Annotated in this window: 68 protein-coding genes; 43 read left to right on the forward strand and 25 right to left on the reverse strand. The window is 69.5% G+C overall.

Features of this window, described 5'->3' with window-relative positions:
* Positions 1-181: 181 nt before the first annotated feature.
* Together J2X41_RS24300 and J2X41_RS24305 are read right to left on the reverse strand one after the other, a co-directional pair.
* A complete protein-coding gene (locus J2X41_RS24300) occupies positions 182-601 on the reverse strand; it encodes an OsmC family protein (protein WP_310087009.1) in 420 nt (139 codons plus the stop codon).
* 198 nt (positions 602-799) lie between these two features.
* Entirely contained in the window at positions 800-1000 is a 201-nt protein-coding gene (locus J2X41_RS24305) for a hypothetical protein (RefSeq protein ID WP_310087011.1), read from the reverse strand.
* 342 nt (positions 1001-1342) lie between these two features.
* Here J2X41_RS24305 and J2X41_RS24310 point away from each other — a divergent pair, with 342 nt between their 5' ends.
* The 8 genes from J2X41_RS24310 (at position 1343) to J2X41_RS24345 (ending at position 8172) form a co-directional block, all read left to right on the forward strand.
* The gene (locus J2X41_RS24310; protein ID WP_310087013.1) at positions 1343-2305 is read left to right on the forward strand and encodes an acetyl-CoA carboxylase carboxyltransferase subunit alpha; all 963 of its coding nucleotides are present in this window, start codon (positions 1343-1345) and stop codon (positions 2303-2305) included.
* Positions 2306-2385: 80 nt separating this feature from the next.
* Positions 2386-2643, forward strand: a complete 258-nt coding sequence (locus tag J2X41_RS24315) for a type II toxin-antitoxin system prevent-host-death family antitoxin (RefSeq protein WP_310087015.1) — start codon at positions 2386-2388, stop codon at positions 2641-2643.
* A complete protein-coding gene (locus J2X41_RS24320) occupies positions 2640-3020 on the forward strand; it encodes a type II toxin-antitoxin system VapC family toxin (protein WP_310087017.1) in 381 nt (126 codons plus the stop codon). The genes J2X41_RS24315 and J2X41_RS24320 overlap by 4 nt, the downstream gene beginning before the upstream one ends.
* A gap of 91 nt (positions 3021-3111) precedes the next feature.
* Entirely contained in the window at positions 3112-3546 is a 435-nt protein-coding gene (locus J2X41_RS24325) for a carboxymuconolactone decarboxylase family protein (protein WP_310087019.1), read from the forward strand.
* A 313-nt stretch (positions 3547-3859) separates the two neighbouring features.
* Positions 3860-6085 carry an EAL domain-containing protein gene (locus tag J2X41_RS24330; protein ID WP_310087021.1) on the forward strand — a complete coding sequence of 742 codons (2226 nt, stop codon included), beginning with the start codon at positions 3860-3862 and terminating at the stop codon, positions 6083-6085.
* Positions 6086-6243: 158 nt separating this feature from the next.
* On the forward strand, positions 6244-6702 hold the full coding sequence (locus J2X41_RS24335; RefSeq protein ID WP_310087023.1) for a recombinase family protein: 459 nt from the start codon (positions 6244-6246) through the stop codon (positions 6700-6702).
* Between the two features lie 10 nt (positions 6703-6712).
* A complete protein-coding gene (locus J2X41_RS24340) occupies positions 6713-7549 on the forward strand; it encodes a helix-turn-helix domain-containing protein (RefSeq protein ID WP_310087025.1) in 837 nt (278 codons plus the stop codon).
* Between the two features lie 71 nt (positions 7550-7620).
* Complete coding sequence (locus J2X41_RS24345; RefSeq protein WP_310087027.1) at positions 7621-8172, forward strand: DUF1579 family protein; 552 nt, start codon at positions 7621-7623, stop codon at positions 8170-8172.
* A gap of 176 nt (positions 8173-8348) precedes the next feature.
* Here the strand turns inward: J2X41_RS24345 and J2X41_RS24350 are convergent, their stop codons facing one another.
* The 3 genes from J2X41_RS24350 to J2X41_RS24360 form a co-directional block, all read right to left on the reverse strand.
* Positions 8349-9368: a beta-eliminating lyase-related protein gene (locus J2X41_RS24350; protein ID WP_310087029.1), complete on the reverse strand. Its 1020-nt coding sequence runs from the start codon at positions 9366-9368 to the stop codon at positions 8349-8351.
* A 192-nt stretch (positions 9369-9560) separates the two neighbouring features.
* Positions 9561-10661 carry a Zn-dependent alcohol dehydrogenase gene (locus J2X41_RS24355; RefSeq protein WP_310087031.1) on the reverse strand — a complete coding sequence of 367 codons (1101 nt, stop codon included), beginning with the start codon at positions 10659-10661 and terminating at the stop codon, positions 9561-9563.
* A 219-nt stretch (positions 10662-10880) separates the two neighbouring features.
* Positions 10881-11351, reverse strand: coding sequence for a chemotaxis protein CheW (locus J2X41_RS24360; protein ID WP_310087033.1), 471 nt, complete (start codon positions 11349-11351; stop codon positions 10881-10883).
* A gap of 227 nt (positions 11352-11578) precedes the next feature.
* On the opposite strand from J2X41_RS24360, the gene J2X41_RS24365 reads away from it, so the two are divergent.
* Positions 11579-11986 (forward strand): hypothetical protein, encoded by a 408-nt coding sequence (locus tag J2X41_RS24365; RefSeq protein ID WP_310087035.1) that lies wholly within the window; start codon positions 11579-11581, stop codon positions 11984-11986.
* Between the two features lie 77 nt (positions 11987-12063).
* On the opposite strand, the gene J2X41_RS24370 is transcribed toward J2X41_RS24365, so the two are convergent.
* Positions 12064-12864 (reverse strand): inositol monophosphatase family protein, encoded by an 801-nt coding sequence (locus tag J2X41_RS24370; protein ID WP_310087037.1) that lies wholly within the window; start codon positions 12862-12864, stop codon positions 12064-12066.
* A gap of 630 nt (positions 12865-13494) precedes the next feature.
* On the opposite strand from J2X41_RS24370, the gene J2X41_RS24375 reads away from it, so the two are divergent.
* The 3 genes from J2X41_RS24375 (at position 13495) to J2X41_RS24385 (ending at position 15206) form a co-directional block, all read left to right on the forward strand.
* On the forward strand, positions 13495-13887 hold the full coding sequence (locus tag J2X41_RS24375; protein WP_310087039.1) for a hypothetical protein: 393 nt from the start codon (positions 13495-13497) through the stop codon (positions 13885-13887).
* Positions 13884-14738 carry a sigma-70 family RNA polymerase sigma factor gene (locus J2X41_RS24380; protein ID WP_310087041.1) on the forward strand — a complete coding sequence of 285 codons (855 nt, stop codon included), beginning with the start codon at positions 13884-13886 and terminating at the stop codon, positions 14736-14738. The genes J2X41_RS24375 and J2X41_RS24380 overlap by 4 nt, the downstream gene beginning before the upstream one ends.
* 129 nt (positions 14739-14867) lie before the next feature.
* Positions 14868-15206: an endonuclease domain-containing protein gene (locus tag J2X41_RS24385; protein ID WP_310087042.1), complete on the forward strand. Its 339-nt coding sequence runs from the start codon at positions 14868-14870 to the stop codon at positions 15204-15206.
* Between the two features lie 59 nt (positions 15207-15265).
* Here J2X41_RS24385 and J2X41_RS24390 read toward each other — a convergent pair whose 3' ends face one another.
* Complete coding sequence (locus J2X41_RS24390; RefSeq protein WP_310087043.1) at positions 15266-15685, reverse strand: hypothetical protein; 420 nt, start codon at positions 15683-15685, stop codon at positions 15266-15268.
* A gap of 76 nt (positions 15686-15761) precedes the next feature.
* On the reverse strand, positions 15762-16421 hold the full coding sequence (thiE, locus tag J2X41_RS24395; RefSeq protein ID WP_310087044.1) for a thiamine phosphate synthase: 660 nt from the start codon (positions 16419-16421) through the stop codon (positions 15762-15764).
* 276 nt (positions 16422-16697) lie between these two features.
* On the opposite strand from thiE, the gene J2X41_RS24400 reads away from it, so the two are divergent.
* The 4 genes from J2X41_RS24400 (at position 16698) to J2X41_RS24415 (ending at position 19105) form a co-directional block, all read left to right on the forward strand.
* Positions 16698-16883: a bacterioferritin-associated ferredoxin gene (locus J2X41_RS24400; protein WP_310087045.1), complete on the forward strand. Its 186-nt coding sequence runs from the start codon at positions 16698-16700 to the stop codon at positions 16881-16883.
* 145 nt (positions 16884-17028) lie between these two features.
* Positions 17029-17508: a bacterioferritin gene (gene bfr / locus J2X41_RS24405; RefSeq protein WP_310087047.1), complete on the forward strand. Its 480-nt coding sequence runs from the start codon at positions 17029-17031 to the stop codon at positions 17506-17508.
* A gap of 279 nt (positions 17509-17787) precedes the next feature.
* Positions 17788-18378: a TspO/MBR family protein gene (locus J2X41_RS24410; RefSeq protein ID WP_310087049.1), complete on the forward strand. Its 591-nt coding sequence runs from the start codon at positions 17788-17790 to the stop codon at positions 18376-18378.
* An 88-nt stretch (positions 18379-18466) separates the two neighbouring features.
* The gene (locus tag J2X41_RS24415; protein WP_310087051.1) at positions 18467-19105 is read left to right on the forward strand and encodes a DUF2799 domain-containing protein; all 639 of its coding nucleotides are present in this window, start codon (positions 18467-18469) and stop codon (positions 19103-19105) included.
* A 26-nt stretch (positions 19106-19131) separates the two neighbouring features.
* On the opposite strand, the gene J2X41_RS24420 is transcribed toward J2X41_RS24415, so the two are convergent.
* The 4 genes from J2X41_RS24420 to J2X41_RS24435 form a co-directional block, all read right to left on the reverse strand.
* Positions 19132-19602 carry a DoxX family protein gene (locus J2X41_RS24420; RefSeq protein WP_310087053.1) on the reverse strand — a complete coding sequence of 157 codons (471 nt, stop codon included), beginning with the start codon at positions 19600-19602 and terminating at the stop codon, positions 19132-19134.
* Positions 19599-20363, reverse strand: a complete 765-nt coding sequence (locus J2X41_RS24425; RefSeq protein WP_310087055.1) for a DNA-binding domain-containing protein — start codon at positions 20361-20363, stop codon at positions 19599-19601. The genes J2X41_RS24420 and J2X41_RS24425 overlap by 4 nt, the downstream gene beginning before the upstream one ends.
* Complete coding sequence (locus J2X41_RS24430; RefSeq protein WP_310087056.1) at positions 20356-21231, reverse strand: DUF692 domain-containing protein; 876 nt, start codon at positions 21229-21231, stop codon at positions 20356-20358. Before J2X41_RS24430 ends, J2X41_RS24425 begins: the two co-directional genes overlap by 8 nt.
* Positions 21232-21381: 150 nt before the next feature.
* Positions 21382-21669: a DUF2282 domain-containing protein gene (locus J2X41_RS24435; protein ID WP_310087057.1), complete on the reverse strand. Its 288-nt coding sequence runs from the start codon at positions 21667-21669 to the stop codon at positions 21382-21384.
* Between the two features lie 217 nt (positions 21670-21886).
* Here J2X41_RS24435 and J2X41_RS24440 point away from each other — a divergent pair, with 217 nt between their 5' ends.
* Entirely contained in the window at positions 21887-22429 is a 543-nt protein-coding gene (locus J2X41_RS24440) for a sigma-70 family RNA polymerase sigma factor (RefSeq protein WP_310087058.1), read from the forward strand.
* Positions 22416-23057 carry an NrsF family protein gene (locus J2X41_RS24445; RefSeq protein ID WP_310087059.1) on the forward strand — a complete coding sequence of 214 codons (642 nt, stop codon included), beginning with the start codon at positions 22416-22418 and terminating at the stop codon, positions 23055-23057. Before J2X41_RS24440 ends, J2X41_RS24445 begins: the two co-directional genes overlap by 14 nt.
* Positions 23058-23200: 143 nt before the next feature.
* Here J2X41_RS24445 and efp read toward each other — a convergent pair whose 3' ends face one another.
* On the reverse strand, positions 23201-23770 hold the full coding sequence (gene efp / locus J2X41_RS24450) for an elongation factor P (RefSeq protein WP_028038017.1): 570 nt from the start codon (positions 23768-23770) through the stop codon (positions 23201-23203).
* A gap of 107 nt (positions 23771-23877) precedes the next feature.
* On the opposite strand from efp, the gene epmA reads away from it, so the two are divergent.
* Positions 23878-24927 carry an EF-P lysine aminoacylase EpmA gene (gene epmA / locus J2X41_RS24455; RefSeq protein WP_310087060.1) on the forward strand — a complete coding sequence of 350 codons (1050 nt, stop codon included), beginning with the start codon at positions 23878-23880 and terminating at the stop codon, positions 24925-24927.
* A 138-nt stretch (positions 24928-25065) separates the two neighbouring features.
* Here epmA and J2X41_RS24460 read toward each other — a convergent pair whose 3' ends face one another.
* Positions 25066-25902, reverse strand: a complete 837-nt coding sequence (locus J2X41_RS24460) for a methyltransferase domain-containing protein (RefSeq protein WP_310087061.1) — start codon at positions 25900-25902, stop codon at positions 25066-25068.
* 65 nt (positions 25903-25967) lie between these two features.
* Here J2X41_RS24460 and J2X41_RS24465 point away from each other — a divergent pair, with 65 nt between their 5' ends.
* Complete coding sequence (locus tag J2X41_RS24465) at positions 25968-26393, forward strand: helix-turn-helix domain-containing protein (protein ID WP_310087062.1); 426 nt, start codon at positions 25968-25970, stop codon at positions 26391-26393.
* 193 nt (positions 26394-26586) lie between these two features.
* Positions 26587-27630, forward strand: coding sequence for a lysine-2,3-aminomutase-like protein (locus J2X41_RS24470; protein ID WP_310087063.1), 1044 nt, complete (start codon positions 26587-26589; stop codon positions 27628-27630).
* A gap of 18 nt (positions 27631-27648) precedes the next feature.
* On the opposite strand, the gene J2X41_RS24475 is transcribed toward J2X41_RS24470, so the two are convergent.
* The 4 genes from J2X41_RS24475 to gap form a co-directional block, all read right to left on the reverse strand.
* Positions 27649-28368 carry a hypothetical protein gene (locus tag J2X41_RS24475; RefSeq protein ID WP_310087065.1) on the reverse strand — a complete coding sequence of 240 codons (720 nt, stop codon included), beginning with the start codon at positions 28366-28368 and terminating at the stop codon, positions 27649-27651.
* Positions 28369-28510: 142 nt separating this feature from the next.
* Positions 28511-29602: a class II fructose-bisphosphate aldolase gene (gene fba / locus J2X41_RS24480; RefSeq protein WP_310087067.1), complete on the reverse strand. Its 1092-nt coding sequence runs from the start codon at positions 29600-29602 to the stop codon at positions 28511-28513.
* 169 nt (positions 29603-29771) lie between these two features.
* On the reverse strand, positions 29772-30962 hold the full coding sequence (locus J2X41_RS24485; RefSeq protein ID WP_310087069.1) for a phosphoglycerate kinase: 1191 nt from the start codon (positions 30960-30962) through the stop codon (positions 29772-29774).
* A gap of 176 nt (positions 30963-31138) precedes the next feature.
* A complete protein-coding gene (gene gap, locus J2X41_RS24490) occupies positions 31139-32146 on the reverse strand; it encodes a type I glyceraldehyde-3-phosphate dehydrogenase (RefSeq protein ID WP_310087071.1) in 1008 nt (335 codons plus the stop codon).
* A 229-nt stretch (positions 32147-32375) separates the two neighbouring features.
* On the opposite strand from gap, the gene J2X41_RS24495 reads away from it, so the two are divergent.
* Positions 32376-32837 (forward strand): hypothetical protein, encoded by a 462-nt coding sequence (locus J2X41_RS24495; protein WP_310087073.1) that lies wholly within the window; start codon positions 32376-32378, stop codon positions 32835-32837.
* Between the two features lie 3 nt (positions 32838-32840).
* Entirely contained in the window at positions 32841-33167 is a 327-nt protein-coding gene (locus J2X41_RS24500) for a cell division protein ZapA (RefSeq protein ID WP_012284839.1), read from the forward strand.
* A 49-nt stretch (positions 33168-33216) separates the two neighbouring features.
* Here J2X41_RS24500 and J2X41_RS24505 read toward each other — a convergent pair whose 3' ends face one another.
* Positions 33217-34359 carry a PLP-dependent aminotransferase family protein gene (locus J2X41_RS24505; RefSeq protein WP_310087075.1) on the reverse strand — a complete coding sequence of 381 codons (1143 nt, stop codon included), beginning with the start codon at positions 34357-34359 and terminating at the stop codon, positions 33217-33219.
* Positions 34360-34431: 72 nt separating this feature from the next.
* On the opposite strand from J2X41_RS24505, the gene J2X41_RS24510 reads away from it, so the two are divergent.
* Positions 34432-34872 (forward strand): MarR family transcriptional regulator, encoded by a 441-nt coding sequence (locus J2X41_RS24510; protein ID WP_310087076.1) that lies wholly within the window; start codon positions 34432-34434, stop codon positions 34870-34872.
* Between the two features lie 12 nt (positions 34873-34884).
* Here J2X41_RS24510 and J2X41_RS24515 read toward each other — a convergent pair whose 3' ends face one another.
* The 3 genes from J2X41_RS24515 to J2X41_RS24525 form a co-directional block, all read right to left on the reverse strand.
* On the reverse strand, positions 34885-35187 hold the full coding sequence (locus J2X41_RS24515; RefSeq protein WP_310087078.1) for a type II toxin-antitoxin system RelE/ParE family toxin: 303 nt from the start codon (positions 35185-35187) through the stop codon (positions 34885-34887).
* Position 35188: 1 nt separating this feature from the next.
* Entirely contained in the window at positions 35189-35467 is a 279-nt protein-coding gene (locus J2X41_RS24520) for a type II toxin-antitoxin system ParD family antitoxin (RefSeq protein ID WP_310087080.1), read from the reverse strand.
* 306 nt (positions 35468-35773) lie between these two features.
* Positions 35774-35926 carry a hypothetical protein gene (locus J2X41_RS24525; protein WP_310087082.1) on the reverse strand — a complete coding sequence of 51 codons (153 nt, stop codon included), beginning with the start codon at positions 35924-35926 and terminating at the stop codon, positions 35774-35776.
* A gap of 128 nt (positions 35927-36054) precedes the next feature.
* Here J2X41_RS24525 and J2X41_RS24530 point away from each other — a divergent pair, with 128 nt between their 5' ends.
* The 3 genes from J2X41_RS24530 to J2X41_RS24540 are packed head-to-tail and all read left to right on the forward strand — an operon-like array spanning position 36055 to position 38062.
* Positions 36055-36615, forward strand: a complete 561-nt coding sequence (locus J2X41_RS24530) for a hypothetical protein (RefSeq protein WP_310087084.1) — start codon at positions 36055-36057, stop codon at positions 36613-36615.
* Between the two features lie 7 nt (positions 36616-36622).
* A complete protein-coding gene (locus J2X41_RS24535; RefSeq protein ID WP_310087086.1) occupies positions 36623-37237 on the forward strand; it encodes a 5-formyltetrahydrofolate cyclo-ligase in 615 nt (204 codons plus the stop codon).
* A gap of 3 nt (positions 37238-37240) precedes the next feature.
* Positions 37241-38062, forward strand: coding sequence for a TIGR00282 family metallophosphoesterase (locus J2X41_RS24540; RefSeq protein WP_310087089.1), 822 nt, complete (start codon positions 37241-37243; stop codon positions 38060-38062).
* 164 nt (positions 38063-38226) lie between these two features.
* On the opposite strand, the gene J2X41_RS24545 is transcribed toward J2X41_RS24540, so the two are convergent.
* Positions 38227-38778: a hypothetical protein gene (locus J2X41_RS24545; protein WP_310087092.1), complete on the reverse strand. Its 552-nt coding sequence runs from the start codon at positions 38776-38778 to the stop codon at positions 38227-38229.
* A gap of 97 nt (positions 38779-38875) precedes the next feature.
* On the opposite strand from J2X41_RS24545, the gene J2X41_RS24550 reads away from it, so the two are divergent.
* The 7 genes from J2X41_RS24550 to ruvB all read left to right on the forward strand — a co-directional run bounded on the left by J2X41_RS24550 (position 38876) and on the right by ruvB (position 44582).
* Positions 38876-39289 (forward strand): organic hydroperoxide resistance protein, encoded by a 414-nt coding sequence (locus J2X41_RS24550; RefSeq protein WP_310087095.1) that lies wholly within the window; start codon positions 38876-38878, stop codon positions 39287-39289.
* A gap of 146 nt (positions 39290-39435) precedes the next feature.
* Positions 39436-40191, forward strand: a complete 756-nt coding sequence (locus J2X41_RS24555) for a YebC/PmpR family DNA-binding transcriptional regulator (protein WP_310087097.1) — start codon at positions 39436-39438, stop codon at positions 40189-40191.
* Positions 40192-40334: 143 nt separating this feature from the next.
* The gene (locus tag J2X41_RS24560) at positions 40335-41024 is read left to right on the forward strand and encodes an MgtC/SapB family protein (RefSeq protein ID WP_310087100.1); all 690 of its coding nucleotides are present in this window, start codon (positions 40335-40337) and stop codon (positions 41022-41024) included.
* Positions 41025-41117: 93 nt separating this feature from the next.
* Complete coding sequence (locus tag J2X41_RS24565) at positions 41118-42053, forward strand: nucleoside hydrolase (RefSeq protein ID WP_310087101.1); 936 nt, start codon at positions 41118-41120, stop codon at positions 42051-42053.
* 234 nt (positions 42054-42287) lie between these two features.
* Complete coding sequence (gene ruvC / locus J2X41_RS24570; protein ID WP_310087121.1) at positions 42288-42809, forward strand: crossover junction endodeoxyribonuclease RuvC; 522 nt, start codon at positions 42288-42290, stop codon at positions 42807-42809.
* A complete protein-coding gene (ruvA, locus tag J2X41_RS24575; RefSeq protein WP_310087103.1) occupies positions 42806-43417 on the forward strand; it encodes a Holliday junction branch migration protein RuvA in 612 nt (203 codons plus the stop codon). The genes ruvC and ruvA overlap by 4 nt, the downstream gene beginning before the upstream one ends.
* A gap of 118 nt (positions 43418-43535) precedes the next feature.
* On the forward strand, positions 43536-44582 hold the full coding sequence (gene ruvB / locus J2X41_RS24580) for a Holliday junction branch migration DNA helicase RuvB (protein ID WP_057186352.1): 1047 nt from the start codon (positions 43536-43538) through the stop codon (positions 44580-44582).
* 1 nt (position 44583) lies between these two features.
* Here ruvB and J2X41_RS24585 read toward each other — a convergent pair whose 3' ends face one another.
* The gene (locus J2X41_RS24585) at positions 44584-44856 is read right to left on the reverse strand and encodes a type II toxin-antitoxin system RelE/ParE family toxin (protein WP_310087106.1); all 273 of its coding nucleotides are present in this window, start codon (positions 44854-44856) and stop codon (positions 44584-44586) included.
* A gap of 4 nt (positions 44857-44860) precedes the next feature.
* A complete protein-coding gene (locus J2X41_RS24590; RefSeq protein WP_310087109.1) occupies positions 44861-45037 on the reverse strand; it encodes a CopG family transcriptional regulator in 177 nt (58 codons plus the stop codon).
* A gap of 61 nt (positions 45038-45098) precedes the next feature.
* Here J2X41_RS24590 and J2X41_RS24595 point away from each other — a divergent pair, with 61 nt between their 5' ends.
* The 9 genes from J2X41_RS24595 (at position 45099) to ybgF (ending at position 52856) form a co-directional block, all read left to right on the forward strand.
* Entirely contained in the window at positions 45099-45539 is a 441-nt protein-coding gene (locus J2X41_RS24595; RefSeq protein WP_310087112.1) for a YbgC/FadM family acyl-CoA thioesterase, read from the forward strand.
* A 526-nt stretch (positions 45540-46065) separates the two neighbouring features.
* On the forward strand, positions 46066-46362 hold the full coding sequence (locus tag J2X41_RS24600; protein WP_310087114.1) for an alpha/beta fold hydrolase: 297 nt from the start codon (positions 46066-46068) through the stop codon (positions 46360-46362).
* Between the two features lie 10 nt (positions 46363-46372).
* Positions 46373-46912: an alpha/beta hydrolase gene (locus J2X41_RS24605; RefSeq protein WP_310087115.1), complete on the forward strand. Its 540-nt coding sequence runs from the start codon at positions 46373-46375 to the stop codon at positions 46910-46912.
* A 359-nt stretch (positions 46913-47271) separates the two neighbouring features.
* Positions 47272-47970 (forward strand): protein TolQ, encoded by a 699-nt coding sequence (tolQ, locus tag J2X41_RS24610; RefSeq protein WP_310087116.1) that lies wholly within the window; start codon positions 47272-47274, stop codon positions 47968-47970.
* A gap of 4 nt (positions 47971-47974) precedes the next feature.
* Positions 47975-48493, forward strand: a complete 519-nt coding sequence (locus J2X41_RS24615) for a biopolymer transporter ExbD (RefSeq protein WP_310087117.1) — start codon at positions 47975-47977, stop codon at positions 48491-48493.
* Between the two features lie 12 nt (positions 48494-48505).
* On the forward strand, positions 48506-49327 hold the full coding sequence (locus J2X41_RS24620; RefSeq protein ID WP_310087118.1) for an energy transducer TonB: 822 nt from the start codon (positions 48506-48508) through the stop codon (positions 49325-49327).
* 14 nt (positions 49328-49341) lie between these two features.
* Positions 49342-50667, forward strand: coding sequence for a Tol-Pal system beta propeller repeat protein TolB (gene tolB / locus J2X41_RS24625; protein ID WP_404979983.1), 1326 nt, complete (start codon positions 49342-49344; stop codon positions 50665-50667).
* Between the two features lie 533 nt (positions 50668-51200).
* Positions 51201-51773 (forward strand): peptidoglycan-associated lipoprotein Pal, encoded by a 573-nt coding sequence (pal, locus tag J2X41_RS24630; RefSeq protein ID WP_310087125.1) that lies wholly within the window; start codon positions 51201-51203, stop codon positions 51771-51773.
* 234 nt (positions 51774-52007) lie between these two features.
* Positions 52008-52856: a tol-pal system protein YbgF gene (gene ybgF, locus J2X41_RS24635; RefSeq protein WP_310087119.1), complete on the forward strand. Its 849-nt coding sequence runs from the start codon at positions 52008-52010 to the stop codon at positions 52854-52856.
* Positions 52857-53011: the final 155 nt, after the last annotated feature.

Consider the following 53011-nt stretch of genomic DNA (forward strand, 5'->3'; position numbering starts at 1 on the left):
CGGCAAGCCTTCTTCTTCGAGCTCTTTGCTCATATGCGATAGCCCTGCCCTGTGGGGGAGGTGTCGGCGCAGCCGACGGAGGGGGGAGTGATCGGGCGTCGGACATAGGCAGGATCGACGATCCGAAAACTCCCCCACCGATCGCTTCGCGATCGCCTCCCCCACAGGGGGAGGGGCTGGGTTACGCCGCCACCGACGTCACCACCCGCGACCCCGCCACCAGCATCTTGTGCACGGGACAGGCCTCGGCGATCTCCATCAACCGGGCGCGCTGGGCGTCGTCCAGGTCGCCGGAGAGGGTGATCGTCCGCTCGAACAGGTCGGCCGGCTGCGAGGACGGGTCGCGACGCCAGGTCACCTCCACGCGCACCGCGCCCAGCGCCCAGGCCTTGCGCCGGGCGTAGAGCCGCAGGGTCTGGGTGGTGCAGGCCGCCAGGCCGGCGGCGACCAGGTCGTGGGGATTGGGACCGATGTCCAGTCCGCCGTCCACGGGGCCCAGGTCGGCCGCGAAACGGCTGGGGCCGGCGGTGACCAGGATCTGCACCCCGCCGTGGCCGCTGTCGTCGGCGATGGCGGAGGGGCGGGCGAGGGCGACGATCATGGGCGGACTCCGATGGTTTCCCACTTGCTACCGTGAAGCGGAGCCGCCTTGCACGGATTTATCACTCATCCGCCTGTCATCCCGGACAAGGCCCGAAGGGCCGCCGATCCGGGACCGCCGGAAGCGCGGCGTTCACGCGTCGGTCCCGGATCTTCACGCTGCGCGCTCGTCCGGGATGACAATTGTGGCGATGAAAACCTAGGCCGCCGCCCGCTGGGCCGAGGTCACCTCGAATAGGCGCGTGGCCCCGCGCCACACCTCGACGGTGTCGCAACCGCGATGGACGCCGACCAGCTCTTCGGCGCGACGGCGCGCGGCCTGGTCGTCGGGGCAGGGGGTGACGTCGAAGCGCGGCACCGAGCCATCCGGCTCGACACAGAAGAAGGTGAACACCTGCATGGGAACGTCCGTTCGCATCAGGCGGGACCGGGTCCATATTCGATGGGCGGGGCCGCGGGCGCCGGCTTTGGTTCTAAGCCGACCAGGAGGATATAGGCGAGAACCCCGCGATTAACCAGTAACCATCGGTTTTCAGACGAGACTCTCCTGGGGACGAATCCCTGGGACGCAAAAGGGGTTCCCACACGGCCAAGGTGTCGCTGCGACGACGAGTCGCAGGACCGGCCCGCGCGTGGGACGCTTCTGGGCCGATTTCGAGGCCGAAGCGCCAAAAGCGGTTTCGTTTTGCGTTATCGCGCTCTAGGTTCGCCACCTTTCCGCAACGGCGACGTTAAGAGACCCATGGCCGCGCACTATCTCGACTTCGAGCGACCCATCGCCGATCTGGAAAGCAAGATCGAAGAGCTGTCGCGGCTTTCCGAGACGGCGGGCCCCGGCGCGTTCGAAAGCGAGATCCAGGCGCTTCGCGACAGAGCGCAACAGCTGCGCAAGGAAGCCTATGCGGGCCTGGACGCCTGGCAGAAGACCATGGTCGCCCGCCACCCCGAGCGGCCCCACCTGAAGGACTACATCGCCGGCCTGATCGACGAGTTCGTCGAGCTGCGCGGCGACCGCAAGTTCGCCGACGACCAGGCGATCGTCGGCGGCCTGGGCCGGTTCCGCGGCGTGCCCGTGGTGGTCATGGGCCACGAGAAGGGTCACGACACCACCACCCGCCTGAAGCACAATTTCGGCATGGCCCGCCCCGAGGGCTATCGCAAGGCCGTGCGGCTGATGGACATGGCCGAGCGCTTCAACCTGCCGGTCATCACCTTCGTCGACACCGCCGGCGCCTATCCGGGCCTGGGGGCCGAGGAGCGCGGCCAGGCCGAGGCCATCGCCCGCTCGACCGAGCGCGGCCTGGTGCTGGGCACGCCGATGGTCGCCACCATCGTCGGCGAGGGCGGCAGCGGCGGGGCCATCGCCCTGGCCGGGGCCAACAAGGTGCTGATCCTCGAGCACTCGATCTATTCGGTGATCTCGCCGGAGGGCGCGGCCTCGATCCTGTGGCGCGACGGCGCCCGGGCCAAGGACGCGGCCGCCAACATGAAGATCACCGCCCAGGACCTGATCCAGCTGAAGATCGTCGACCGCATCGTCGAGGAGCCGGCCGGCGGGGCCCATTCCGACCCGGCCGCCGCCATCGAGGCCGTCGGCGACGCGGTCGAGGACGAGCTGAAGGCCCTAATGAAGCTGTCGCCGGCCGAGCTGAAGAAGCAGCGCGCCGCGCGGTTCTACGCCATCGGCCGCGAAGGCCTGCAATAGGCCTTCCATCCGGCGAAGATTGACGGCCATCGGCTGCAGGACCATCTTATGGTCCATCCAATGGTCCGGAACGTGCCGTAGTGGAAATCTCCGTCACCGACGCCAAGGCCCAGTTGACCGATCTGGTGCGTCGCGCCGAGGCCGGTGAGGAGGTCGTGTTGACCCGGCACGGCCACCCCGCGGTGCGCCTGGCGCCCGTCCGCCAACGCGGCGATGTCGCCTCGCGTCGCGAACTCATAGAACGCGTCCGCAAGGCCGGCCGGGCCAAGGCGACCCCGGGACCGTCAGCCGCGCGCAGCCAGGATTTCCTGTACGGCGACGACGGCCTGCCGGAATGATCGCGGTCGATACCTCGGCCCTGATGGCGATCGCCCTGGACGAGCCGCCGGCGGACCGGTGCGAAGCCGTCCTCCGGAGCGAGCCAGACCTCGTGATCTCGGCCGTCACCTTGTCGGAGGCTCTTGTCGTAGCAGGCCGCCGCGGCGTCTCCGACGAGATGTCGATCTTGCTCGACGGTTTGGGGCCGCAAATCGTGCCGGTGTCCGAAGCGTTCGCCCGTCGCGTCGCCGAAGCCTACGCCCGGTGGGGCAAGGGACGGCATCCCGCGGGTCTGAACTGGGGCGATTGCTTTTCGTACGTGACGGCGCGGGATCGAGATTGCCCGCTGCTCTATGTCGGCGACGACTTCGCGCGTACCGACCTGGCCGGCGTCTAGCGAAAAAATTCGCGGCCATGTCACAACGGTCCAGGTCGTCTCGTCTTGTTCCCGAAAGCCCGAACACCGGGCCCAGATCGAGGACAAGACCATGAGCGCCGAAACCGCCCCCTTCCGCCACGACATCAATGTGCCGGCCGTCTACCAGGCCTTCATCGCCGCCGAGACCGCGGCGGTGGGCGCGGGGATCGACAAGCATCTGACGCACCTGGTCAAGCTGCGCGCCTCGCAGCTGAACCAGTGCGCCTTCTGCGTGAAGATGCACTCCAAGGAGGCCCGCGACGACGGCGAGACCAACGAGCGGCTGGACCGCCTGACGGTCTGGAGCCACGTGTCGGACTTCACCGCCAAGGAGAAGGCCGCCCTGGCCTGGACCGAGGCCCTGACCCAGTTGCCGACCCACACCGACCTCGGCCCCCTGCGCGCCGCGTTGCGCGAGCACTTCACCGACGTCGAGGCCAGCGCCCTGACCACGGTGATCGCGATGATCAACCTGTGGAACCGCCTGGGCGTGTCGGTGCACTAGGAAAGTCCGAAGAGATCCTCCCCCTGTGGGGGAGGCGTCGCCAAAGGCGACGGTGGGGGGAGTGATCGGCCATTGACCGTACCCGGATCGAACGAGCCCAAGACTCCCCCCACCGGTCCTTCGGACCGCCTCCCCCATAGGGGGAGGGTCTTCACGCGTCGTCTTCGCTTGCCCGCCCCAAGACACGGTAAACACCCCTGCAAACACTGTGACGCCGCCGCGAAGTTTTCGTGAAATAGCCACGCTTGCGACCGCGGATTAGCCAGTCGTTAGGTCAGAAATGGTCCCTCCAGCCGCGAGTGGAGGCGTACCCATGTTCACCTTGCGAGACACCGTTTCTTCCCTGGTTCCGGCCCGCGCCGACACCCTGGGCAAGACGCTGTACGAGCGGTTCCGCGAGGAGCCCGACACCCTGATCGTGCCGGTGCTGGACGCGGACGACCGCCCCATCGGCCTGGTCGAGCGCAACGCCTTCTTCCTGCGCATGGCCGCCGAATACGGCCGGGCCCTCTACGCCTTGCGGCCGATCTCGGTGCTGATGGACCGCGACCCGCTGGTGGTCGAGGCCGAGGTCGAGCTGGCGGCCTTCACCAGCGACAGCCTGTCCTACCGCGCCAGCGACCTGCTGCGCGGCTTCATCGTCACCGACGGCGGCCGCTATCTCGGGGTCGGCACGGTGCTGGGCCTGCTGCAGGCGGCCAACGAGACCAACCGCCGGGGCGTCGCCGACCTGGCCGCCGCCAAGGCCAGCGCCGACCAGGCCCATACCTTCATGACCGCGGTGGTCGAGGCCATCCCGTCGATGGTGTTCGTCAAGCGGGCCGACGACCACGCCTATGTGCTGCTGAACCGGGCCGGCGAGAAGATCCTGGGCCATGCCCGCGCCGACATGATCGGCCGCACCGACGCCGACTTCTATCCTGCAGAGCAAGCCGCCATATACAGGGAGCGCGACGCCGAGGTGATCTCGTCGGGCGAGGTGCGGGTGATCGAGGAGGACCACGTGCCGCGCAAGGACGGCTCGGTCGCCCTGCTGCGCACCAAGAAGATCGCCATTCCCGGCCCCGACGGAACGGCCGAATACCTGCTGGGCGTCTCCGAGGACATCGCCGAGCGCAAGCGGGCCGAGGCCCAGATCGCCCGCCTGGCCCACTATGATCCGCTGACGGATCTTCCCAACCGCCTGCTGTTCCAGAAGGACCTGGCCGCGGCGCTGGGCCGCGCGGCCCGGCGCGAGGACCTGGTGGCGGTGCATTGCATCGACCTGGACCGCTTCAAGACCGTCAACGACACCCTGGGCCATCCGATCGGCGACGCCCTGCTGAAGACCGCCGCCGAGCGGCTGCGGGCCTGCGTGCGCGACGGCGACACCGTCGCCCGGCTGGGCGGCGACGAGTTCGCGGTGGTGCAGTGCGGCCTGACCGACCTTTCCGGCGCCACGCGCCTGGCCGGCCGCATCGTCGAGGCCCTGGCCGAGACCTTCGCGCTGCAGGGCCACCAGGTGATGATCGGCGGCAGCGTCGGGGTGGCCGTGTCGCCCAACGACGGCGCCGACAGCGACGAGCTGCTGAAGAAGGCCGACATGGCCCTCTACCGCGCCAAGGCCGACGGGCGCGGGGCCTTCCACTTCTTCGAGCGGGCCATGGACGAGCAGCTGCAGGCCCGCCGGGCCCTGGAGCTGGACCTGCGCCTGGCCTTGGCCGAGGGCCAGTTCGAACTTTACTACCAGCCGCTGTACAGCCTGGGCGTCGACAGGGTGATGGGCTGCGAGGCCCTGCTACGCTGGCGCCATCCGGCGCGCGGCATGGTCTCGCCGGCCGACTTCATCCCGCTGGCCGAGGAGATCGGCCTGATCAACCCGCTGGGCGAGTGGGTGCTGCGCGAGGCCTGCCGCGAGGCCGCCGGCTGGCCCGACCACGTGCGCCTGGCGGTCAACCTGTCGCCGGCCCAGTTCCGCGACCGGCATCTGGTGTCCACCGTGGTCTCGGCCCTGGCGGCTTCGGGCCTGGCCGCCCAGCGGCTGGAGCTGGAGATCACCGAGTCGGTGCTGCTGCAGGACACGGCCGGCAACATGTCGATCCTGCACGACCTGAAGGCCCTGGGCGTGCGGATCTCGATGGACGACTTCGGCACGGGTTATTCCAGCCTCAGCTATCTGCGCAGCTTCCCGTTCGACAAGATCAAGATCGACCAGACCTTCGTGCGCGACATCCTCGACGACGCCGACGCCCTGGCGATCATCAAGGCCGTGCTCGACCTGGGCGCCAGCCTGGGCATCACCACCACGGCCGAGGGCGTGGAGACCGTGGAGCAGCTGGACGAGCTGCGCCGCCAGGGCTGCGGCGAGATCCAGGGCTACTTCATCAGCCGCCCCAAGCCCGCGGCCGAGATCGCGGCGATGCTGGGCGTCGTCGTCAGGAGCGGCGACAAGGCGCCGGTGATCACCTTCTCCCATGGGGAGAAGGAGGGGCCCGCGACGAAGTCGTGGGAGGATGAGGGGGTTCTGAGTCGGCCGGCGCGCCGGCAGGGCGCGGAGTGAAATCGGCGACGGCGTAACCCCCTCCCTCACACTGCTGCGCGGCGGGCCCCTCCCTCTCCGTCTGGGAGAGGGTGAAGAGAGGCGGGGTTATCCCCGGCGTTCATGCGCTTAGGGTCTAGCCTCGCGCCGCGATCTTCGCCACACAGCGGCCCATGCGCATGGTCGGCTATCTCAGGGTTCCGCCCGTCAGGGGCGTGGTGATCGACGGGCCGCAGTCGCAGCGGCTGTTCGAGGCCGGCTGCGACCAGCTGTTCCACGACCGCTGCTACGGCCTGGCGGTGCACAAGCCGGGGCTGGACCAGGCCCTGGCGGCGATGAAGCCCGGCGACGTGCTGGCGGTGATCAACCTGCACGCCTTCGCCGCCCACCTGGTCGACCTGCTGGAGGCCCTGGCGCGGCTGGAGGCGGCCGGCGTCCATCTGCTGACCCTGGCCGAGGGCATCGACACCCGCCGGCCCGGCGGCTTCTTCACCGCCTGCGCCCAGCTGGCGAGCTTCCACGACCAGCGCCGCATGGTGCGCACGGCCGAGGAGAAGATCGTGCGCGACGGCGGGCGGCGGCCGGCCGAGACTGGACAAGCTTCCGAGCCGGTCCCAGATCTGGGTCCCGACGCCTGAGGACATCGCCATGACCGCCGCGCCCGCACCGAAACGTCATCCGGACGGGCGCCCGGCCATCGGCGTGCTGCTGCGCGAGCAGCGCGCGTCGCGGCGGATGAGCCAGTTGGACCTGGCCCACGAGTCCGGCGTCTCGGCCCGCCACCTCGGCTTCATCGAGATCGGCCGCACCCAGCCCAGCCGCGAGGTGATCGCGCGCCTGGCCGACGCCCTGGACCTGCCGCTGCGCGAGCACAACGCCCTGCTGCTGGCCGCCGGCTACGCCCCGCAATATGGCGAGCGGGCCCTGGCCAGCCCTTCGATGGGGTCGCTGGGCCAGGCGATCGACCTGATCCTGCGCCACCAGGAGCCCTATCCCGCCTTCGTGATCAGCCGCCGCTTCGAGGTGCTGGCCGCCAACGACGCGGCCATGCGGGTCAACGCCTTCCTGATGGAGGGGCGGTCCAGCCCGCACACCAACCTGCTGCGCCAGGTGTTCGACCCCGACGACTTTCGTCCGGTGATCGCCAACTGGCCCGAGGTGGCGGCCAAGTTCGTGCGCCAGCTGCAGGACGAGATGATGGCCTCGCCCCACGACCCGGCGCTCCGCCGGCTGCTGGACGACATCCTGCGCTATCCCGACGTGCCGGCCGCCTGGCGGCTGCGCGCGCCGGGCGCCGAGCCGGACCCCGTGCTGACCATGGTGTTCGACAGCCGCGCCGGCCCCCTGCGCTTCTTCGAGACCATCACCACCTTCGCCGCCCCGCGCGACGTGACGCTGGACGAGCTGCGCATCGACTGCGCGTTCCCGGCCGACGACCACACCGCCCAGGTCTGCGCTCGGCTGGCCGCCGGCGAGCTGCGCTGACCCGCCAGGTAGTTGCGGCCGCCGGCGTCCCCGCGCACCTCTGCCTTGGTGTTCAATCGGAGGCGCGGATCATGAGGATCGGGTTCAAGGCGGCGCTGGCCGTGGCGGCGGTGATGGTCGGGATCGCGACGGGCGCCGGGGCTCAGGCCGCGCCGCTCGGCGCCGAGCATGCGGCCCTGGCTCGGTTCGCCGGCCACTGGACGGTCAAGCAGAGCTACTGGACCAGCCCCGACAAGCCGCCGGTGATCGACCAGGGCGAGGCCGACCTGGCCATGGTGCTGGACGGCCGCCATCTGCGGCAGGATCTGCGGATCGCCGGTCAGGACAAGCCGTTCGAAGGCCTGGGCTATATCGGCTACGACACGGCCGCCAAGACCTTCTTCAGCACCTGGATGGACGTCAATTTCACCGGCCTGATCGTCGCCCGGGGCGCCTATGACGCCGCGGCGGGGCGCTACACCTTCGTCGGCGAAACGCCCGACTTCGACCATCTGGGCCAGTCGATCCCGCTGCGCGAGGTGCTGACGCGCCAGGACGACGACCACTTCACCTACGCCTATTACGAGACGCGCGACGGGCGGGAGTCCCAGGCAGTGCGGCTGGACTACACGCGGGTGCGGTAGGGCGTTCTAACGTGCGGATGGCGCAGGGCGGATCGAGCTTCCAGGCCGTGCGTGGCCCTCGTCCTTCGACAAGCTCAGGATGAGGACCATTTTGTGGGCGTCGCAGTCGAAAACCTCATCCTGAGCTTGTCGAAGGACGAGGTTTTTCGGCCCCCGGGTCGGACTCTCGATCGGCCTCAAGCCACCGCCTTCAGCGCCTCGCCCAGTTCCTCGACCATCTCCGGCGTCGTCGCCCAGGAGCACATGAAGCGGGCCGTGCCGTCCAGGAAGCGGTAGACGAACCAGCCTCGCTCGCGCAGGCGCTCCAGGGCCGCGTCGTCCATGTCGACGAACAGGCCGTTGGCCTCGACCGGATGGCGCAGGGGGAAGGGCATCAGGGCGGCCAGCTTGCGGGCCATGGCGTTGGCGTGGGCCGCGCGGGCCGCCCAGGGGCCGCCGTCGGCTTCCTCGCCCAGCAGGCCCAGCCACGGCGCGGACAGGAACCGGCCCTTGGAGACCAGCTGGCCGGCGTGCTTGAGGCGGGCGTCCAGGCGGCGGGCCAGGGCCTTGTCCAGGACCACCACGGCCTCGGTCGGGGTCGAGCCGGCCTTGGTCCCGCCGATCACCAGGATGTCGACGCCGATCTTCGCCACGCGCTTGAGGTCGAAGCCCGCCGCCACGGCGTTGGCCAGGCGCGCGCCGTCCAGGTGGACGCCGTAGCCCTTGGCCTTCACCGGCGCGATCAGGGCGGCCAGGTCGTCGGCCGAATAGACCGTGCCGTACTCGGTGGCGTTGGTCAGGGACAGGGCGGCCGCCGGCTGGCGGTAGGAGACGTCCGACTCGTTCAGGGCCAGCTCCAGCCCGGGCAGGGCGATCTTGCCCGAGGCGCCGGGCAGGCCGACCAGCCCCACGCCCTGGCCGAAGAAGCCCGGCGCGCCGGTCTCGTCGGTGCAGATGTGGGCGTGCTCGTGGGCCAGCACCGCCTCGTGCGGCCGGGCCAGGCAGGTCAGGGCGAAGGCGTTGGCGGCCGTGCCCGAGGCGGTGAACCGCACCTCGGCGTCGGCGTCCAGCAGGGCGCGGATGCGGTCGGCGGCGGCGGCGCTGACATGGTCGGTCCCATAGCCCGACGCCGTGCCGTCATTGGCGGCGACGATCGCGGCGATGACTTCCGGCATGGCCCCGGCGACGTTATCGGAGGCGAAGTCGTAGCGGGCCATGGGGAGTCTCGGTGGAGGCGTGGGGTGTTTCGGATGCCATGGCGCCTAAGCGTTGTCATCCCGGAAGCCTCGCAGAGGCTGTCCGGGACCCAGGGGACTGGGCTGATGCGGTGCGGCTGCCCTGGGTCCCGAACAAGCGCTGCGCGCTTTCCGGGATGACAACCGTTGGGGACCAGGAGCGCTGCGCGCGCCTCAATCGAACACGATCACCGACCGCGCCAGCTCGCCCCGCTTCAGCTCGTCGAAGGCCGAGTTGACGTCCTCCAGCTTGATCCGCCGCGAGATCAGCTCGTCCAGCTTCAGCTTGCCGCCCATATAGGCGTCGACCAGGCGGGGCATGTCGACCGGGAAGCGGTTGCTGCCCATGAAGCTGCCCTGGATCTTCTTTTCGCCCAGGAAGTCGGGGCCGTGCAGCTCGATCATCGTGCCGACCGGGATCATGCCGATGATGTTGGCGGTGCCGCCCCGACGCAGCATCTTGAACGCCTGCTCGGCGGTGACCTTCAGGCCGATGGCCTCGAAGCTGTGGTGGACGCCGCCGCCGGTCAGGTCCTGCACGGCCTTGACCGGGTCGTCGGCCCCGGCGTCGATCACGTCGGTGGCCCCGAACTGTCTGGCCAGCTCCAGCTTGTTGTGGATGCGGTCGATGGCGATGATCCGGCCGGCCCCGGCCATGGCCGCGCCGTTGATGGTGGCCAGGCCCACGCCGCCGCAGCCGATCACCGCCACGGTCTCGCCGGGCCGCACGCCCGAGGTGTGGATCACCGCCCCGACCCCGGTCATCACCGAGCAGCCGATCAGGGCGGCGCGGTCGAACGGCATGTCGCGGCGGATGGCCACGCAGGCGTGCTCGTGCACCAACATCTGCTCGGCGAACGACGACAGGTTCAGGAACTGGGCCATCTTCGTGTCGCCGGCTCCGGACAGGTCCTCCCGGAACAGCCGCGGTTCCTCGCCCTTGGCGCGCTTGGTTTCGGGGCTGATGCAGAGGCTCATATGGCCGGTCAGGCAGACCTCGCAGTGGCCGCAATAGGCGCTGAGGCAGGTGATCACGTGGTCGCCGACCTTGACCGTGCGGACTTCCGACCCGACCGCCTCGACGATCCCGGCGCTCTCGTGGCCCAGCACGGCGGGCAGGGGATGGGGATAGGAGCCTTCGACGAAGTGCAGGTCCGAATGACAGACCCCGGCGGCCTTGGTGCGGATCAGCACCTCGCGCGGGCCCGGCTTGCCGATCGAGACCTCCTCGATCTGGAGCGGCTGGCCCACTTCGCGCAGAACGGCGGCCTTCATCGGCGATCTCCCCGGTTCGTTTCGAGAGACCCTAGCGGGCGGGCGGGGGGCGAAGGAAGGGGTGTTCGAACAAATGTTCGAGGGCTCTCCTCCACCGCGAAGCGGGGGAGGTGGCGCGGCGCGAATACGCGCCGTGACGGAGGGGGCATCGCGGCGGCGGGGACGCCCCCTCCGTCGGCTTCGCCGCCACCTCCCCCGTTGCACGGGGGAGGAGAAATCTTATGCCGCGATCGCCACCTTGCGCTCGGGCAGGATGGCGTCCACCGACAGCAGCACGATCATGGCCGCCTCGGTGGTGATCACCGCCGCGACCAGGGGCGAGGCGGCGTCCTCGCCGAGCGGCGGGGGCGGGCTGATGGCCTCGGCCGGGACGATGAAGCTGTCGCAGACCGCGTCGACCAGCAGGCCGGCGACGTCGTCATGGTGCTCGACCACGATGATCACCTGGCGGGCGCTGTCGGCGGCCACGCCCTTGCCCAGCCGTTCGGAAAGGTCGATGACCGGCATCACCTGGCCGCGCAGGTTGATCACGCCGCGCACATAGGGCGGGGCGTCCGGCAGCGGGGTGGCGGGAGTGACGCCGCGGATCTCGCGGACCGCGCCGACCGGCACGCCATAGGTCTGGGTCCCGACTTCGAACGACAGGATCTGCAAGGCCTCGCCGGCCGCGTAAGCCACGTTCCTGGACATCGCCTGGTCGCCTTCAAGCTTGGCGTCGCCCGTTCTGGGCGCCGTCTCGCCCGCAGCCTCGCGCGGAAAGGTGAATAAATCGGCCTGGCTTCAAGGATTTGAGTCCCGGCGGGCCGGCCGCCGAAGCTGAAAGCCCCGTTCAGCCTGCGTTCAGCCGCCGGGTCCGACACTGGCCGCAAGATGGAGACGGGCCGTAGCCAGCGCCTGCTCCAGGAAGGAACAGCGTCATGACCCGCAATCTGAAGACCACGATCGGCCACATCGCCGCGGGCGTCGCGGCCCTGGCCATGGTCGCCGGCGCGACCGCCGCCTCGGCCCAAGGCTATCGTCACGGCGGCTACTATTACGGCGGCCGCCACCACCATCGCGGCAACGACGCCAGCGTCGCCATCGCCGGCGGCATCGTCGGCCTGGCCCTGGGCGCGGCGATCGCCGGCAACAACAACGACCACTATCGCCGCGGCTACGACTACGGCTACGCCCCCCCGCCGCCCCCGCCGCGCTACTACGGCGGCTACGGACGCCCGTACGGCTACGGCTATGGCCGGGGTTACGGCTACGGCCGCGACTGCTGGACCACCCGCGACTACGACCGCTGGAGCGGTTCGGTCTACGAACGGACCGTCTGCCGCTAGGCGGGGGTCCATCCCGACACGAAGACGCCCCGGGTTCGCACCCGGGGCGTTTTTCATTTTGGACCCGTGGGCTGGCTTTACCCCGCCGCCGCCCGCAGCCGCTCCAGCACCAGCGGGTGCAGTTCCTGGTTGGTGGCCAGGATCGAGACGCCGGCCAGCGGGTCGCCATGCTCCTCGATGGTCGAGACCTTGCCGCCGCTCTCGGTGACCATCAGCACGCCCGCCGCCACGTCCCACGGCTTGATGTTGCGCTCCCAGTAGCCGTCGAAGCGGCCGGCCGCGACCCAGGCCAGGTCCAGGGCGGCCGCGCCGAAGCGGCGCACGCCGGCGACCTTCTGGCTGACCTGGTGCAGCTCCTTGAGGAACTGGGCGTGGCCAGGCTTGCCCAGGAACGGCACGCCGGTGGCCAGGATGGTCTCGTCCAGGTGACGGCGGGCGGCGACGCGCAGGCGCTTCTCGGCGCCCAGATAGGCGCCCTTGCCCTTCTCGACCCAGAACAGGTCGTTGGTGATGGGGTTGTAGGTGACCCCGGCCACCACCTCGCCCTCGCGCTGCAGGGCGATGTTGACCGCGAAGTGCGGGATGCCGTGCAGGAAGTTGGTGGTGCCGTCCAGCGGGTCGACGATCCAGGTGTGGGTCTTGTCGGTGCCCTCGACCAGGCCGCGCTCCTCGCCCAGGAAGCCGTAGCCGGGGCGGGCTTTCTCCAGGATCTCGAAGATCACCTGCTCGGCCTTCTGGTCGGCGACGGTGACGAAGTCGGCGGGACCCTTCTTGGACACCTGCAGCTCGGTGACTTCGCCGAAGTCACGGGCCAGGCCGCGGGCTGCTTTGCGCGCAGCGTCGATCATCACGTTCAGGAGGGCGGAAGCGGTGGCCAAGGCGGGTGTTCCTCATAGTTCCCCCTGCGCGGCGTCGCCCAAGGGGGAGCGACGGCGGGGGATATGCATGCGGGCGGATAGAAAGATCGGGAAAGTGGGCGCGATACCTAGACGTCGGGCCCTTCTAAATCAAGGGAAGGTCGTGCTGGCTGCTCCGGAGCCTCATTCAGAGGCCATGGGATTTGGGCCGCGTTCACCCGAAGCCAATCCCAGAAGGCGCTGTCTCCCGCGTGTTCAAGGAAGCGAAGGCTCTTGGAGCTGGTGAGGTCAATCAACGCACCTGACGGTGCTCGAACCACTGAGTGCGCAGTAAAAAAGCAACCCTCTCGCACATAGCCACGGACCACTTCGTATGACGGATTTTCTGCAATCCAACGGTCAGCGTTCTGATGGCAGCAGCTGCGTTCTGGGACTTTTCCGTTCGCATATTGGACGGCCTCGGGGATCAGCTCGACGGACTGATCGAAGCGCGTCCAGAGATCGCTGAAGTAGGCCCACATGCGGCGCCGAAATTCTGGTTCAGCTTTCTCTGATGCTTCGGTCATCCCGGCAGGAGACTACTTTATGAGAGGCATGTCACATCCGCCGCGCCTGCCTCGTCCTGTCTCCAAAACCCCGGAGACCACGACGATGAGTTGGGCGAAATGGATGCTGCCGGCCTTGCTGGCCCTGAACGGGGCGGTGATGATGCTGGCCCCGGCCTGGTGGTATCCGCGCGTGCCGGGGGTGATCGAGACCGGACCGCTGAACGACCACTTCGTGCGCGACATCGGGGCCGCCTACCTGGCCTGCGCCCTGGCCATGGCCTGGGCGGTGAGGGACCCGGCGCGCGGGCTGGGCGTCGCGATCGCCGCGGCGGCCTTCCTGACCCTTCACGCCGCCATCCACCTGATCACCCCGTTCTGCGGGACGAGCCTGCCCTGGCCGCTGCTGGCCCGCGACTTCCCCGGCGTGTTCCTGCCGGCCATCGTCAGCCTGCTGGTGGTGCGCTCGTGCGTTCGGCGCCAGAAGAGGACGGCATGAGCGAACAGGATTCCATCTTCGAGGCGCGGCGCGGGGCGATGACGGGCCTCGCCTACCGCATGCTGGGCTCGCGGGCCGACGCCGAGGACGTGGTCCAGGACGCCTGGATCCGCTGGCGCGGGGTGGAGGCCGACGCGGTGACCAACCCGGCCGGCTTCCTGAACAAGGTCGTCACCCGCCTGTGCCTGGACCGCCTGAAGTCGGCGCGGGCGAGGCGCGAGGTCTATGTCGGCGAGTGGCTGCCCGAGCCGGTGGTCGACGACGACCATGAGCGACTGGGCGAGGACCTGTCGGTGGCCTTCCTGCTGGCCCTGGAGCGCCTGACCCCGCTGGAGCGCGCCGCCTTCCTGCTGCACGACGTGTTCGACCTGCCGTTCGCCGAGGTGGCCAAGACCCTGGGCCGCGGCGAGGCGGCCTGCCGCCAGCTGGCCGCCCGGGCCCGCGAGCACGTCAAGGCCGGCAAGCCGCGCTACCGGCCCAGCCCTGAGGAGGAGCAGCGCCTGACGGGCGCCTTCCTGGCGGCGACGATGAGCGGCGACGAGAGCCTGTTGCGCGGCATCCTGGCCCAGGACGTGGTCATGCACGCCGACGGCGGCGGCGTGGTCAGCGCCAACCTCAACCCGGTGTCCGGCCTGGAGAAGGCCGTGCGCCTGCTGATGGGCATCAAGAAGAAGTGGCCGGCCCCCGAGGGCACGACCGCCCGTCTGGCGCGGATCAACGGCGCCCCCGGCATCGTGCTCAGCCACGACGGCGTGGTGTTCCAGACCATGGGCCTGGAGATCGCCGACGGCCGCATCGCCGCCGTCTACACGATGCGCAACCCGCAGAAGCTGGCGCGGCTGAATTCTTAGAACCCTCTCCCGGAGGGGAGAGGGAGGGGCCCGCCGCGTAGCGGTGGGAGGGTGAGGGGTGACGCCGCCAAAAGCGAAACCCCGGTTACTCCACTTGCGTCGTTCTTGTTTTGATCCGCTCATCATGCGATGAGCCCGATCCCCAACGCCCGCCGTCTACGCCGCCAACAGACTCTAGCCGAAGAGAAGCTCTGGGCGATCGTTCGCGGTCGCCGCCTCGATGGGTTCAAGTTCCGACGCCAGGTTCCGATCGACCGCTACTTCGCCGACTTCGTCTGCCGTGACGCCCATCTGATCGTCGAACTCGATGGTCCGACGCATGAAGATCGCGCCGAGCATGACGCCGCGCGCACGGAGGTGCTCGAGCGTTGCGGCTACCGCGTGCTGCGATTTAATAACGAGGTCGTGCTGGCCGATCCCGGCGGCGTGGCTGAGGCCATCGGCGCGGCGCTCCGGCTGAGGGCGTGACCCCTCACCCTCCCACGCTTCGCGCGGGCCCCTCCCTCTCCCCTCCGGGAGAGGGCGATTTAGGGCAAAGCCACCTTCGGCAGGGTGTCCTTGGTCTCGCAGGCCACGCGGCCGGCGCCGCCGGCGGCGCCCTTGATGTCCTCGATCTTCTCGCCCGCGCGCCAGCCCTTGGGCAGGCCCTGGTCGCCGGTGAAGTCCATGCCCAGGTCGATCCACTTGTCGGTGGCGCAGTCCAGGGCGAAGACCATGATCGGCCCCTTGCTGGCCGGCCACGCCTTGTAGGGACCGTTGGGTCGCCCCTCGGCGATGCGCAGCACGATCAGGCCGGACGCCTGGTCCACTCGCATGAAATCGGCGTCGTAGAAGGTCTTCGCCTCGCCGGGCGAGGGCTTCCAGTTCTCGGCCAGGGCCGCGCCGGCGACCGCCGTCGCCAGGCCCAGGACGGTTGCGCCAAGCCAACACAGTCCAAGCCGCCGCATGGGCGTCCTCCCCGTTTCTTATCTTTGGGGGAAGGTTACGCCCGTCAAGCTTGGGCGGCAAGTTCCACGAACGTCGTTATCCGTTGCGCGCGGCCTGGCGGGCTGCAAGCCCCTCAGCGATGGCGGCGTTGAGCGCCGCGACGCCGGCCGCGGGCCCGCCGGCGTGCTTCCAGACCCCGGCTGAGACGGCCAGGAAGTCGGCCCCGGCCGCGGCCAGGCCGGCGGCGTTGTCGGCGGTGATCCCGCCGATCGCCACCGAGGGGACCTCCATGGTCTCCTGCCAGATCGACAGGATTTCCGGGTCGGCGGTGGTCGGGGCCTCCTTGGTGGTGGTCGGGAAGAAGGCCCCGAAGGCCACGTAGTCGGCCCCGGCCTCGGCGGCCTCCATGGCCAGGTGGCGGCTGTCGTGGCAGGTGACGCCGATCATCGCCCCGGGCCCCATGATCTGGCGGGCCTCCCTGTAGGGCGTGTCGCTCTGGCCGACATGGACGCCGTCGCAGCCCAGGCGCGCGGCCAGGTCCGGCCGGTCGTTGAGGATCACCGCTGCCTCGCGCGCGCGCGCGATGGGGCTCAGGGCCTGGACGGCGGCGGCGATGACGTCGTCCGGCGCGTCCTTCAGGCGGATCTGCAGCGCGGCCACGTCGCCGCCGTCCAGGGCGGCGGCCAGCTCGCGGCCGAAGCCGGCCAGGTCGTCCAGGGCCGGCGGGGTGATCAGATAGAGGCGGCAGTCGGTCATGGGTGCGGATTACGCCGATTTGCCGGAACGGGCGAGAGGCTGAGAGGCAAAGGTCCTCCCCCCGTGGGGGAGGCGACCGAAGGCCGGTGGGGGGAGTTTTGGGACCGAGGACCCAGGGTGCGGCCAACCCCCGACCAATCCCCCCTCCGTCGGCTTCGCCGACACCTCCCCCACAGGGGGAGGATTTAGGGTCTCTTTGTCGCACTGCGAGTCAGTTGCAAAAGCTCCGCGCCTGGGCTACATGAGAATGACAATCATTCGGCGGGACCGGCTTCCTTGTACGTCTGCAACTGTAACGGCATTCGCGAGCGGGAAGTCCGCGCCGCCATCGACGCCGGGGCCACCCGCCCGGCCGAGGTGTTCCGTCACAAGGGCTGCCAGGCCCAGTGCGCCAAGTGCGTCTGCGAGATGCGCCAGATGATCCAGGACAACCGCCAGGCCCTGGCCTACGCCGCCGAATAATCGGCCGCAAACCGCGAAAATCCGTTATCGCGAAGCAGTCTCACGCTTTTCCGTGAGGCTGAGAAACACTTGCAGACATAGCGGTTGAAGCCGTCGCCCCGATAGACCACGGTCGCGCCGAATCCAGTCTTTTGAGGAGGCCGCCATGCAAGGCGATCCCGGCATCATCCGGCTCTTGAACGCGGTGCTCACCAACGAGCTGACGGCGGTGAACCAGTACTTCCTGCACGCGCGGATGTACGACAACTGGGGCTTCAAGCGCCTGGGCCAGATCACCTACGACGAGTCGATCGGCGAGATGAAGCACGCCGACAAGCTGATCAACCGCATCCTGTTCCTGGAAGGCCTGCCCAACCTGCAGGACCTGCACAAGCTGAAGATCGGCGAGACGGTGCCCGAATGCCTGGCCAGCGACCTGTCGGTCGAGCTGGGCGGCCGCGAGACCCTGATCCCCGGGATCATCCAGTGCGAACAGGCCCGCGACTATGTCAGCCGCGAGCTGCTGCGCGAGATCCTCAGCGACACCGAGGAGCACATCGACTTCCTCGAGATGCAGCTGGGCCTGGTCAAGGCGCTGGGCGAGCAGAACTACCTGCAGAGCGCCGTGGGCGAACTGCCGGCCTAGGTCGAAAGGCAAGAGCGCAGACCCTCCCCCTGTGGGGGAGGCGATCGCGCAGCGATCGGTGGGGGGAGTTTTTTAGGGGGCGATCCTTGAAGCCGCCGCCTCCCGATCAATCCCCCTCCGTCGGCTTCGCCGACACCTCCCCCACAGGGGGAGGACCGAAAGATCTCGTCGGGACGGGCGGTGCGCAAAACGATCATGGCGACCTCACAAACCGTTGTCTCGCTTGGGAACCAAGGTCCAGCTAGGCGGTTACAAGCATGTTTAGCGAGGAGTTCCGCCATGCACATCCCGAACGGCAAATCCCACGGGAGGCGGACTCACGCCGGCCGCGAGTCGTTCGAGATCGACGCCAAGGCCGACACCGCCGCCTCGGCCGGCGCCCAGCTGGCCCTGGGCCTGGCGGTGGCGGGCGGGGCGATCCTGCTGTCGACGGTGTTGGGCCGCCGGCACGAGCGGATGATCGACGACGAGGAATACGCGGTCGGCTACGCCGAGATGCACGAGCCGGTCGCCCACCAGCCCAAGATGCTGACCAGTCTGATCCTGCCGCCGCTGTTCATCGCCATGACCCTTTCGGGGCTGCGCATCTGGAACGCGCCGTCCAGCCCCACCCGCACCCGGGCTCTCACCCTCTGGAGCCTGGTCCAGGGCTTCAACGCCCTGTGGCTGGCCCTCGGCGCCAAGCGCGTCGGGGGGCAGCTTGGGGCCGCGACCGCGTCCCTGGCCGCCTCGGGCGCCTACGCCCTGCAGGCCCGCAAGCTGGTGGCCCCGGCCTCCGGCTTCAACAGCCCCTATCTCGGCTGGCTGGGCTTCGCCAACGCCCTGACCGAGGAGCTGTGGAAGCGTCCGCGTCGCGCGACGATTCATTAGGATAACGCCGGTCCGCCGTCGTTCAGCGGGCGTTCAGGCGGCCAAGCCCTAGCTTCCCTCCGAGCCAAGTCTTTGGGGGAATTTTCACATGAACCGTCGTCTCTGGACCTTGGGGATCGCCGTGGCGACCGCCGCCCTGGCCGGCTGCGCGACCATGAGCCAGGAGGCCTGCCTGCAGGGCGACTGGGCGGGCGTCGGCTTCAAGGACGGCCAGGCCGGCCGGGCCCAGAGCCGGCTGGACGAGCACGCCAAGGCCTGCGCCAAGACCGGGGTGGTCCCCGACGCCGCGCCCTATTTCGCCGCCCGCGAGCAGGGGCTGAGGCTCTATTGCACCCAGGACCGCGGCTTCGACGAGGCGCGCCGCGGCGCCGGCTATGCCGGGGTCTGCCCGCCGGACGCCGAGCGCGACTTCCTGGTCGGCTATGCCGACGGGCAGCTGGTCCATGACGCCGTCTCGCGGCTCAGCCAGGCGGAGTCGGAGCGCGACAGCGCCGACCACCGCGCCGAGAAGCGCGACCGCCAGGCGAGCGGCGTCGAGGACGAGCTGAAGAATCCCAAGCTGAACGACGAGCAGAAGCACGAGCTGCGCGACCGCCTGAACCGCCTGCGCGCCGAGCGCCGCCAGGCGGTGGAGGACGGCCGCCGCGCCGACTGGGCCGCCCGCGACGCCGAGCAGGAGGTCGACGCCCTGCGGCATCGGTTCGGGCCACGGTACGGGGGATGGTAGATTCGCCCTCTCCCTTTGGGAGAGGGTTATTTCAGGCCCACCACCCGATCCAAACTCCACTTCCCCCCGCCCTTGGCGACCAGGAACAGCAGGATCGCCGCCCAGGACAGGTGGGTGCTCCAGGCGTCGGGATAGACGAACACCTCGATCACCAGGGTCATGCCCAGGAAGGCCAGGGCCGAGAGCCGGGTGAACAGGCCCAGCACCAGCAGGATCGAGAACAGGTGCTCGCTGTAGGTGGCCAGGTGGGCGGCCAGGTCCGAGGGGATCAGCGGCAGGGCGTAGTCGTCGGCGAACAGCGAATAGGTCGCGTCGGTGATGTGCAGGACGCCGTCGACCTTGGTGCGGCCCGACAGGAAGAACACCGAGGCGATGCCCAGGCGGGCGACCAGGGCCAGCGCCCCGTCGGGCAGGGCGCGATGGGCCACGGCCGCCAGGGCGTCGAACGGCCGGCTCCAGGGACGCGCGGCGGCGGGGGCGAGACTCTGGTCGGTCATGCGGGATCTCCAAGGTCGAGGCCGCTGAACACGCCGTCGGCGATTAGGGCGGCGAAGAGGGCGGCAAGGTCGGCGACGGGATCGGCCTGCCCGGCGGCGGTGATCGCTTCGCCGAGGGTCGCGCCGTCGCGAGCGGCGGTCAGGAAGGCGAGGCCGGCCGCGTCGAGCGGGCGCGTCTGCACCGTGTCGGCCGGTCGGACGATCAGCACGCCTTGCGGGTCGTCGGCCAGTTCCAGCTCGCCAGGCTCGGGCTGGCGCGCGGCCAGCCACAGGCCCGGCAGGCCGCTGTCGAACCATGCGAAGGCCAGGCTGGGATGCAGGCGCGGCCGGGCGGCGGCCAGGACGTCCGGGGCCAGGGCGAAGGCGTCGGCGGCCAGGGGCTCGGCCTCGGGCGCGAACAGGGCGGTGGTCCACATCCGGTCCAGCCGGGCCATGGCCGGCAGGTAGGGCAGGTCGCCCGCCGGCGGGAAGCGTTCCAGCCAGTCCGCGAAGGTCTCGCCATAGGCCAGCAGGGCGGCGCTGGCGGGCGGATGCTCGCGGGCGAACAGGGCGGCGGCGGCGCGGAACCAGTCGTCGCCGACCAGACTGGCCACGGTCGGGAAATTGGCCGCCAGGGCGTCGACGCAACCCTTGGCGATGGTGTTGCGATAGACGGCCAGGCCGGCAGGCTCGCCGCTCGGCAGCCAGCCGGCGATCGGTGCGGCGCTGCGTTCGGCCAGGGCGGCGACGAAGGCGTCCTGAAACTGGCCCAGCTCAGACATGGGTCGGCTCCGCTGGGAGCGGCCGGGGATCGGCGCATGGGCCTGTCCCCAACGGCGTCCCCGTCAACATGCCATGCGCCCGGTCCCGCTCGGCCATCAGCGCCGCGAACGCCGGGATGTCGTCGTCGCGCTCGATCAGGGTCGGGCGAGGGCCGATGCGGTCGACCAGGCGGCGGTACAGCGTCCAGACGGCTTCGGCCACCGGCGCGCCGTGGGTGTCGATCAGCAGGGCCGAGCCGCCTTCATCGGGGCCATGGCCGGCCAGGTGGATTTCGCCGATCGCCTCGGCGGGCAGGGCGTCCAGATAGGCCTCGGCCGCGTAGCCCAGGTTGCTGGCGCTGACGAACACGTTGTTGACGTCGACCAACAGGCCGCAGCCGGTGCGGCGGGCCAGTTGCGCCAGGAACTCGGTCTCGTCGAGGTCGTGCCCCGTCAGCGGCAGGTACAGCGACGGGTTCTCGACCAGGATCGTCCGGCCCAGGGCGTCCTGGGTGCGGCCGATATTGCCGGCGATACGGTCCAGGGCCGCGCGGGTGCGGGGGAAGGGCAGCAGGTCGGGCTGGTGGACGCCGCGCCAGGCGCTCCAGGCCAGGTGCTCGGAGACCACGAACGGCTCGAACCGGTCGGCCAGGGCCTTGAGCGCGGCCAGGTGGGCCGGGTCCGGATCGGCGTCGGCGGCCAGGGACAGGCCCACCCCGTGCAGCGACAGCGGATGCTGGCGACGGATCGCCGCCAGCGCCCGCAGGCGCGGCCCGCCGGCGGCCATGTAGTTCTCGGGATGGACCTCGAACCACAGCCCCTCGTCCTCGGCCGCGAGGGCGTCGGCGTAGTGCTGCGGTTTCAGGCCGAGGCCGGCGGTGGGGGACATGGTCGCTTCCTGGGAGCATAGCGGTTGTCATCCCGGAAGCCTCGCAGAGGCTGTCCGGGACCTAGGGGACTGGGCCGAAGCCGTGCAGCCGCCCTGGGTCCCGGACAGCGCTACGCGCTTCCGGGATGACAACGAAGGAGGACGGAGCGCTTAAGCCTTCGGGGTCAGCGAGCCCATGCCGTTCGGGGTCTTGATGCTGGTGCAGGTCCCCTTGGCGACCTTCTTCCAGGCGTCGCCCTGGTAGTCGGCCTTGGAGGTGCCCGCGCACGAGGTGCCGGCGCCGGCCTTGCAGTCGTTGTGGCCGGCCTTGGCCACGCCGTAGCACTTTTCCATCTCGGCCTTGGCCGGCTTCATGTCGTCGCGGGCCATGGCGGCGCCGGCGCTCAGGGCGAAGACGGCGGCGAGGGCGAGGGCGGGGGTCTTGGTCACGAGGCTCATGGGGAACGTTTCCTTCGTCGGTTCTGGCCGCGCCCGGCGCCGTTCGTCGGCCCGTCCTGCGCGGTCAAGGGGAGTTACGGACGGGGGCGGCCAAAGGTTACACCGGTATCCGAACAAAAAATGCGACGCCCGGAAACCGCCTCGCGCCGAAAGCCCTTTCCCGCCGCGCACGGGCGCGTGTAACCATCGGCCCGTCTCGCGCGAACAAGGGGGAGGCGTGACGGAAACCGAAGCCGCCCTGAAGGCGCTGATGCTGCTGGGCCTGGACGGCGACGCCCCGGCCTATCGGCTGCTGCTGTCCCAGCTGGGCGGCCGGCTCCGCGTCTATTTCGAGCGCCGCATGCGCGACGCTCCCGGCGATGTGGAGGACCTGGTGCAGGAGACCCTGATGGCGGTGCATACGCGGCGCGCGACCTATGATCGCGCCCAGCCGTTCACCCCGTGGGCCTTCGCCCTGGCGCGCTACAAGCTGATCGACCACTGGCGGCGGCGCAAGGTGCGGACCACCGTGCCGATCGACGACTATGTCGAGGTCCTGGCCGCCTACGCGCCCGAGCCGGGCTCGGCCATGGACCTGGACCGGGCGCTGGACACCCTGCCCGAGCGCCAGCGCAAGCTGGTGCGCGACGTCAAGATCGAGGGTCTCAGCCTGGCCCAGGCCGGCGAGCGGGCCGGCGTCTCGGAGGGCGCGGCCAAGGTCGCCCTGCACCGGGCGCTCAAGAGCCTTGGAGAAAGGATGCGCGGCCGTGCGGACGGATGATCTGATCGATCAGCTGGCGGCCGATCCGCGCGCCATTCCGGCCGGGGCGGTGCAGCGCCGGTTCGCCGGCGTGGCCGTGGCCGCGGCCCTGGCCGCCCTGGTCATGGTGCTGGCCTGGCTGGGCGCGCGCCAGGACCTGGCCCAGGCGATGACCGGTCGGATGTTCTGGATGAAGGCGGCCTATACCGCCCTGCTGGGCGTGGCGGGCTTCTGGGCGCTGGAGCGTCTGGCCCGGCCCGACGGCGCGCCGCGCAAGGCCCTGCTGTTCGGGGCCCTGGTGCTGGCGGTGTTCGTCGGCATGGGCCTGGGCCAATGGCTGGCCGCCGATCCGGAGCACCGGCGGCTGATGATGATGGGCGGATCCTGGAAGGTCTGCTGTCGCTACATTCTCACCCTGGCCCTCCCGGGGCTGGCGGCGACCCTGGCGGTGCTGCGCGGCATGGCCCCGACCCGCCCGGCCCTGACCGGCTTCGCGGCCGGCGCCTTCGCCGGCGGGGTGGCGGCCACGGTCTACGGCCTGCACTGCGGCGAGAGCACCATGGTGTTCGTCGGGACCTGGTACACCCTGGGCGTGCTGGGGACGGGCCTGCTGGGCGCGGTGGTGGGGAAGTGGGCGCTGCGGTGGTGAGCGACTTGCCCCCACCTGACCGCTGCGCGGTCTGTCCGCCCCCATAGGGGGCGGAGCCGGAAGCGCGAAGCTCTTCCCCCTCTGGGGGAGGAGCGCCGGAGGCGCGGAGGGGGCAAGTGTTCGCCGCCCTCCGGTCCGAAAGCCTAGTCCTTGGCGCGTTCCTGGTAGGAACCGTCCTCGGTCAGGATGATCACCTTGGTGCCGGCCGCGATATAGGGCGGGACCATGGTGCGCACGCCGTTGCTGAGCACGGCGGGCTTGTACGACGAGCTGGCGGTCTGGCCCTTCACCGACGGTTCGGTGTCGACAATCTCCAGCACCACGGTGCGCGGCAGTTCCAGGGCGATCGGCACCTCGTTGTGCGTCGACAGCTGGACGGTCATGCCTTCCTGCAGATAGGCGCCCAGGTCGCCGACCACGTCCTCGGTGGCCACGAGTTGGTCGTAGCTTTCCGGGTTCATGAAGTGGTAGCCCTCGCCGTCCTGGTACAGGAAGGTGTGGTTGCGCTGGTCGACGAAGGCGCGCTCGACCTGCTCGGTCGTGCGGTAGCGTTCCGACACCTTCACCCCGTCCGAGATGCGGCGCATGTTCAGCTGGGTGACCGGCGTGCCCTTGCCGGGGTGGATGTTTTCGGCGTTGAGGACCACGTAGAGCTTGCCGTCCATATCGACGACGGAACCCTTCCTCAGCGAGCTGGCGGCGACTTTAGTCACGTAGTGCGTCCTTAGATCCCGCGGCGGCCTTGGCCGCGAATTGCGTTAGATATCGCCCTCCTATAGCGATCCACGCCAAGTTCGCCAGCCCGACCAGAGCGTTTCCCGTGCAGACAGCCTCTTCCTCGCCTTGGTGGCGGCCCGAAAACCACGCCGACCGCCGGCCGTTCCTGCTGGTCCGCAACCGGATCAAGGCCGCGTTCCGGGCCTGGTTCGAGGCCCGCGACTTCCTGGAGGTCGAGACCGCGGCCCTGCAGGTCTCGCCCGGCAACGAGGCCCACCTGCACGCCTTCGAGACCGCCGCCCTGACGCTTTCGGGGGGCAGCGCGCAGCTCTACCTGCACACCTCGCCGGAGTTCTCGTGCAAGAAGCTGCTGGCGGCGGGCGAGCGGCGGATCTTCGATTTCGGCAAGGTCTGGCGCAACCGCGAGCGCGGGGCGCTGCATCATCCCGAGTTCACCATGCTGGAATGGTACCGGGTGGGCGAGCCCTACCAGGCCCTGATGGACGATTGCGCGGCCCTGCTGGCCCTGGCGGCGGAGACGGCGGGAACCCTGGAGTTCCGCTTTCGCGGCCAGGCCTGCGACCCGTTCGCCGCGCCCGAGCGGGTGACGGTGGCGCAGGCGTTCGAGCGCCACGCCGGCGTCGACCTGCTGGCCTCGATCGGATCGGGCGGCGAGACCGATCGCGACGCCCTGGCGGCCTCGGCGCGCGCCGCCGGGATCCGCGTCGCCGACGACGACACCTGGGCCGACGTGTTCAGCCGGGTGATCGTCGAGAAGGTCGAGCCGAACCTGGGCGTCGGCCGGGCGACCATCCTCTGCGAATATCCGGCCGCCGAGGCCGCCCTGGCCCGGCCCAAGCCCGGCGACCCGCGGGTGGCCGAGCGGTTCGAGCTCTATGCCTGCGGCGTCGAGCTGGCCAACGCCTTCGGCGAGCTGACCGACGCCGGCGAGCAGCGCCGCCGCTTCGAGGCCGAGATGGACGAGAAGGCCCGGGTCTATGGCGAGCGCTACCCGCTGGACGAGGACTTCCTGGCCGCCCTGGCGATCATGCCCGAGGCGTCCGGCTCGGCCCTGGGCTTCGACCGCCTGGTGATGCTGGCGGCGGGCGCCTCGCGGGTGGACCAGGTGCTGTGGACGCCGGTGGCGGGGTAGGGTTCATCGCTCTCATGTTGTCATCCCGGACGAGCGCGCAGCGCGAAGATCCGGGACCGACGCGTGAACGCAGCGCTTCCGGCGGTCCCGGATCGGCGGCCCTGCGGGCCTTGTCCGGGATGACAGCATTTAAGGGTGTCACCCCCGCCCCCGCACCATCCAGCACGCCGCGGTGAACCGTGCCGCGCCGTCCGCCACGAAGGGCTCGAAGCCGCGCCTGGCCGCCTCGACCACCGCGCGCCGGCGATCCTCGTCCAGGGTCGGCAGCACCAGGCCCACCGGCCCCATGCGGGCGGCGTAGATGTCCAGGGCCGGCGCCGGCATCGCGCAGGCGACGTCCAGCGGCTGGAGGTCGACATCCCGCCAGCCGGCGGCCGACAGGATCCCGCTCACCCGTTCGGGATCGGCGAAGGCGAACTGGCCGGGCGCGGCGGGGTCGCGCGGCGGCAGGTCCGGCAGCAGCGGGGCGGCGGCCCGTTCGGCCGCGGTCATGAACGGGTTCTCCGCCGCGCTACGCCAGGCGATCATCGCCAGCCTGGCGTCCGGCCGCGCCGCGCGCCGCAGGTTGGCGAAGGCGGCGACCGGGTCGTCGAAGAACATCACCCCGAACCGCGAGATCACCGCGTCGAAGGCGGCGGGCGGGAAAGCGTGCTGCTGGGCGTCGGCGACCAGGAAGTCGGCGTTGTCGGCGCCCGTCTCGGCCGCCTTGCGCCGCGCCAGCTCGATCAGCGGCGCGGAGATGTCGGCGCCGGTGCAGCGACCTTGCGCGCCCAGGCTCCGCGCCACGGCGAAGGTGGTCGCGCCGGCCCCGCAGCCGATGTCGAGCACCGCCTTGGCGCCCTGGACCGCGTCCGCCAGCAAGGGCTCGAACGGCGCGAACAGGCGGTCGAGCATGGCGTTCTGCTCGACCCAGTTGTGGCCAGCCTGGTTGTTCCAGAGTTCGGCCTGGGCCTGGTTGGCTTGCGGCTGGGTCATGCGATCCTCCTTGCGTTCCACCTCGGTCATGAACCAAGCTACGACTTCAAGCTCACTTGAGGTCAATGGTGAAACTGCTCGACATCGCCCAGGTGGCCGCGGCGACCGGCATGGCGGCCTCGCGGCTGCGCTATTACGAGGAAAAGGGCCTGATCGCCTCGGTCGGGCGGCGGGGGCTGAAGCGGCTGTTCGAGGCCGGCGTGATCGAGCGCCTGTCGCTGATCGCCCTGGCCCAGTCGGCCGGCTTCTCGCTGGACGAGATCGCCGGCATGGTCGACGAGGCGGGCCGGCCGCGCCTGGACCGCGCCCAGCTGTCGGCCAAGGCCGACGACCTTGACCGAACGATCCGCCGCCTCTCCGCCCTACGCGACGGCCTGCGCCACGCCGCCGCCTGTCCCGCCCCCAGCCACATGGAATGCCCGACCTTCCGGCGACTGCTGAAAGGCGCGGCGGAGACCCGCCGCCGGACGTTCGTGGAGGATCTCGGCTAAAGTGGATCGACGTCCGGCTCCGGGGGCGAAAACCTCGTCCTTCGACAAGCTCAGGATGAGGTTTTCGACTGCTGAGCCTGTAAACTGGTCCTCATCCTGAGCTTGTCGAAGGACGAGGACCACGCACGGCCTTGAATGTCGCTGGGGCCGTCGCATTGCGCCGGCGGACCTAATCGGCCATACCGCCGGCCTCATGACCGCCGTCCGCACCCTTCGCAGCGCCGCCGCCCTGGCCGAGGCCGGCCTGATCGCCCCCGGGCGCCTGCCGGCCCTGGAAGCCGTGGCGGCGCGCTATGCGGTGGCGATCACCCCGGACATGGCCGAGCTGATCGACCCGGCCAACGAGGGCGACCCGATCGCCCGCCAGTTCCTGCCGTCGGAGGCCGAGCTGCTGGAAGGCCCGGGCGAGGTCGCCGACCCGATCGGCGACGCCGCTCACAGCCCGGTCGAGGGGATCGTCCACCGCTACCCCGACCGCGTGCTGCTCAAGCCCACCCACACCTGCGCGGTCTATTGCCGGTTCTGCTTCCGTCGCGAGGTGGTGGGGCCCGGCGGTGCGGCCAACCTGACCCCGGACCAGCTAGACGCCGCCTTCGCCTATGTCGCGGCCCATCCGGAGATCTGGGAGGTGATCGTCACCGGCGGCGACCCGCTGGTGCTGTCGCCGCGGCGGCTGGACGACCTGGGCCGGCGGCTGGCGGCCATCGACCACGTCAAGGTCGTGCGCTTCCACACCCGCGTGCCGGCGGTCGACCCGGCGGCGGTCACCGACGCCCTGGTCCAGGCCCTGAAGGCCAGCGGCAAGACGGTCTATGTCGCCCTGCACGCCAACCACGTCCGCGAACTGATCCCGGCGGCGCGGGCCGCCTGCGCTCGGATCATCGACGCCGGCATCCCGATGCTGAGCCAGACCGTGCTGCTGAAGGGCGTCAACGACAACCCCGAGACGTTGGGCGCCCTGATGCGCGGCTTCGTCGAAAGCCGCATCCGGCCCTACTACCTGCACCACGGCGACCACGCCCCGGGCACCGCCCACCTGCGGACCACGGTGGCGGAAGGCCGCGCCCTGATGCGCGCCATCCGCGGCCGGTTCTCGGGCCTGTGCCAGCCGACCTACGTGCTCGACATCCCCGACGGCCACGGCAAGGTGCCGATTGGGCCCGACTACCTGGCCGTCGATGGCGAGGTCGAGGATCCGAACGGCGAGGCGCACGTGTATCCGCCGGCGGGCGGCTAGAGCGAACCGTGCGATGGTCTAGGGCGCCTTGGCCTCGCTCGGAGGCTTGTCCTTCTTGGCGTAATAGCCGCCGCAGATCCGGCGCAGGCCCAACGCGTCGCGCCCGGTGTTGAAGTGTGTCTCGGTGACCTGGGCGGCGGCGATCGGCGCGGTCACGCCGGGGTGCTCGGACTTCAGCCAGGCCTCGAACTCGCGCCGCCAAGATTCCAGTTGGTCAGGCGGGGTCAGCGCCACGCGCGAGGTGTCGAACAGGAAATTGATGTCCGAAACCTTGGCCATGCTCGGCAGCCGGCCCGATTGCACTGCTCGATTGAGCTCCATCAAGCTGTCGCGCGGATCATAGCGCCCGATGAAGGCGACCTCGCCGGCCTTGACGTCGAAGGTGCGGGTGTCGGCGTTGTAGCAGACGCCCCAGCCCTTCACCGACAGGCTCAGGACCGCGTAGCTGCCCGGCTTGGCCTTGGCCAGGTAGTAGGTGCGGTCCTGGTTCATCTTGCCCACGCCGGTCAGCGAGGCCCAGCCGCCGAACGAGTTGGCGGTGGCGGCGTGTTCCTGCGGCGAGAACCGCGCGATGTTCAGGGCATAGCCGCCATTGGCCGTCGCCTGCGGTCCGCCCGGCTCGACCTCGATCGCGATCAGACCGTAGTCCGAGGCCGGGTCCAGCTTCACCGCGCCGGCGTGCGCCGTCCCGCCCAGCAGCGCCGTCAGCACCGCCCACATCCCCAAAACCCGCGACATCCATGCCCCCGAACTCAGCCCCAGGTGGCGGACTTTTAGCGACGGGGCGGTGGAGTTCAAGCATCGCGCCGAGGGCCGCGAACGAAAAAGGCCTCCCAGGTCTCCCCGGAAGGCCCTTTCGTATCCCCGAAAGCGGAAAGCCCTACTCCGCCGCCGCCTTCTTGGCCGCCGCGCCGAACTTGGCGTTCAGTTCGCCGGACACGTAGCGCTTGGCCATGGCCGCGGTGGGCAGCGGCTTGATCTTGTCGGCGTGGCCGGCCGAGCCGAACTGCACGAAGCGGTCCTGGCAGACCTGGCGCATGGCCTCCTTGGCGGGCTTGAGATAGGCGCGCGGGTCGAACTCGTGCGGCTTCTCGGTCAGGATCTTGCGGATCGCGCCGGTGATGGCCAGGCGGTTGTCGGTGTCGACATTGACCTTGCGCACGCCGTGCTTGATGCCGCGCTGGATCTCTTCCACCGGCACGCCCCAGGTTTGCGGGATGGCGCCGCCGTACTGGTTGATGATGTCCTGCAACTCCTGCGGCACCGAGCTGGAGCCGTGCATCACCAGGTGGGTGTTGGGCAGGCGCTGGTGGATCTCCTCGATCACGTTCATGGCCAGGACGTCGCCGTCCGGCTTGCGCGTGAACTTGTAGGCCCCGTGGCTGGTGCCCATGGCGATGGCCAGGGCGTCGACGCCGGTGCGCTCGACGAATTCCACCGCCTGGTCGGGGTCGGTCAGCAGCTCGTCATGCGAGAGGACCCCCTCGAAGCCGTGGCCGTCCTCGGCCTCGCCCATGCCGCTCTCCAGCGAGCCCAGCACGCCCAGTTCGCCCTCGACCGACACGCCGCAGGCGTGGGCCATCTCGACCACCTTGCGGGTGACCTCGACATTGTACTCGTAGGTGGCGGGGGTCTTGGCGTCCTCCATCAGCGAGCCGTCCATCATCACCGAGGTGAAGCCGTACTGGATCGCCGTGGCGCAGGTGGCCGGGCCGTTGCCGTGGTCCTGGTGCATGCACACCGGGATGTTGGGATAGATCTCGGCCAGAGCGTCGATCATCCGGGCCAGCATGATGTCGTGGGCATAGTTGCGCGCCCCGCGCGAGGCCTGGATGATGACCGGGGAATTGACGGCTTCCGCCGCCTCCATGATCGCCAGGCCCTGTTCCATGTTGTTGATGTTGAAGGCCGGCAGCGCGTAGTCATGCTCCGCCGCATGGTCCAGCAACTGTCTTAGCGTGATCCTCGCCACGTGGTGTTCTCCTGCAAGCGTGAAGTGTTTGGGGTGATTTCTTGTTTTTGGGGCCCGGCGCTGATGCGCTCTTTGCCCAATGGTCCGGACCCTGCGATCCGAATGGTCGACCCGGCCCGCCTGCGTGGGCGCGCCGTGGTCCGGTTTTCCTCCGTCAGTCCGCGCGGCCCTAGGCTTCGAGGGCGGCGACGCCGGGAAGCGTCTTGCCCTCCATCCACTCCAGGAACGCGCCGCCGGCGGTCGAGACGAAGGTGAAATCGCCCGAAACGCCGGCATGGTTCAACGCCGCCACGGTATCACCCCCGCCCGCGACGGCCACGATCTTACCCGACTTGGCGAGTTTGGCGGCGTGTTTTGCCGCCGAAACGGTCGCTTCGTCGAAGGGAGGCACCTCGAAAACGCCCAAGGGGCCGTTCCAGATCAATGTCTGGCTCAAGTCCATGGCTTCGATCAGCCGCTGGGCGCTCTTGGGGCCGGCGTCGAGGATCAGGTCGTCGGCCTGGACCTCGGAAAGGTCGCGGGTCTGCGCGTCGACGCCCGGGGCGACCTTCTTGGCCACGACCACGTCGATCGGCAGCAGCAGCTCGCAGCCGCTCTTTTCCGCCGTCGCGATGATCTGGCGGGCGGTGTCGGCCAGGTCCTTTTCGCAGAGGCTGCCGCCGACGTCGTGGCCCTGGGCGAACAGGAAGGTGTTGGCCATGCCGCCGCCGATCGCCAGGCGGTCCAGCTTGGCGACCAGGTTGTTGAGCAGGTCCAGCTTGGTCGAGACCTTGGAGCCGCCGACGATGCCCAGCACGGGCTTCTTGGGGTTGCCCAGGGCGGCGTCCAGCGCGTCGAGCTCGCGCTGCATGGCCAGGCCCGGATAGGCCGGCAGGATGCGGGCCAGGGCTTCGGTGGAAGCGTGGGCGCGGTGGGCGGCGCTGAAGGCGTCGTCGACATAGAGGTCGCCGTTCTCCGCCAGCTGGGCGGCGAAGGCGGGGTCGTTCTTTTCCTCGCCGGCGTGGAAGCGGACGTTCTCCAGCAGGGCCACGCCGCCGTTCTCCATGGCGTTGACGACCTCGGCGGCGGCCGGGCCGACGCAGTCGCTGGCGAAGGCCACGTCCTGCTCCAGCAGCTTGCCCAGCGGCTCGGCCACGAAGGCCAGGCTCATCTCCGGCACGACCTTGCCCTTGGGGCGGTCGAAGTGGGCCAGCAGGATGACCTTGGCGCCCTTGGTCGACAGGTAGTGGATGGTCGGCAGGGCGGCGCGCAGGCGGGTGTCGTCGGTGATCGCTCCGCCGTCGACCGGCACGTTGAAGTCCACCCGGACCAGGGCGCGCTTGCCGGCGAGATCGGCGGTGTCGAGGGTGCGGAAAGGCATGGGTTTGATCCTGAGCGGGCGGTGCGTCGAACCTCGTCCTTCGACAAGCTCAGGATGAGGTTCAAGAGAACGGTCGGTTAGTAGCCCTCATCCTGAGCTTGTCGAAGGACGAGGGCGGGCCATGAATGGCCCAAGCAAAACCCCCGCCCTTGGAAGGGCGGGGGTTTGTCTACGCTTTACAGGAACTTCGCCATCTCCAGAGCCGTGTCGCTCATGCGGGTCGCGAAGCCCCATTCGTTGTCGTACCAGCTGAGCACGCGGACCAGCTTGCCCTCGATGACCTGGGTCTGGGGCAGGGCGGCCGTCGAGCTGGCGGCGATGTGGTTCAGGTCCGACGAGACCAGCGGGTCGGTGGTGGTGAACAGCACGCCGTTCATCGGGCCGTCGGCGGCGGCCTTCAGGGCGGCGTTGACCTCGTCGACCGTGGTGTCGCGCGACGGCACGACCTTCAGGTCGATGACCGAGACGTTCGGGGTCGGCACGCGGATCGAGCTGCCGTCCAGCTTGCCCTTCAGGGCCGGCAGCACCAGGCCCAGGGCCTTGGCGGCGCCGGTCGAGGTGGGGATCATGCTGAGGGCCGCGGCGCGGGCGCGGTAGAGGTCCTTGTGCATGGTGTCCAGCGTCGGCTGGTCGCCGGTGTAGCTGTGGATCGTGGTCATGTAGCCGCGCTCGATGCCGACCAGGTCGTGCAGGACCTTGGCCACCGGGGCCAGGGCGTTGGTGGTGCACGAGCCGTTGGAGACGACGATGTCCTCGGCGGTCAGCACGTCGTGATTGACCTTGTAGACGATGGTCTTGTCGGCGCCGTCGGCGGGGGCCGAGACCAGCACGCGCTTGGCGCCGGCCTTCAGGTGCAGGGCGGCCTTGTCGCGGGCGGTGAAGATGCCGGTGCACTCGAACGCGATGTCGACGTTCAGGTCCTTGTGCGGCAGCTCTTCCGGATTGCGGATCGCCGTGACCTTGATCTTGCCCAGGCCGACGTCGATCCAGTCCTCGCCCGAGGTGACGACGCCCGGGAAGCGGCCGTGGACGCTGTCGTAGCGCAGCAGGTGGGCGTTGGTCTCGACCGGGCCCAGGTCGTTGATCGCGACGACCTCGATGTCGCGGCGCGCATGCTCGGCGATGGAACGCAGGACGAGACGTCCGATCCGGCCGAAGCCGTTGATGGCGACGCGAATGGCCATGAGGTCTTTCTCCTAACGAGCGTCCGGCCGAGGCGACCGGCGTTACCTTGATTTTGCAGCGCGTTTTGCGGTGCGGGGCGGGGAAGTCAACCCCAAGAAACCTGTGCGAGCGCTCACATTGGATGACCTATTGTTATCCACGCGGTTTCGTCGCCCAATTGTCGCCATGGCGGGTGGCGAAGCAGGCCGCAGTCTATATGTTGCGCTGCATGACCGTTGGACGATGCCGATGACCCCGGGCGAAGGGAACGCCCTCGAACTGGCCGCGCGCCGCCTGGAGCGCGCCGTCAGCCAGCTGGAGCAGAAGATCACGGCCGAGCGCACCGCGCGCCTGGCCGCGTTTTCGGCCGCCGCCGCGGCGGCCTCGTCGAGCGCGTCGTCCGACGCGACCTCGGGAGACCCCAGCCTGTTCGACGCCGACGCCCAGGCCCAGGCGGAGTCCAAGGCCGCGCGCCTGGCGCTCGACCTCGAAGCCGCCCGGGCCCGCGAGAGGGCGCTGGAGGAGGCCGGCGAGCAGGCCTCCGAGGCCCTGGGCCGCGCCATCGCCGAGATCCGCGCCGCCCTGGGCGACGAGAGCCTGATCACCGAAGGCGTCCATGACGACGAGGACGACCAGGACGAGGGCGCCGAGGCGAGCGACCTGTTCGGCGACCTCGACCAAGATGACGGCGTCACGGAACGGGAGGCCTGAGCCATGGCCCAACTGACCATCCAGGTGAACGGCCGGCCCTACACCGTCGGCTGCGAGGACGGGCAGGAAGCCCACCTGCTGGAGATCGCCCGCCTGTTCGACCGCCAGGTCCGCCAGGTCAGCCAGGACGTCGGCCAGCTGGGCGAGACGCGGCTGTTCCTGATGGGCGCCCTGCTGCTGGCCGACGAGCTGTCGGACCTCAAGCTGCGCCTGGCCCACGCCCAGTCGGAACTGGCCCGCCTGCAGACCGAACAGACCCGCGTCGAGATCCGCGCCATAAAGGCCCTGGACGCGGCGTCCGAGAAGATCGAAGCCCTGGTTCAGGGGTAACTTAGCCTGTCCCTCCCCACAAGGGGGAGGGACATCTCGCGTCTGCGGGTCAGCGCTCCCGCAGCGCCTCCGCGATCACAGCCAGCCCACGTTCCGCCGCCTCCGGCTCGGCCAGGCTGAAGTTCAGGCGGATGGTGGGCGAAGCCCCGCCTTCGGCCAGGAAGTGGCTGCCCGGGGTGAACAGCACGCCGCGCGCGACGCAGCGCTGCAACAGCGCCTCGACGTCGATCCCGTCCCGCAGCGTCAGCCAGAAGAACAGCCCGCCCGGCGGCAGGGACCATGACGCCCGGTCGCCCAGATGGCGGGTCAGGGCTTCGGCGAAGGCGTCGCGCTTGCGGCGGTAGAGGGCGGCGACCTGGTCCATCCGCTCGGCCCGGCCGGGATCGTTCAGGTACTGCAGCACCATCCACTGGCTGAGCCGGTTGGTGTGCAGGTCGGCGGCCTGCTTCAGCTGGACCAGCAGCGGGAACAGGTCGGGCGAGGCGGTCAGGTAGCCCAGGCGCAGGCCCGGGGCGACGGTCTTGGAGAACGAGCCCTGGTAGATCCACGACCCGCCGGTCAGGCCGGCGCAGACCGGCCGGCGCTCGCAGGCCTCGTAGACCAGGTCGCGATAGGGGTCGTCCTCGAACAGGATCACGTCGTGGGCCTGGCAGGCCGCCGCCATGGTCGCGCGCTCTTCGGCGGTCCAGCAATGGCCGCTGGGGTTCTGGAAGGTGGGGATGACGTAGGCCATCGAGGGCGGGGCCGTGGCCGGCGGCGTCTCGCCCCAGCCGGCTCCGGGCGCGGATCGGTCGATGATCTCGAACCGGGCGCCATAGAAGCGGAACACCTGCAGGGCGGCCAGGTAGGCGGGGGACTCCACCGCCAGGCCCGTGCCGGCGTCGATCACCAGCTTGGCGGCCAGGTCGATGCCCTGCTGCGAGCCCGACAGCACCATCACCCGGTCGGGCGCGGTGTCGAGCCCCAGGGCGGCCAGGTCCTGGGCGATCCGGGCGCGCAGGGCCGGCTCGCCCTCGGTGGGGCCGTATTGCAGCAGCTCGCGCGGCGGCGGGGGCAGGTCGAGGCCAGCGAAGGTCTCGGGCGAGGGCAGGCCGCCGGCGAACGAGATCATGCCCGGGCGCTGCGACACGTTCAGCATCTCGCGGACCGGCGAGGGCTTGATATCCGAACTGCGCATCGACAGCCGCGCCATGGCTCACCTCTCAACAGCGTCAATGATCTTGACCTATCGACACGATGAGCGCGTCGGACCTATTGTGTCAATATGGTTGACCTGGATAATCCTGCCCCATCGGCCGATCTGCACGATGCGATCGAGCAATTCTATTTCGCCTATCGCGGCTTTACCGATCGTCCAGACCGGATTCTGGAGCGGCGGGGCCTGGGGCGGGTGCACCACCGGATCCTCTATTTCATCGGCCGCCGGCCCGAGGTGTCGGTGCGCGGCCTGCTGGACCTGCTGGCCGTCAGCAAGCAGGCCCTGAACGCGCCGCTGCGCCAGCTGATGGAGATGGACCTGGTTCGCGCCGAGGCCTCGACCCAGGACCGCCGGGTCAAGCGGCTGGCCCTGACGGAGGCCGGCCGCAAGCTGGAAGCCGAACTCACCGAAGCCCAGACCCGCCACCTGCGCGCCGCCTTCGACCGGGCGGGGGCGGAGGCGCAGCGCGGATGGCGCGCGGTGATGGGGGAGCTGGTGAAGGGCTGAGCGGTCGGAGCGTCAGGTCTCGAACGCCGCCAGAACGTCCTGGCCGCCATGGAAAATCCGGTCGATCACCACCTCGGACGGCGTGACGTGAAAGGCGATGGCCGTCCGTCGCTCGAAACCCAGGAGGCGCAAGCCCGGGCGAACGTCATCCCGTTGGCGACCTTGCTCCGGAAAATCGGCCAAGGCCATGCAGCGGGCTTCCAGTCGAGCGATATAGTCCATGGCGGCGTTGGGCGCGCCGCGACCCGCGATATAGTTGTAGAGCTCGAACAGGTCGTTCCGCGCTTCGGGCGCGAAGGTGACGGCTCGCGTCACGTCAGGCCTTTTTCAGCCGATCGGCGTGATGCGCGCGGATGGAGGCGAAGACGTCCGCGGCGGGTATGCCCCGCCCAGGGGCGGCCTGCATCGCGTCATAGACGGGAGCCACATCCTCGCGAAGCCAGCGCTCGACGGCGGCGTCGCGTTCCTGCAGCGCCCTGAGGCCGGCCCGCACCACCTCGCTAGCCGAGGCATAGCTGCCGGACGCCACCAACTGGTCGACGTAGCTCGACTGCTCGGCGGGTAGGCTGACGGTGCGTTTGTTGACGACGGGCATAACGGGGATTGTAGCAAACGGTATGACTTCTGCATACCTTGCCAATGCAAAGCGTGAGGCGTGCGACAACGCCCCCCTGGCGCCCGACGCCCCGAACGCCTATCTTCCCTCTCGGCGGGTCAGCTGTGGCCCTCGTCGAAGATTTCTATTCCCAGGGACCTTAATCTCTCTATCGGGACCTGTTCCCTCCCGTGGCCGTGGCTGCGGGAACACGGGGCCCACCTGTAACTAACAGGTTCGAGTGGATTGAAACGTCTTCACGGTTCTTCACGGCGCCGCCACCTTTCTTCACTTGTTCACTCTGTTTCATGCCATAATTCCGGTCATGGCGACTGCGCGCAAGACATCGACCACCCGCTCGGCGAAGGCCGACGTCAGCCGGCAGGATCGCGCTGTCGTGTATCGGGGGATCACGATCCAGCCCATGGTCGGAAAACGTTCCGCGATCGCCGAGGTCATCCGGGAAGGGTTCCGGACAATGAACGATACGACGCGTGACGCCGCGTCCAAGGGTTAGGTTTCCGGCGGCCCGATCCGTCTTCATAAACTGTCCGTTCGATAGCGACTTCCAGCCGATCTTCCGGGCGATGGTCTTCACGATCGTCTTGTCAGGCTATCATCCTCGTTGCGCGCTGGATTCGACCGACGGCGCCGAGATCCGCATCGACAAGATCGCCCGGATGATCGGCGAGTGCGACTGGGGCATACACGACCTGTCGCGGGTCGAGGTCGAACGGGGCGCGTTGCCTCGGTTCAACATGCCGATGGAGCTTGGACTTCACCTCGGCGCCCGATTGCTCGGCGAGCCGCGTCATCGCCGCAAGCGTGCGTTGATCCTGGACGCCGATCGCCATCGCTACGACGCCGCCCTCTCGGATATCAGCGGCCAGGACATCGAGTCGCACGGCAACGATCCGGATGAGGCGATCCGCTGTGTTCGCGACTGGCTTTCGGACCATCGCGCCCGCGATGCGCCGCCCTTGCCTGGCGCCGGCGCGATGCGCGAGGACTATCAACTTTTCAACGCCGAACTCGCAACCCTGCTGTCTCCCCGCCGGCTCGATCCCGGGACCCTGACGCACAGCGATTTCGTGTACGCCATCCATGCCTGGGTGCAGTTTCGCGCTGACCGCGAACTGATTGGATGAGGGCTTCATGACGATCGCCGATCCCGCCGCCGCCAAGACCGCCCTGCGCGTGTTCGTCCGCGACCGTCGCAAGGCCCTGGCGCGCGAGCATCCCGAGGCTGACCGCGCGGTCGTCGACGTGGCCCGGGGGCCGCTGACGCAGCGCTTCCCCGATCCGCGCGGCCGGGTCGCGGCCGTCTATCACGGCCTGGGCTCGGAGCTTTCGGCCCTGCCCCTGGTCGACTGGCTGGCGAGCGCCGGCTGGACCCTGGCCCTACCGAGCGTGGAGGGCGTCGGTCCCGAACTGCCCGGCGGCCGCATGGTCTATCGGCGCTGGACCCCCGGCGAGGCCCTGGCCCGAGACGCCATCGGCCTGGTCGCTCCGCCCCCCGAGCAGCCGATCGTCGAGCCCGACCTGGTGGTCACGCCGCTGCTGGCCTTCGACCGCCAGGGACGGCGGCTGGGGCAGGGCGGCGGCTATTACGACCGGGCGCTGGCGGCCCTGCGGGCCCACAAGAGCGTCTTCGTGCTGGGCCTGGCCTATGTGGGCCAGGAGACACACGGCCTGCCCGATGAGCCGCACGACCAACGATTGGACGCCATCCTGACGGAAAGCGAGTATATCGCCGTCCAAGAGGACTAATTCATGCGTTTTGCTTTCTTCGGCGACGTCGTGGGCAAGTCGGGCCGCGACGGCCTGGCCGACCACCTGCCCGCCCTGCGCCGCCAACTCGGGCTCGAGTTCGTGATCATCAACGCCGAGAACGCCGCCGCCGGCTTCGGCATCACCGAGAACACCGCGCGCGAGCTGTTCGAGGCCGGGGCCGACTGCCTGACCCTGGGCAACCACAGCTGGGACCAGCGCGAGGCCCTGACCTACATCGTCCGCGAGCCGCGCCTGATCCGGCCGGCCAACTATCCGATCCTGTCGGACGCGCCGGGCAAGGGCAGCCACCTGTTCCAGACCGAGGGCGGCCGGACGATCATGGTGATCAACCTGCTGGGCCGGGTGCACATGGACGCCATGGACGACCCGTTCGCCGCCGCCGATCGCGAGCTGGACAAGGCCCCGCTGGGCCAGGTGGCCGACGCGGTGGTGGTCGACATGCACTGCGAGGCCACCTCCGAGAAGATGGCCATGGGCCACTATTGCGACGGCCGCGCCTCGCTGGTGGTCGGCACCCACACCCACGTGCCCACCGCCGACGCCCAGATCCTGCCCGGCGGCACCGCCTACCAGACCGACGCCGGGGCCTGCGCCGACTATGACAGCGTGATCGGCAACCAGAAGGAGGAGCCCCTGCGGCGCTTCACCACCAAGATCAGCGGCGGCCGCTATACCCCCGCCTCGGGGCCGGCCACGGTCTGCGGGGTGTTCGTCGAGACCGACGACCGCACGGGCCTGGCGGTCCGCGTCGAGCCGATCCGCGTGGGGGGAAGGCTGAAGGAGACGGTGCCGGAGGTGTGATGAGGGCGCCTAGCGACGCGGCGGCTTGTTGGAGGCCTGAGGCGGTGGAGCGGGTCGGGTTGGTGCAGTCCCTGCCGGCATAGGGACATTCACCTTGAACGTTGGAAATATCGTACCGCGTTCGACAAAGCGTCCACCGCTGGGGGCTTTAGGGTCGTTAGGGTTCACGGCGCGACCTCGTCATCGAAGGTGATCCTAAGATAGCTTTCGGCTTCCTGTTCCGCCAGCGCGATGAGCTTCGGGTCGGGCTCGAAACCTTCAGGGAAATGCTTACGTTCGGCGTCCAGCTGCAGCTTGCGTAGTTTCTGCAGCCGTTTGCTAACCTCTTGGTCGGTCAGCCGCCCCGCGTAGATGTCGGTCCATTCCGCATCGGCGTCTATCCAGATTGTCTCCATCGCGATGGTCAGATCGCTGGCGGCGCGATGCAGCTTGGCAAATGGAAAAACACCCTTAAGGGCGTCGAGCAGCTGCGCTGCGGCGATGATGCCCGCCCAGAGAAATGGAAAATCCTTCCACACTACCCAGCCGGCGATTGCACCGCTGGAGCTCACGGCCTTGATCAGTTCGATCGCGCGCACCTGCTTGGCTAGGCGATTACGATAAAGGCGCATGTAAACGCTGGCGGCTTTCACCTGTCTCAGTTGCGCCCAATAGAGATTTGGGAGTTGAGCTGGTTGTGTGGCCATCGCGCGATCTCTGGGCGTGTTGTTCTTCAAGGTTGTATTTCGCCGCGCCCCAAGGTCAAGCTTTGGTTGTGTGTTGCCGTTGTCACCTACCATGTGTCCATTTGGACTTTCGCAAAAGGAGCCTCCCATGACCGACGCCATCTACACCGCCCGCGCCCACGCCGTCGGCGGCCGCCAGGGCACGGCCAAGACCGACGACGGCCACCTGGACGTCACGCTGGGCTATCCCAAGTCGATGGGCGGCAACGGCGAGGGGACCAATCCCGAGCAGCTGTTCGCGGCCGGCTACGCGGCCTGCTTCCTGGGGGCCCTGGGCCTGGTGGCCCGCAACCAGGGGGTCAAGCTGGGCGAGCACAGCCTGGACAGCGAGGTCGACCTGATCAAGGACGACGTCAGCTTCCACGTCGGCGCGCGCCTGACGCTGAACGCCCCGGACCTGGACCGCGAGACGGCCGAAAAGCTGCTGCACGCCGCCCACGAGGTCTGCCCGTATTCCAAGGCGACGCGCGGCAATATCGAGGTCGTGCTGAAGGTGGCGTGAGGCTGGCCGGGGCAGGCGCATGCGCCTGTCCCCGATCCGGGCCGGCGAGGAAGGGCCGTTCCGCGCAAGCGGGGTGACAATACCCCGCTTCAGACGCTAGAAGCGCGCCCTACCTTTCACTTCGCAGACCAGAGAAGAGCCTCCGAATGGCCGGCCACTCGAAATTCAAGAACATCATGCACCGCAAGGGCCGCGCCGACGCCGCGCGGTCCAAGCTGTTCTCCAAGCTGTCGCGGGAGATCACCGTGGCGGCCAAGGCGGGCCTGCCCGACCCGAACATGAACCCGCGCCTGCGCCTGGCGGTGAACAACGCCAAGGCCGAGAGCCTGCCCAAGGACGTCATCGACCGCGCGATCAAGAAGTCGCAGATGGGCGACGCGGCCGACTACAGCGAGATCCGCTACGAGGGCGTGGCCGCCGGCGGCGTCGGCATCATCGTCGAGGTGCTGACCGACAACAGGAACCGGGCCGCCGCCAATGTCCGCTCCTACTTCACCAAGATGGGCGGCAACATGGGGGCCACCGGCTCGGTGACCTTCAACTACGACCGCGTCGGCCAGATCAGCTATCCGGCCAAGGCCGCCAGCGAAGACGCCATGATGGAAGCCGCCATCGAGGCCGGCGCCGACGACGTGGTGTCGGACATGGACGAGGAGGGCGAGGGCCACACGGTCTACACCGCCTTCGAGGACCTCAACGAGGTGGCCGCCGCCCTGGAAGCCAAGTTCGGCCCGGCCAGCAACACCAAGATCGCCTGGCGTCCCAAGAGCCAGGTCCCGGTCACCGGCGACGCCGTGGCCACCCTGATGAAGCTGCTCGACGCGCTCAACGACGACGACGACGTCCAGGACGTCTACTCGAACGAAGAGATCAGCGACGAGGACGTGGCGAAGCTGGGTTAGCCCCCTCAGTCGCTCCGCGACAGCTCCCCCAGAGGGGGAGCATCTACGCCGAGATAGCTCCTCCCCCTCTGGGGGAGGTGGCCCGAAGGGCCGGAGGGGGCCCGGCGCGGGAGCTTCTCGCCCCCTTCACCCGTTCCCTCCGCATGGACGCCCCTCTCCAACTGGCCCTGCCCATCCTCGGCGCCCTGGCGGCCGGCGGGGCGATCGGGTTCGAGCGGGAGTATCGGGCCCGGCCGGCGGGTCTGCGCACCCACATGCTGGTGGCCCTGGCCTCGGCCCTGCTGATGCTGGGGGCCGTGCACCAGATCACCTGGCTGCAGGGCGCGCCCAACGAGGTGGTGCGCATCGACCCGGTCCGCATGGCCCACGGCATCCTGACCGGCGTCGGCTTCCTGTGCGGCGGGGTGATCTTCCAGCAGGGCGCCTCGGTGCACGGCCTGACGACGGCGGCCTCGCTGTGGATCACCTCGGCGATCGGCACCCTGTTCGGGGTGGGGCTGTACGAGCTGGCGGTCGGCGGCACGGTGCTGTCGCTGGTGGTGCTGAGCGCCGCCCGCTGGCTGGACCGCCACATGCCGCAGAAGAACTTCGCCGAGATCGTCGTGCGCTCGCGCCGCGAGGCGGTGATCGACGGGGCCGAGCTGCGGCGCATGCTGGAGGCCTTCGACCTGCAAGGCGCCCGGGTCTGCCAGGAACTGGTCCAGGGCGGGGCGGTGTTCGAGCTGTCGGGACCGTTCTCGGGCCGGGGCGTGTTGCGCCTGGACGAGCTGTCGGCGGTCCTGCGCGCCGACCCGCGCGTGCTGGAGTTCGCCATCCGGCCGCGCAAGGACTGACGGTCGCCGGTCATCCCCGATCCTCGCCGTATATGAGCCGCGCGACGCCACGCCGTCTTCTCGCGACAGCCCCTCTCGCGCTATGCTGTCGCCATGCCGCTGCGCCTGCACATCGACACCGACTGCGGCGTGGACGACGCCCTGGCCCTGGCCATGCTGGCGCGTTCGCGCGACGCGGTGGAGATCGTCTCGGTCTCGGCGGTGTTCGGCAACACCTATGTCGACCAGGCCGCCGCCAACGCCCGCGGGGTGCTGCGCCTGGCCGGCTGTCCGGCCGAGGTCTATATCGGCGCCGGCTCGGGGGTGGCCAAGCGGCGGGTCGAGCGGATGCGCCCGGCCCACGGCGTCGACGGCCTGAACGGCGCGGGCTTCTCCCAGCGCTGGAAGCTGCCCGAGCTGGATCGCGGCCAGGGCGGCAGCCTGCTGGCCTTTCGCGCCCGCGCCAAGGTGGCCGGTCTGTTCCTGGGGCCGCTGACCAACCTGGCCCAGGGGCTGCTGGAGGACGCCGGCGCCTTCCGCGGCTGGGGGCCGACGATCATGGCCGGGGCCTTCTCCGTCGAGGGCAAGGCGGCCGGCGGGGCCGACTTCAACAGCTGGAGCGACGCCGAGGCCCTGGCCCGGGTGCTGGAGCGCGGGGTCATGCCGCGGCTGGTGCCACTGGACGTCAGCGCCCAGGTCACCCTGACCGCCCGGGCCATGGCCGAAGGCTCGGCCGCCTGCGGCACGCCGCTGTCGGCGCGGCTGAACAAGGCGATGGGACCGTACATGGCCTTCCATCGGCGGGTCTGGGGCGTGGAGGACGGCTGCCACCCGCACGACGCGGTGGTCGCCGCCAGCGTCGTGGCCCCGGAGCTGTTCGTCTTCGAGCCCGCCCGCCTGCGGGTGCTGACCGACGGCGAGCACCTGGGCCGCCTGGAGCGGATCGATGGGGAGCCCAACGCCGAGCTCTGCGTCGGCCTCGACGCCCCGGCCGTCGAGGCCCTGCTGCTGACCCGGCTGTTCTGCGCCCCGGCGCTGAGTTTGGCCTGAGCCTCCACCCGTTGTCATCCCGGAAAGCGCGCAGCGCTTGTCCGGGACCCAGGACAACCGCACCGCATCAGCCCAGTCCCCTGGGTCCCGGACAGCCTCTGCGAGGCTTCCGGGATGACAACCGTTGGGGACATCCTGCGCTCGGGACGTCTAAATTTAAGCTTTCGTTAGGCAAGTCGCGTGTTTTGCTGGACCGCGTCCCGCGCCTTTTCTTCGGGCGGAATCCGGGCGATGGTGCGAGAACACATGATGAACGCGAATCGCATTCCGATCCGGATCCTGGGGCTCGACCCCGGCCTGCGCCGCACCGGCTGGGGCGTGCTCAGCGTCGAGGGCTCGCGCATGAGCCATGTCGCCCACGGGGTGATCGCCCCCGACGAGAAGGCCGACTTCGCCAGTCGCCTGCTGCATCTGTTCGAGGGCATCTGCGCGGTGATCGAGGAACACAGGCCCGACGAGGCGGCGGTCGAGGAGGTGTTCCTCAACACCAACGCCCAGTCGACCCTGAAGCTGGGCCACGCCCGCGCCGCCGCCCTGATCGCCCCCGCCCGCGCCGGCCTGCTGGTGGCCGAATATTCAACCCGCCTGGTCAAGAAGGCGGTGGTCGGCACCGGGGCGGCCGACAAGGCCCAGATCGGCTTCATGATCGCCCGCGTGCTGCCGACCGCCGGCAAGACCACGGCCGACTGCGCCGACGCCCTGGCCGTCGCCATCACCCACGCCAACCTGCGCGTCGCCAACCGGAGGGTGGCATGATCGGGCGCTTACGTGGGGCCGTGGCCGAGGTCGGCGAGGAAGAGGCGCTGATCGACGTGATGGGCGTCGGCTATGTCGTGCGCTGCGGCTCGCGCACCCTGCAACGCCTGCCGGCCCTGGGCGAGGAGGCCCTGCTGCACATCGAGAGCCAGTGGAGCGAGAGCGCCGGCCTGCGGCTGTACGGCTTCGGGACGCGCGAGGACCGCAAGGCCTTCGTGCTGCTGCAGGCCATCCAGGGCGTGGGCCCCAAGGCGGCCATGGCGGTGCTGGACGTGCTGTCGCCGGCCGAACTGGCCTCGGCGGTGGCGCGCGAGGACAAGGCGGCGGTTGGCCGCGCCTCGGGCGTCGGGCCCAAGCTGGCCCTGCGGATCGTCACCGAGCTGAAGGACAAGCCGATCACCGACGGGCCGGTGCTGATGACCGCGCCGTCGACGCCGTCGGCCCCCGCCAAGCCAGCCCCGACCGGCGACGCCGTCGCGGCGCTGATGGGCCTGGGCGTGGCCGAGGTCAACGCGCGGCGAGTGGTCGAGGCGGCGGCGTCGAAGCTGGGTGAGGAGGCCACGGTGCAGGCGCTGATCAAGGCGGGTTTGCAGGAGCTGGGGCGGTGAGCGTTCGTCACACTCCCCCCACCGGCCCTTCGGGCCGCCTCCCCCACGGGGGGAGGGTTTGCGCGCCTAAATCCTCCCCCTGTGGGGGAGGTGTCGGCGCAGCCGACGGAGGGGGGATATGACCCGCATCATCTCCGGCGAGCCCCAACACGGCGAGACCATCCCCACCGCGTCCGACCGCGCCATGCGTCCCCAGACCCTGGCCGAGTTCGTCGGCCAGGAGCAGGCCAAGGGCAATCTCCGCATCTTCATCGAGGCGGCCAAGGGCCGGGGCGAAGCCCTGGACCACGTGCTGCTGTTCGGCCCGCCGGGCCTGGGCAAGACCACCCTGGCCCAGATCGTCGCCCGCGAACTGGGCGTCAACTTCCGCGCCACCTCCGGCCCCGTGCTGAACAAGGCCGGCGACCTGGCCGCGATCCTGACCAACCTGGAAGCCAACGACGTCCTGTTCATCGACGAGATCCACCGCCTGCCCTCGACCGTGGAGGAGATCCTCTATCCGGCCATGGAGGACCATGTGCTGGACCTGGTGATCGGCGAGGGGCCCTCGGCGCGCTCGATCCGCATCGACCTGGCCCCCTTCACCCTGGTGGCGGCCACCACCCGGGCCGGCATGCTGGCCACGCCGCTGCGCGACCGCTTCGGCATCCCGATCCGCCTGGAGTTCTACACCCCGGCCGAGCTGCGCCACGTGCTGCTGCACGCCGCCCGCAAGATGGGCGCGCCGCTGTCGGACGACGGGGCGGACGAGATAGCCAAGCGAGCCCGGGGCACGCCGCGCGTCGCCGGCCGCCTGCTGCGCCGGGTCCGCGACTTCGCCGCGGCCGACGGCGCGACCGTCATCGACCGCAAGGCGGCGGGCATGGCCCTGGCCAGACTTGAGGTCGACGAGAGCGGGCTCGACAGCCTGGACCGCCGCTACCTGCGGGCCATGATCGACAACTACGGCGGCGGGCCGGTCGGCGTGGAAACCATCGCCTACGCCATCGCCGAGGCCCGCGATGCGGTCGAGGACGTGATCGAGCCCTATCTGATGCAGCAGGGCTTCATCCAGCGCACCCCGCGCGGCCGGATGGCCTGCGGCAAGGCCTATCTGCACCTGGGTCTGACCGAGCCGGTCTCGGCGCCGAAGATCGTGCAGGGCGGGCTGTTCGGGGAAGACTAGCTCAGTCCGGACGCTGCGCGCCGTGGCGGATGCGCAGGATCACCACGGCCTCGTCCGAGAACCGGTAGCGGATTAGGTACGGATGGATCGTGGCCAGTTCGCGCAGGCCCCGCGAGGCGGCTCGGCCGCGTTCGGGATGCTCGACCAGGCTGTTGGCCGCCGTCTGCAAACGCTGGGCCAAGCGCGCGGCGGCCGGCGCGTTGAAGCCGGCGACATAGGTGAAGATGCTGTCGAGATTGGCTATGGCTTCCGCTGTCCAGATGACCCGACGCAATCCCTCAGTCGCCCGCCTTGGGCGGCGAGGTCGGCGCGCCGTTCGCCCAGGAAGCCAGCCAACGGCTGACCGCCTCGTGACTGATCACGCGGCCCGCCGTGACATCGGCCTCGGCGCGCGCGTCGGCGGCGGCTTCCCCTTCGTCGTCGATCTCATCGAACAGGGACGGCTCGATTTTCATGGGACGAACATAGCACTACAAGGGCGAGAGCCCAATACGCCGCGCCCGACCGGAGCCCAGGATGATCGAACCCACCGCCGGCGTCTTCGACGGCCGCGAGCACCAGCTGCCGGTGCGGATCTATTACGAGGACACCGACTTTTCCGGCATCGTCTACCACGCCAACTACCTGCGCTATTTCGAGCGGGGGCGAAGCGATTTCTTTCGCAGGATCGGCATCTCGCACACCGCCTTGCACGCGGCCGACACCGCCTTCGCGATCATCCGCATGGAGCTGGACTTCAGGCGCTCGGCCCGGATCGACGACGCCCTGCTGGTGCGCACCACCTATGATCGGGTCAAGGGCCCGCGCCTGTATGTCAGCCAGAAGATCACCCGCGGCGACCAGGTGATCGTCCAGGCGGCCGGCGAGGCGGTCTGCATCACCCTGGACGGTCGCCCCCGCAAGCCGACGGCGGAGATGCTGGGCCAACTGGCGCCGTGGCTAGAGGCGACGCCCTAGATTTCGCCGACGCCCGCTGCATCCGGCGCTCAAGGTCTGCTGATCGACCGCGGATTGTCCACCGTCCGCCGCAACGCCAAGGGCGGCGCGGGTTTGGCTGGCAAGGCCGATCGACAGAGTGGACTAGGCCCTTGGGACGGCGTCGGTCTGGTCCTTGATCTTGGGCAGGCTCGACCTAGGCATAGGTGTTGCGGGGAGGCGGCGGCCGTTATCGTCCAGGGAACAACCTGGAAAGGCCCCGCGGCGATGGCGCCCCTTGCCGGCAAGAGCGCCGATCATCGACGCAAGCGGCGGTGTCAGGTCGTGACCCCTTGAACGGGCTCGACCCGACTTGCCGGTGCGTGGTCCGCCGGAGGACCGCAGGCCATCCCGGACAAGACACCGACGTGAGGAAGCGGCGCCGTACAAAGCGGCTCGCCGGAGGAGACGAGCTTGCCCAATCGCCTTTTGACGACGTTCCCGTTCGCCTGCGTGGCGGCTGCCTTGCTGGCGGCGTCCACACCCGCCCAGGCGCAGGAGCCGCCCTATGCGGCCGAATTTTCGCACCCAGGAAATCGAAGCGAACGGCGCGACGATCCATGTGCGCATCGGCGGCGGCGGACCGGCGGTCGTCCTGATCCACGGCTTTGGCGAAAGTGGAGACATGTGGGCTCCGCTAGCGGCGAGCCTGGCCCGAAACCATACCGTCATCGTGCCGGATCTTCGCGGCATGGGTCGATCGTCGAAGCCGGCGGACGGTTTCTCCAAGATGAACCAGGCCGCCGACATCGCGGCGCTGATGGACGCACTGAAGGTCGCGCGAATCCGACGTCGTCGCGCATGACATCGGCAACATGGTCGCTTTCGCCTTCGCGGAAAGATATCCGGACCGGGTGACCAAGCTCGTCGTGATCGATGCGCCGATCCCCGGGATTGGCGCCTGGGACGAGATCGCGAGGAGTCCGGCGACCTGGCATTTCCGTTTTGGCGGCCCGGACGTCGAGCGGCTCGTCAAGGGGCGCGAGCGGATCTATCTCGATCGCTTCTGGAACGAGTTTTCGGCGGACCCGGCGCGCTTCACGGAGCGGTCGCGCGGCCACTATGCCGCGCTCTACGCGCGCCCCGGCGCGATGCACGCCGCGTTCGAGCAGTATCGCGCCTTCGACCAGGATGCGGCCGACAATCGGGCGTGGGCGGCCGCGCACGGAAAACTGGCGACGCCTGTGCTGGCGTTGGGCGCCGAAAAGGGTCTCGGCGCGCAAATGGCCGACATCATGCGCGCCGCGGCTTCCGATGTGACCCCCGGGCTGATCCCGAACTCCGGCCACTGGGTGATGCAGGAAAATCCCACCGCAACCGTTCGACTCGTCCAGGCCTTCGTCGACAAGCCCTGAGCCGCCCTTGAGGACCCCGGATGCAGCCGCCAAAGAGGCAGGCGTCGGGAGGGTGACGGGATCCAGGTTGGAAGCGCCTGGGACGCTTCCTGGGTTTCCCTGGGGCCGCTCCGCAGCGCGTTCAGCGGTGTTGACGGGAAGATCGGCTTCGGAACGAGCCCGTCCGGGCATGCCGTGTTGGACGTGCAGCGAGGGAGACGGGGTGAAGCCCGGCGCGGCGGCCCGCAAAAAACCGGGCCGTCCGCCTATCGTCATAGTTTCACCATTGCCCCGCTTCATGTCAGTAAGGCGCAACGGAACCCCGGGAGGTGCGCTATTCACCTTCCACGATACTGACGCCCCAACGGAGCTGACCCCGCATGGACGCCGCCGCAGGCCCCCAGAGCTTTTCCTTCATTTCGCTGTTCCTGCAGGCCGATTGGGTGGTCAAGGCGGTGATGATCGGCCTGATCCTGGCTTCGCTGGGCTCGTGGGCGGTGATCATCGACAAGCTGTTCCGCTTCGCCGGCCTGAACGGGGCCGCCAACCGATTCGAGGACCAGGTCGGCTCGGGCCAGGGGCTGGAGGAGGTGGCCGCCCAGGCCGGGAGCAATCCGCGCCATCCCCTGCCGCGCATGCTGCAGGCGGCGCTGAAGGAATGGCGCGAGGCCAAGGCCAAGGGGCCGATCGGCGAGGCCCAGGCCGCCTTCCTGATCCAGCGCATCGACCGGATGATGGACACCCTGATCGCCCGCGAGACCGGCAAGGCCGAGGAGGGCCTGGGCAGCCTGGCCATCGTCGCCACCGCCAGCCCGTTCATCGGCCTGTTCGGCACGGTCTGGGGCATCATGCACGCCTTCCAGAACATCGCCCTGTCGAAGAACACCTCGCTGGCCGTGGTCGCCCCGTCGATCGCCGAGGCGCTGTTCGCCACCGCCATCGGCCTGATCGCCGCCATCCCGGCCTATATCGCCTACAACAAGTTCTCGACCGATGCGGGCAAGTACGCCGGCCGGCTGGAGAACTTCGCCGACGACCTGTCGACGGCCATCCAGCGCCGTCTGAGCGAGCGGGTCTGACCCCATGGCCATGTCCGCCAACGACGCCTTCGCCACCGGCGGCCGTCGCGGTCGCCGCCGCGGCCGACGGGGCAAGGGCGCCCTGTCCGAGATCAACGTCACCCCGCTGGTCGACGTGATGCTGGTGCTGCTGATCATCTTCATGATCAGCGCCCCGCTGCTGACCGCCGGCGTGCCGCTGGAGCTGCCCAAGACCGAGGCCGCCGCCCTGCAGAACCAGCAGGAGCCGATCACGGTGTCGATCAAGGCCGACGGCGCGGTGTTCATCGGCGAGGGCGAGGTGCCCTTCAACGAGCTGGCCCCGCGCATCTCGTCGATCGCCGGCGACGGCTACGACAAGCCGATCTTCGTGCGCGCCGACGGCAAGGCCAACTACGCCACGGTCGCCCAGGTGATGGCGGCGCTGTCGAACGCCGGCTTCGCCAAGATCAACCTGCTGACCGACACCGGCGGCCCGTCCTCGGGCGCCGCGGCCAAGACCCCGGGCGCTTCCGACGCGGGCGCCCTGCGTCCGGCGCAGTGAGGTGGTCGCCCGGTGACGCCTAGGGACGACAAGACCAACTTCTCCCCGGCCCTGGTCGGGTCGATCGGCCTCCACGTCCTGGTGGTGGTCGCGATCCTGATCGGGCCGTGGAAGCCGTCCAAGCCGGTGATCATCGGCGAGAGCGTGCCGGTGACCATCGTCACCGAGGGCCCCACCAACGTGCGGCCGGCGATCGAGGACGTGCAGGACCAGACGGCCCAGACCGAGGAACCGACGCCCGAGGCCACGCCGCAGCCGCCGGCCCCGGTGCCAGCACCGGTGCCGACGCCCGCCCCGGCCCCGCCGAAGACCGCGCCCGCGCCGACCCCGACGCCCAAGCCGCCGACCCCCAAGCCGCCGCCGCCCAAGCCGGCCAAGCCCGAACCCGACTTCTTCGCCTCGCTGGAAAAGACCCTGGCCAAGACGCCCAAGGCGACCGGCAAGCCGACGGCCAACGCCGCCAAGGGCCCGACCCGTCCGGAGACCGCCACCCAGGCCCGTCCCGGCGCCGGGGCGATGACCGGCCTGCAGGCCGCGGCGATCAACGGCATGAAGGACGAGATCCAGCGCCGCTGGAACCCCAATTGCGAGGTCGAGGGCGGCGCGGCCGTGCAGGTCAAGGTCAGCTTCAAGCTGGCCACCGGCGGGCGCATCGTCGGCCAGGTGACGGCCGCCGACGCCGAACGCTCGCCCGACCCGGTGGTCAAGGCCGCCGCCGACCGGGCGATCCGCGCGGTCTACCAGTCGGCGCCGTTCGAGGGCCTGCCGCCCGACTATTACGGCCAGCAACTCAATTTGAACTTCAAGGCGCGCGACGCTTGCGCGGCGCGATAGGGAGGATGCCCAGCATGAACCTCAAGTCCGTCTTCACGGGTCTGCCCGCCGCCTTGGCCAGCGCCGCCGTCCTGGCCCTGTCCATGGCCGTCTTCGCGCCAACCGCGGCCCGCGCCCAGATCGAGGTCGACATCGACAAGGGCGCGGTCAAGCCGCTGCCGGTGGCCATCCCCGCCTTCTCGGGCGGCGGGCGCGGGGCCGACATCTCGCAGGTCATCAGCGGCAACCTGGAGCGCTCGGGCCTGTTCCAGCCGCTGAACGTCAGCAACGTCGCCGACAAGCTGACCGACGTGAACGTCCAGCCGCGCTTCCCCGACTGGCAGGCCACCGGGGCCCAGGCCCTGATCAACGGCCAGGTCACGGTCGGCGCCGACGGCACCCTGCGCGTCGACTTCCGCCTGTGGGACACCTTCAGCCAGCAGCAGCTGCTGGGCCTGCAGTTCACCTCGACCGCCGAGAACTGGCGGCGCGTGGCCCACAAGATCAGCGACGCGGTCTATGAGCGGCTGACCGGCGAAAAGGGCTATTTCGACACCCGCGTGGTGTTCGTCGCCGAGAGCGGCTCCAAGCTGGCCCGGGTCAAGAAGCTGGCGATCATGGACCAGGACGGCGCCAACCCGCAGTACCTGACCGACGGCTCCTACATCGTCATGACCCCGCGCTTCTCCTCGACCAGCCAGGAGATCACCTACATGGCGCTGCGGCCGACGGGGTCGAGCATCTACCTGACCAACCTGGAGACGGCCCGCACCGAGACCATCGGCAAGTTCCCGGGCATGGTCTTCGCCCCGCGCTTCTCGCCGGACGGCAGCAAGGTGGCCTTCTCGGTCGAGAAGGGCGGCAATTCCGACATCTACGTGATGGACCTGCGCAGCCGCTCGTCGACGCGGATCACCACCGACCCGGCCATCGACACCTCGCCGTCGTTCTCGCCGGACGGCAGCAAGATCGTGTTCAATTCCGACCGCGGCGGCCAGGCCCAGATCTACATCATGAACGTCGACGGCAGTGGCGTGCGCCGCATCTCGTACGGCGGCGGCCGCTACACCACCCCGGTGTGGAGCCCGCGCGGCGACTTCATCGCCTTCACCAAGCAGACCGGCGGCGAGTTCCACATCGGCGTGATGCGGGCAGACGGCGGCGACGAGCGCCTGCTGACCACCAGCTACCTGGACGAAGGCCCCACCTGGGCGCCCAACGGCCGGGTGCTGATGTTCTCGCGCGAGAGCTCCAACGGCAATTCGCGGCTGTGGACGGTGGACATCACCGGCCGGATCCTGCGCCCCGCCGCCTATCAGGGCGCCGCGTCGGACCCCGCCTGGTCGCCGCTGCTGGATTGATCACCTGACCATGCGCAAGGCCGTTTTCATGCTGAGCTATGGGGTGATGTGCGCCACGCCCCTATACCCCTTTGTGGCCGTGGCTCTAGCCTCTCGCGGAGCGCCAGCGTGGATTGCGCTGGCGCCGATCCCGTTGCTCTTCATCCCGGCGACGCTGTACCTGATCTCCAGGCGGTGTCGGGCCTGCCGCGCGACGCTCTACACCGTTGAGCATTTGAGGCGCGCGCCCGGCGGCTTGGGGCGGTTTCCATTGCCCATTTTCCGAACTTGCCCGGAGTGCGGTCACGCTCTGGGCAATATCTGAGGGGCCCGGGGAACGACGAGCAGAGCGTTTTGGGCCATCCATCCACACGCTTTTGAGGCAACCTCTGCCATGGCGGCGCGTTGCCTCATCGTCGTTCATCCGGCGTTCACGCGGCGGATGAAACCAGGTGGTCGTGCGACATTCTGACGCCATTGTGAGGTGCAAGGTACGATTTGGCGCGGCGCCGCGAAGGCCACACGCGCTAGAACTACGAACCTTGGCCGTGGACTTGAGGAGAAACTGGATGAGCTTCGACACCCAACGGGTCGCTAGACTGGCGATGATCGGTCTGGCGGCCGCCTCGCTCGCCGCCTGTGCTTCGCGGCCGAAGCCCGCGGGTCCCGCGGCGCCGACGCCGGAAGCCTCGCAACCCACGCCTCCCCCGTACCAGGCGCCGGCCACGCCGGAGTCGCCGGTCAACCAGGGCCCGCTGCCGGGCACGGTGCAGGACTTCGTGATCAACATCGGCGAACGGGTCTATTTCGACACCGACAGCTACGACATCCGCAGCGACGCCCAGCCGACCCTGTCGGCCCAGGCCCAGTGGCTGAACCGCTATCCGGCGGTGAAGGTGCGCATCGAGGGCAACGCCGACGAACGCGGCACCCGCGAGTACAACCTGGCCCTGGGCGCCCGCCGCGCCAACGCCGTTCGCGAGTTCCTGACCGGCCAGGGCGTCTCGGCCTCGCGCATCGAGACCCTGTCCTACGGCAAGGAACGCCCGATCGACCCGGGCACCAACGAGGACGCCTGGGCCAAGAACCGCAACGCCCGCACCGCCATCACCGACGGCGCGCGGTAGTTGATCTTCCCCTTCCCTCGCTGGGGAGGGGTTCTCTTCCCGTTGTCATCCCGGAAGCCTCGCAGAGGCTGTCCGGGATCCAGGTGAGCGGCCGATGCGGTGCAGCCGCCCTGGGTCCCGGACAGCGCTCCGCGCTTCCGGGATGACAACGTTTTTACGCGCCGTCGGGGCGATCCTCGCAACGCTCTGGCCTTTGGCCGCACTTTTGTCCGCAACCGGGGCATAATCGCCGACATGAAGCTGAAAGCCGCTCTGCTCGCCGCCGTTCTGGCGCTCACCACGGTCCCGGCCATGGCCCAGACCCCCATGCCCGACCCGCTGGACGACCGCTCGGCCAAGCGGCTGGACAAGATGGAGAAGGTGGTCCGCGAACTGCGGGCGATCGTCTTCCAGGGCCGCGACACCGGCAAGCCGGTCGTCGTCCAGGCGGCCGAGACCGACGCCCAGATCGCGGCGATGTCCGAGCGGATGCGCGACCTGGAACAGACCCTGACCAAGCTGAACGGCCAGAACGAGGGCCTGACCCACGACCTGGACGAGGCGCGCCGCGCCAACGACGCCGAGAAGGCCCGGGCCGACGCGCTGGACCAGCGCCTGGCCGCCCTGGAAAAGCGCATCGCCGACCAGGAGGCCGCCGCCGCGGCCGCCGCCGTCGCCGCCGCTCCCGTGGCCGCCGCCCCGGCCCCGGCCTCGACCGATCCCGCCGCCGCCTTCAAGTCGGCCCGCCAGATGCTGCTGGACGGCGACTATGCGGGGGCCGAGCAGGCCTTTGCCGGCTATGTCGAGGCCTTCCCCGACAGCGCCAAGGCCCCGGAGGCCCGCTACTGGCTGGGCGAGACCCAGTTCGTGCGCGAGGCCTATGGCGACGCCGCCGGCAATTATCTGGGCGCCGTGCGCGGCTGGCCGCAGACCAGCTGGGCGCCCGACGCGGTGCTGAAGCTGTCGCGCTCGCTGGTGGCCCTGAAGAAGCCCGCCGACGCCTGCAAGACCCTGGACGAGCTGACCCGGCGCTACCCCAAGGCCCCGTCCGCGATCGCCTCCAAGGCCGCGACGACCCGGGTCCAGGCCAAGTGCGGGGCCTAGGGCGGAAAGCCCCCTCAGTCGCTACGCGACAGCTCCCCCAGAGGGGGAGCATCTAGCGCGTGTCCTGCCCGGATAGAGAGGTGACGGACCAGCCCGGATAGATGGGTAACAGTTCTCGCGGTTTTGGCGGGAGGCTGTGCGATGCCGTGGTCGGA

The organism is Caulobacter sp. BE254 (assembly GCF_031457295.1).
GTDB lineage: Bacteria > Pseudomonadota > Alphaproteobacteria > Caulobacterales > Caulobacteraceae > Caulobacter.

Coding starts and splice junctions, on each gene's coding strand:
- J2X41_RS24340 (WP_310087025.1), top strand. CDS start 6,713: ATGACCGCCGCGCCCGCACCGAAACGTCATCCGGACGGGCGCCCGGCC.
- J2X41_RS24365 (WP_310087035.1), top strand. CDS start 11,579: ATGACCCGCAATCTGAAGACCACGATCGGCCACATCGCCGCGGGCGTC.
- J2X41_RS24510 (WP_310087076.1), top strand. CDS start 34,432: ATGGTTGACCTGGATAATCCTGCCCCATCGGCCGATCTGCACGATGCG.
- J2X41_RS24375 (WP_310087039.1), top strand. CDS start 13,495: ATGAGTTGGGCGAAATGGATGCTGCCGGCCTTGCTGGCCCTGAACGGG.
- J2X41_RS24590 (WP_310087109.1), bottom strand. CDS start 45,037: ATGAAAATCGAGCCGTCCCTGTTCGATGAGATCGACGACGAAGGGGAA.
- J2X41_RS24320 (WP_310087017.1), top strand. CDS start 2,640: ATGATCGCGGTCGATACCTCGGCCCTGATGGCGATCGCCCTGGACGAG.
- J2X41_RS24525 (WP_310087082.1), bottom strand. CDS start 35,926: ATGACCTCGGCGATCGCGGAACGTTTTCCGACCATGGGCTGGATCGTG.
- J2X41_RS24550 (WP_310087095.1), top strand. CDS start 38,876: ATGACCGACGCCATCTACACCGCCCGCGCCCACGCCGTCGGCGGCCGC.
- J2X41_RS24345 (WP_310087027.1), top strand. CDS start 7,621: ATGAGGATCGGGTTCAAGGCGGCGCTGGCCGTGGCGGCGGTGATGGTC.
- J2X41_RS24425 (WP_310087055.1), bottom strand. CDS start 20,363: ATGTCTGAGCTGGGCCAGTTTCAGGACGCCTTCGTCGCCGCCCTGGCC.
- J2X41_RS24495 (WP_310087073.1), top strand. CDS start 32,376: ATGACCCCGGGCGAAGGGAACGCCCTCGAACTGGCCGCGCGCCGCCTG.
- tolB (WP_404979983.1), top strand. CDS start 49,342: ATGAACCTCAAGTCCGTCTTCACGGGTCTGCCCGCCGCCTTGGCCAGC.
- ruvA (WP_310087103.1), top strand. CDS start 42,806: ATGATCGGGCGCTTACGTGGGGCCGTGGCCGAGGTCGGCGAGGAAGAG.
- bfr (WP_310087047.1), top strand. CDS start 17,029: ATGCAAGGCGATCCCGGCATCATCCGGCTCTTGAACGCGGTGCTCACC.
- thiE (WP_310087044.1), bottom strand. CDS start 16,421: ATGACCGACTGCCGCCTCTATCTGATCACCCCGCCGGCCCTGGACGAC.
- J2X41_RS24330 (WP_310087021.1), top strand. CDS start 3,860: ATGTTCACCTTGCGAGACACCGTTTCTTCCCTGGTTCCGGCCCGCGCC.
- ruvB (WP_057186352.1), top strand. CDS start 43,536: ATGACCCGCATCATCTCCGGCGAGCCCCAACACGGCGAGACCATCCCC.
- J2X41_RS24500 (WP_012284839.1), top strand. CDS start 32,841: ATGGCCCAACTGACCATCCAGGTGAACGGCCGGCCCTACACCGTCGGC.
- J2X41_RS24415 (WP_310087051.1), top strand. CDS start 18,467: ATGAACCGTCGTCTCTGGACCTTGGGGATCGCCGTGGCGACCGCCGCC.
- J2X41_RS24535 (WP_310087086.1), top strand. CDS start 36,623: ATGACGATCGCCGATCCCGCCGCCGCCAAGACCGCCCTGCGCGTGTTC.
- J2X41_RS24505 (WP_310087075.1), bottom strand. CDS start 34,359: ATGGCGCGGCTGTCGATGCGCAGTTCGGATATCAAGCCCTCGCCGGTC.
- J2X41_RS24475 (WP_310087065.1), bottom strand. CDS start 28,368: ATGTCGCGGGTTTTGGGGATGTGGGCGGTGCTGACGGCGCTGCTGGGC.
- J2X41_RS24385 (WP_310087042.1), top strand. CDS start 14,868: ATGAGCCCGATCCCCAACGCCCGCCGTCTACGCCGCCAACAGACTCTA.
- J2X41_RS24565 (WP_310087101.1), top strand. CDS start 41,118: ATGCCGCTGCGCCTGCACATCGACACCGACTGCGGCGTGGACGACGCC.
- J2X41_RS24325 (WP_310087019.1), top strand. CDS start 3,112: ATGAGCGCCGAAACCGCCCCCTTCCGCCACGACATCAATGTGCCGGCC.
- J2X41_RS24305 (WP_310087011.1), bottom strand. CDS start 1,000: ATGCAGGTGTTCACCTTCTTCTGTGTCGAGCCGGATGGCTCGGTGCCG.
- J2X41_RS24460 (WP_310087061.1), bottom strand. CDS start 25,902: ATGACCCAGCCGCAAGCCAACCAGGCCCAGGCCGAACTCTGGAACAAC.
- J2X41_RS24595 (WP_310087112.1), top strand. CDS start 45,099: ATGATCGAACCCACCGCCGGCGTCTTCGACGGCCGCGAGCACCAGCTG.
- J2X41_RS24355 (WP_310087031.1), bottom strand. CDS start 10,661: ATGAAGGCCGCCGTTCTGCGCGAAGTGGGCCAGCCGCTCCAGATCGAG.
- ybgF (WP_310087119.1), top strand. CDS start 52,008: ATGAAGCTGAAAGCCGCTCTGCTCGCCGCCGTTCTGGCGCTCACCACG.
- J2X41_RS24435 (WP_310087057.1), bottom strand. CDS start 21,669: ATGAGCCTCGTGACCAAGACCCCCGCCCTCGCCCTCGCCGCCGTCTTC.
- J2X41_RS24350 (WP_310087029.1), bottom strand. CDS start 9,368: ATGGCCCGCTACGACTTCGCCTCCGATAACGTCGCCGGGGCCATGCCG.
- J2X41_RS24560 (WP_310087100.1), top strand. CDS start 40,335: ATGGACGCCCCTCTCCAACTGGCCCTGCCCATCCTCGGCGCCCTGGCG.
- J2X41_RS24520 (WP_310087080.1), bottom strand. CDS start 35,467: ATGCCCGTCGTCAACAAACGCACCGTCAGCCTACCCGCCGAGCAGTCG.
- J2X41_RS24600 (WP_310087114.1), top strand. CDS start 46,066: ATGCGGCCGAATTTTCGCACCCAGGAAATCGAAGCGAACGGCGCGACG.
- J2X41_RS24465 (WP_310087062.1), top strand. CDS start 25,968: ATGGTGAAACTGCTCGACATCGCCCAGGTGGCCGCGGCGACCGGCATG.
- J2X41_RS24555 (WP_310087097.1), top strand. CDS start 39,436: ATGGCCGGCCACTCGAAATTCAAGAACATCATGCACCGCAAGGGCCGC.
- J2X41_RS24360 (WP_310087033.1), bottom strand. CDS start 11,351: ATGTCCAGGAACGTGGCTTACGCGGCCGGCGAGGCCTTGCAGATCCTG.
- J2X41_RS24605 (WP_310087115.1), top strand. CDS start 46,373: ATGGTCGCTTTCGCCTTCGCGGAAAGATATCCGGACCGGGTGACCAAG.
- J2X41_RS24420 (WP_310087053.1), bottom strand. CDS start 19,602: ATGACCGACCAGAGTCTCGCCCCCGCCGCCGCGCGTCCCTGGAGCCGG.
- J2X41_RS24380 (WP_310087041.1), top strand. CDS start 13,884: ATGAGCGAACAGGATTCCATCTTCGAGGCGCGGCGCGGGGCGATGACG.
- gap (WP_310087071.1), bottom strand. CDS start 32,146: ATGGCCATTCGCGTCGCCATCAACGGCTTCGGCCGGATCGGACGTCTC.
- J2X41_RS24310 (WP_310087013.1), top strand. CDS start 1,343: ATGGCCGCGCACTATCTCGACTTCGAGCGACCCATCGCCGATCTGGAA.
- J2X41_RS24390 (WP_310087043.1), bottom strand. CDS start 15,685: ATGCGGCGGCTTGGACTGTGTTGGCTTGGCGCAACCGTCCTGGGCCTG.
- J2X41_RS24615 (WP_310087117.1), top strand. CDS start 47,975: ATGGCCATGTCCGCCAACGACGCCTTCGCCACCGGCGGCCGTCGCGGT.
- J2X41_RS24530 (WP_310087084.1), top strand. CDS start 36,055: ATGGTCTTCACGATCGTCTTGTCAGGCTATCATCCTCGTTGCGCGCTG.
- tolQ (WP_310087116.1), top strand. CDS start 47,272: ATGGACGCCGCCGCAGGCCCCCAGAGCTTTTCCTTCATTTCGCTGTTC.
- J2X41_RS24430 (WP_310087056.1), bottom strand. CDS start 21,231: ATGTCCCCCACCGCCGGCCTCGGCCTGAAACCGCAGCACTACGCCGAC.
- J2X41_RS24335 (WP_310087023.1), top strand. CDS start 6,244: ATGGTCGGCTATCTCAGGGTTCCGCCCGTCAGGGGCGTGGTGATCGAC.
- J2X41_RS24410 (WP_310087049.1), top strand. CDS start 17,788: ATGCACATCCCGAACGGCAAATCCCACGGGAGGCGGACTCACGCCGGC.
- J2X41_RS24540 (WP_310087089.1), top strand. CDS start 37,241: ATGCGTTTTGCTTTCTTCGGCGACGTCGTGGGCAAGTCGGGCCGCGAC.
- J2X41_RS24300 (WP_310087009.1), bottom strand. CDS start 601: ATGATCGTCGCCCTCGCCCGCCCCTCCGCCATCGCCGACGACAGCGGC.
- J2X41_RS24470 (WP_310087063.1), top strand. CDS start 26,587: ATGACCGCCGTCCGCACCCTTCGCAGCGCCGCCGCCCTGGCCGAGGCC.
- J2X41_RS24485 (WP_310087069.1), bottom strand. CDS start 30,962: ATGCCTTTCCGCACCCTCGACACCGCCGATCTCGCCGGCAAGCGCGCC.